Origin of the sequence: Aliivibrio logei, assembly GCF_001691055.1 — a bacterium.
In the GTDB taxonomy this organism is placed as follows: Bacteria; Pseudomonadota; Gammaproteobacteria; order Enterobacterales; family Vibrionaceae; genus Aliivibrio; species Aliivibrio salmonicida.
This window is the reverse complement of sequence record NZ_MAJU01000025.1, coordinates 1-57,671: the sequence shown is the minus strand read 5'-3', so window position 1 is coordinate 57,671 and position 57,671 is coordinate 1. Positions and strand designations below refer to the sequence as shown.

48 protein-coding genes, 6 tRNA genes and 2 rRNA genes (1 of these 56 running past the window's edge) are annotated in these 57,671 nt (G+C 40.0%); 27 read left to right on the top strand and 29 right to left on the bottom strand.

Going from position 1 to position 57,671, the window contains the following annotated elements; all coding sequences use genetic code 11:
* The 4 genes in view from gspF to gspC are tightly spaced (at most 31 nt apart) and all read right to left on the bottom strand, a layout consistent with a single transcriptional unit that may run on beyond the window.
* Nucleotides 1-892, bottom strand: partial view of a type II secretion system inner membrane protein GspF gene (gene gspF / locus A6E04_RS17190; RefSeq protein ID WP_017020948.1) — the 5' portion only. 326 nt of this gene lie to the left of the window's left edge; the window shows 892 of its 1,218 coding nt (coding positions 1-892); its start codon is at nucleotides 890-892; its stop codon lies beyond the left edge, outside the window.
* The gene (gspE, locus tag A6E04_RS17185) at nucleotides 893-2,392 is read right to left on the bottom strand and encodes a type II secretion system ATPase GspE (RefSeq protein WP_065611962.1); all 1,500 of its coding nucleotides are present in this window, start codon (nucleotides 2,390-2,392) and stop codon (nucleotides 893-895) included.
* A complete protein-coding gene (gspD, locus tag A6E04_RS17180; protein WP_017020946.1) occupies nucleotides 2,392-4,431 on the bottom strand; it encodes a type II secretion system secretin GspD in 2,040 nt (679 codons plus the stop codon). Before gspD ends, gspE begins: the two co-directional genes overlap by 1 nt.
* Before the next feature lie 31 nt (nucleotides 4,432-4,462).
* Nucleotides 4,463-5,362, bottom strand: coding sequence for a type II secretion system protein GspC (gene gspC, locus A6E04_RS17175; RefSeq protein WP_231850859.1), 900 nt, complete (start codon nucleotides 5,360-5,362; stop codon nucleotides 4,463-4,465).
* Between the two features lie 289 nt (nucleotides 5,363-5,651).
* Here gspC and hslR point away from each other — a divergent pair, with 289 nt between their 5' ends.
* The 4 genes from hslR to A6E04_RS17155 all read left to right on the top strand — a co-directional run bounded on the left by hslR (nucleotide 5,652) and on the right by A6E04_RS17155 (nucleotide 11,175).
* Complete coding sequence (hslR, locus tag A6E04_RS17170) at nucleotides 5,652-6,053, top strand: ribosome-associated heat shock protein Hsp15 (protein ID WP_012551343.1); 402 nt, start codon at nucleotides 5,652-5,654, stop codon at nucleotides 6,051-6,053.
* Nucleotides 6,054-6,143: 90 nt separating this feature from the next.
* The gene (hslO, locus tag A6E04_RS17165) at nucleotides 6,144-7,019 is read left to right on the top strand and encodes an Hsp33 family molecular chaperone HslO (RefSeq protein WP_012551344.1); all 876 of its coding nucleotides are present in this window, start codon (nucleotides 6,144-6,146) and stop codon (nucleotides 7,017-7,019) included.
* 343 nt (nucleotides 7,020-7,362) lie between these two features.
* Nucleotides 7,363-8,988 carry a phosphoenolpyruvate carboxykinase (ATP) gene (pckA, locus tag A6E04_RS17160; protein ID WP_012551345.1) on the top strand — a complete coding sequence of 542 codons (1,626 nt, stop codon included), beginning with the start codon at nucleotides 7,363-7,365 and terminating at the stop codon, nucleotides 8,986-8,988.
* Nucleotides 8,989-9,192: 204 nt separating this feature from the next.
* Nucleotides 9,193-11,175 carry an AsmA family protein gene (locus A6E04_RS17155; RefSeq protein WP_065611961.1) on the top strand — a complete coding sequence of 661 codons (1,983 nt, stop codon included), beginning with the start codon at nucleotides 9,193-9,195 and terminating at the stop codon, nucleotides 11,173-11,175.
* 58 nt (nucleotides 11,176-11,233) lie between these two features.
* On the opposite strand, the gene A6E04_RS17150 is transcribed toward A6E04_RS17155, so the two are convergent.
* A complete protein-coding gene (locus A6E04_RS17150) occupies nucleotides 11,234-12,454 on the bottom strand; it encodes an EAL and HDOD domain-containing protein (protein WP_017020943.1) in 1,221 nt (406 codons plus the stop codon).
* A gap of 249 nt (nucleotides 12,455-12,703) precedes the next feature.
* On the opposite strand from A6E04_RS17150, the gene A6E04_RS17145 reads away from it, so the two are divergent.
* A complete protein-coding gene (locus A6E04_RS17145) occupies nucleotides 12,704-13,672 on the top strand; it encodes an alpha/beta fold hydrolase (protein ID WP_017020942.1) in 969 nt (322 codons plus the stop codon).
* A 123-nt stretch (nucleotides 13,673-13,795) separates the two neighbouring features.
* A complete protein-coding gene (locus A6E04_RS17140) occupies nucleotides 13,796-14,593 on the top strand; it encodes a Cof-type HAD-IIB family hydrolase (protein ID WP_065611960.1) in 798 nt (265 codons plus the stop codon).
* A gap of 145 nt (nucleotides 14,594-14,738) precedes the next feature.
* Here the strand turns inward: A6E04_RS17140 and xerC are convergent, their stop codons facing one another.
* The 5 genes from xerC to lptM all read right to left on the bottom strand — a co-directional run bounded on the left by xerC (nucleotide 14,739) and on the right by lptM (nucleotide 18,705).
* Entirely contained in the window at nucleotides 14,739-15,650 is a 912-nt protein-coding gene (gene xerC / locus A6E04_RS17135; protein ID WP_012549021.1) for a tyrosine recombinase XerC, read from the bottom strand.
* Nucleotides 15,643-16,347: a DUF484 family protein gene (locus A6E04_RS17130; RefSeq protein WP_065611959.1), complete on the bottom strand. Its 705-nt coding sequence runs from the start codon at nucleotides 16,345-16,347 to the stop codon at nucleotides 15,643-15,645. The genes xerC and A6E04_RS17130 overlap by 8 nt, the downstream gene beginning before the upstream one ends.
* A complete protein-coding gene (gene dapF / locus A6E04_RS17125) occupies nucleotides 16,344-17,174 on the bottom strand; it encodes a diaminopimelate epimerase (protein WP_017020939.1) in 831 nt (276 codons plus the stop codon). The genes A6E04_RS17130 and dapF overlap by 4 nt, the downstream gene beginning before the upstream one ends.
* 82 nt (nucleotides 17,175-17,256) lie before the next feature.
* The gene (lysA, locus tag A6E04_RS17120; protein WP_026025334.1) at nucleotides 17,257-18,510 is read right to left on the bottom strand and encodes a diaminopimelate decarboxylase; all 1,254 of its coding nucleotides are present in this window, start codon (nucleotides 18,508-18,510) and stop codon (nucleotides 17,257-17,259) included.
* A 75-nt stretch (nucleotides 18,511-18,585) separates the two neighbouring features.
* The gene (gene lptM / locus A6E04_RS20985; protein ID WP_083199069.1) at nucleotides 18,586-18,705 is read right to left on the bottom strand and encodes an LPS translocon maturation chaperone LptM; all 120 of its coding nucleotides are present in this window, start codon (nucleotides 18,703-18,705) and stop codon (nucleotides 18,586-18,588) included.
* 81 nt (nucleotides 18,706-18,786) lie between these two features.
* Here lptM and cyaY point away from each other — a divergent pair, with 81 nt between their 5' ends.
* The gene (gene cyaY / locus A6E04_RS17115) at nucleotides 18,787-19,101 is read left to right on the top strand and encodes an iron donor protein CyaY (RefSeq protein WP_012549017.1); all 315 of its coding nucleotides are present in this window, start codon (nucleotides 18,787-18,789) and stop codon (nucleotides 19,099-19,101) included.
* A gap of 126 nt (nucleotides 19,102-19,227) precedes the next feature.
* Nucleotides 19,228-20,661, top strand: coding sequence for a M48 family metallopeptidase (locus A6E04_RS17110; RefSeq protein ID WP_244886289.1), 1,434 nt, complete (start codon nucleotides 19,228-19,230; stop codon nucleotides 20,659-20,661).
* A 73-nt stretch (nucleotides 20,662-20,734) separates the two neighbouring features.
* On the opposite strand, the gene prlC is transcribed toward A6E04_RS17110, so the two are convergent.
* Nucleotides 20,735-22,777 (bottom strand): oligopeptidase A, encoded by a 2,043-nt coding sequence (gene prlC / locus A6E04_RS17105; RefSeq protein WP_017020935.1) that lies wholly within the window; start codon nucleotides 22,775-22,777, stop codon nucleotides 20,735-20,737.
* Between the two features lie 152 nt (nucleotides 22,778-22,929).
* On the opposite strand from prlC, the gene A6E04_RS17100 reads away from it, so the two are divergent.
* Both A6E04_RS17100 and gorA read left to right on the top strand, forming a co-directional pair.
* Nucleotides 22,930-23,769, top strand: coding sequence for a 23S rRNA (adenine(2030)-N(6))-methyltransferase RlmJ (locus A6E04_RS17100; RefSeq protein WP_012549014.1), 840 nt, complete (start codon nucleotides 22,930-22,932; stop codon nucleotides 23,767-23,769).
* A gap of 211 nt (nucleotides 23,770-23,980) precedes the next feature.
* A complete protein-coding gene (gene gorA / locus A6E04_RS17095) occupies nucleotides 23,981-25,336 on the top strand; it encodes a glutathione-disulfide reductase (protein WP_065611957.1) in 1,356 nt (451 codons plus the stop codon).
* A gap of 89 nt (nucleotides 25,337-25,425) precedes the next feature.
* On the opposite strand, the gene A6E04_RS17090 is transcribed toward gorA, so the two are convergent.
* Nucleotides 25,426-26,004, bottom strand: a complete 579-nt coding sequence (locus tag A6E04_RS17090) for a hypothetical protein (protein ID WP_065611956.1) — start codon at nucleotides 26,002-26,004, stop codon at nucleotides 25,426-25,428.
* Between the two features lie 400 nt (nucleotides 26,005-26,404).
* Here A6E04_RS17090 and A6E04_RS17085 point away from each other — a divergent pair, with 400 nt between their 5' ends.
* From A6E04_RS17085 to A6E04_RS17045, 9 genes are all read left to right on the top strand, one after another.
* Nucleotides 26,405-26,752 (top strand): transcriptional regulator, encoded by a 348-nt coding sequence (locus A6E04_RS17085; RefSeq protein ID WP_065611955.1) that lies wholly within the window; start codon nucleotides 26,405-26,407, stop codon nucleotides 26,750-26,752.
* Between the two features lies 1 nt (nucleotide 26,753).
* A complete protein-coding gene (locus tag A6E04_RS17080) occupies nucleotides 26,754-27,116 on the top strand; it encodes a glycine-rich SFCGS family protein (protein ID WP_012549005.1) in 363 nt (120 codons plus the stop codon).
* Nucleotides 27,117-27,118: 2 nt separating this feature from the next.
* Complete coding sequence (locus A6E04_RS17075) at nucleotides 27,119-27,415, top strand: DUF4312 family protein (protein ID WP_012549004.1); 297 nt, start codon at nucleotides 27,119-27,121, stop codon at nucleotides 27,413-27,415.
* Between the two features lie 59 nt (nucleotides 27,416-27,474).
* Entirely contained in the window at nucleotides 27,475-28,254 is a 780-nt protein-coding gene (locus tag A6E04_RS17070; RefSeq protein WP_012549003.1) for a DUF4311 domain-containing protein, read from the top strand.
* Nucleotides 28,255-28,268: 14 nt separating this feature from the next.
* On the top strand, nucleotides 28,269-28,919 hold the full coding sequence (locus A6E04_RS17065) for a DUF4310 family protein (RefSeq protein WP_017020927.1): 651 nt from the start codon (nucleotides 28,269-28,271) through the stop codon (nucleotides 28,917-28,919).
* 58 nt (nucleotides 28,920-28,977) lie between these two features.
* On the top strand, nucleotides 28,978-30,114 hold the full coding sequence (locus tag A6E04_RS17060; RefSeq protein WP_065611954.1) for an amidohydrolase/deacetylase family metallohydrolase: 1,137 nt from the start codon (nucleotides 28,978-28,980) through the stop codon (nucleotides 30,112-30,114).
* A complete protein-coding gene (locus A6E04_RS17055) occupies nucleotides 30,098-31,201 on the top strand; it encodes a DgaE family pyridoxal phosphate-dependent ammonia lyase (RefSeq protein ID WP_065611953.1) in 1,104 nt (367 codons plus the stop codon). The genes A6E04_RS17060 and A6E04_RS17055 overlap by 17 nt, the downstream gene beginning before the upstream one ends.
* 12 nt (nucleotides 31,202-31,213) lie before the next feature.
* Nucleotides 31,214-31,954 (top strand): 2-dehydro-3-deoxy-phosphogluconate aldolase, encoded by a 741-nt coding sequence (dagF, locus tag A6E04_RS17050; protein ID WP_017020924.1) that lies wholly within the window; start codon nucleotides 31,214-31,216, stop codon nucleotides 31,952-31,954.
* A gap of 193 nt (nucleotides 31,955-32,147) precedes the next feature.
* Nucleotides 32,148-34,070, top strand: coding sequence for a BglG family transcription antiterminator (locus A6E04_RS17045; RefSeq protein WP_065611952.1), 1,923 nt, complete (start codon nucleotides 32,148-32,150; stop codon nucleotides 34,068-34,070).
* A gap of 51 nt (nucleotides 34,071-34,121) precedes the next feature.
* On the opposite strand, the gene A6E04_RS17040 is transcribed toward A6E04_RS17045, so the two are convergent.
* Together A6E04_RS17040 and A6E04_RS17035 are read right to left on the bottom strand one after the other, a co-directional pair.
* On the bottom strand, nucleotides 34,122-34,394 hold the full coding sequence (locus A6E04_RS17040; RefSeq protein ID WP_085941776.1) for a hypothetical protein: 273 nt from the start codon (nucleotides 34,392-34,394) through the stop codon (nucleotides 34,122-34,124).
* Nucleotides 34,369-35,247 (bottom strand): SPOR domain-containing protein, encoded by an 879-nt coding sequence (locus A6E04_RS17035; RefSeq protein ID WP_065611951.1) that lies wholly within the window; start codon nucleotides 35,245-35,247, stop codon nucleotides 34,369-34,371. The genes A6E04_RS17040 and A6E04_RS17035 overlap by 26 nt, the downstream gene beginning before the upstream one ends.
* A gap of 175 nt (nucleotides 35,248-35,422) precedes the next feature.
* On the opposite strand from A6E04_RS17035, the gene A6E04_RS17030 reads away from it, so the two are divergent.
* Entirely contained in the window at nucleotides 35,423-37,303 is a 1,881-nt protein-coding gene (locus tag A6E04_RS17030; protein ID WP_017020921.1) for a DUF294 nucleotidyltransferase-like domain-containing protein, read from the top strand.
* A 9-nt stretch (nucleotides 37,304-37,312) separates the two neighbouring features.
* The gene (locus A6E04_RS17025; RefSeq protein ID WP_065611950.1) at nucleotides 37,313-38,029 is read left to right on the top strand and encodes a 3'-5' exonuclease; all 717 of its coding nucleotides are present in this window, start codon (nucleotides 37,313-37,315) and stop codon (nucleotides 38,027-38,029) included.
* Nucleotides 38,030-38,113: 84 nt separating this feature from the next.
* Here A6E04_RS17025 and A6E04_RS17020 read toward each other — a convergent pair whose 3' ends face one another.
* The 10 genes from A6E04_RS17020 to A6E04_RS16975 form a co-directional block, all read right to left on the bottom strand.
* Nucleotides 38,114-39,694, bottom strand: coding sequence for a BCCT family transporter (locus tag A6E04_RS17020; RefSeq protein WP_065611949.1), 1,581 nt, complete (start codon nucleotides 39,692-39,694; stop codon nucleotides 38,114-38,116).
* Nucleotides 39,695-39,931: 237 nt separating this feature from the next.
* Nucleotides 39,932-40,873: an ABC transporter permease gene (locus tag A6E04_RS17015; protein ID WP_017020918.1), complete on the bottom strand. Its 942-nt coding sequence runs from the start codon at nucleotides 40,871-40,873 to the stop codon at nucleotides 39,932-39,934.
* Between the two features lie 2 nt (nucleotides 40,874-40,875).
* Nucleotides 40,876-41,853, bottom strand: coding sequence for an ABC transporter permease (locus tag A6E04_RS17010; protein ID WP_012548991.1), 978 nt, complete (start codon nucleotides 41,851-41,853; stop codon nucleotides 40,876-40,878).
* A 136-nt stretch (nucleotides 41,854-41,989) separates the two neighbouring features.
* Nucleotides 41,990-43,543 (bottom strand): ABC transporter substrate-binding protein, encoded by a 1,554-nt coding sequence (locus A6E04_RS17005; protein WP_017020917.1) that lies wholly within the window; start codon nucleotides 43,541-43,543, stop codon nucleotides 41,990-41,992.
* A gap of 74 nt (nucleotides 43,544-43,617) precedes the next feature.
* Nucleotides 43,618-45,321 (bottom strand): dipeptide ABC transporter ATP-binding protein, encoded by a 1,704-nt coding sequence (locus A6E04_RS17000; RefSeq protein ID WP_065611948.1) that lies wholly within the window; start codon nucleotides 45,319-45,321, stop codon nucleotides 43,618-43,620.
* Between the two features lie 558 nt (nucleotides 45,322-45,879).
* A tRNA-Pro gene (locus A6E04_RS16995) sits at nucleotides 45,880-45,956 on the bottom strand.
* An 84-nt stretch (nucleotides 45,957-46,040) separates the two neighbouring features.
* Nucleotides 46,041-46,116, bottom strand: a tRNA-His gene (locus tag A6E04_RS16990).
* 42 nt (nucleotides 46,117-46,158) lie between these two features.
* Nucleotides 46,159-46,235 (bottom strand) — tRNA-Pro (locus tag A6E04_RS16985).
* A gap of 85 nt (nucleotides 46,236-46,320) precedes the next feature.
* Nucleotides 46,321-46,396: transfer RNA gene (locus tag A6E04_RS16980), tRNA-His, on the bottom strand.
* A gap of 44 nt (nucleotides 46,397-46,440) precedes the next feature.
* Nucleotides 46,441-46,517 (bottom strand) — tRNA-Arg (locus A6E04_RS16975).
* Between the two features lie 283 nt (nucleotides 46,518-46,800).
* Between A6E04_RS16975 and A6E04_RS16970 the strand changes: the two genes are divergently transcribed.
* A complete protein-coding gene (locus A6E04_RS16970; RefSeq protein WP_012548989.1) occupies nucleotides 46,801-47,208 on the top strand; it encodes a c-type cytochrome in 408 nt (135 codons plus the stop codon).
* A 100-nt stretch (nucleotides 47,209-47,308) separates the two neighbouring features.
* Here A6E04_RS16970 and rep read toward each other — a convergent pair whose 3' ends face one another.
* The gene (gene rep, locus A6E04_RS16965) at nucleotides 47,309-49,324 is read right to left on the bottom strand and encodes a DNA helicase Rep (protein WP_012548988.1); all 2,016 of its coding nucleotides are present in this window, start codon (nucleotides 49,322-49,324) and stop codon (nucleotides 47,309-47,311) included.
* Nucleotides 49,325-49,511: 187 nt separating this feature from the next.
* Here rep and A6E04_RS16960 point away from each other — a divergent pair, with 187 nt between their 5' ends.
* The 4 genes from A6E04_RS16960 (at nucleotide 49,512) to ubiK (ending at nucleotide 54,643) form a co-directional block, all read left to right on the top strand.
* A complete protein-coding gene (locus A6E04_RS16960) occupies nucleotides 49,512-50,078 on the top strand; it encodes a TetR/AcrR family transcriptional regulator (RefSeq protein WP_139078855.1) in 567 nt (188 codons plus the stop codon).
* 18 nt (nucleotides 50,079-50,096) lie between these two features.
* On the top strand, nucleotides 50,097-51,203 hold the full coding sequence (locus A6E04_RS16955) for an efflux RND transporter periplasmic adaptor subunit (protein ID WP_017023591.1): 1,107 nt from the start codon (nucleotides 50,097-50,099) through the stop codon (nucleotides 51,201-51,203).
* 11 nt (nucleotides 51,204-51,214) lie between these two features.
* Nucleotides 51,215-54,283: a multidrug efflux RND transporter permease subunit gene (locus A6E04_RS16950; RefSeq protein WP_065611947.1), complete on the top strand. Its 3,069-nt coding sequence runs from the start codon at nucleotides 51,215-51,217 to the stop codon at nucleotides 54,281-54,283.
* 108 nt (nucleotides 54,284-54,391) lie between these two features.
* The gene (gene ubiK, locus A6E04_RS16945; RefSeq protein ID WP_012548984.1) at nucleotides 54,392-54,643 is read left to right on the top strand and encodes a ubiquinone biosynthesis accessory factor UbiK; all 252 of its coding nucleotides are present in this window, start codon (nucleotides 54,392-54,394) and stop codon (nucleotides 54,641-54,643) included.
* A gap of 87 nt (nucleotides 54,644-54,730) precedes the next feature.
* Here ubiK and ilvC read toward each other — a convergent pair whose 3' ends face one another.
* On the bottom strand, nucleotides 54,731-56,215 hold the full coding sequence (gene ilvC, locus A6E04_RS16940) for a ketol-acid reductoisomerase (RefSeq protein WP_065611946.1): 1,485 nt from the start codon (nucleotides 56,213-56,215) through the stop codon (nucleotides 54,731-54,733).
* Nucleotides 56,216-56,343: 128 nt separating this feature from the next.
* Between ilvC and ilvY the strand changes: the two genes are divergently transcribed.
* Nucleotides 56,344-57,228 carry an HTH-type transcriptional activator IlvY gene (gene ilvY, locus A6E04_RS16935; RefSeq protein ID WP_017023588.1) on the top strand — a complete coding sequence of 295 codons (885 nt, stop codon included), beginning with the start codon at nucleotides 56,344-56,346 and terminating at the stop codon, nucleotides 57,226-57,228.
* 49 nt (nucleotides 57,229-57,277) lie between these two features.
* Here the strand turns inward: ilvY and rrf (A6E04_RS16930) are convergent.
* The 3 genes from rrf (A6E04_RS16930) to rrf (A6E04_RS16920) form a co-directional block, all read right to left on the bottom strand.
* Nucleotides 57,278-57,393 (bottom strand): 5S ribosomal RNA (gene rrf / locus A6E04_RS16930).
* A gap of 17 nt (nucleotides 57,394-57,410) precedes the next feature.
* A tRNA-Thr gene (locus A6E04_RS16925) sits at nucleotides 57,411-57,487 on the bottom strand.
* Nucleotides 57,488-57,547: 60 nt separating this feature from the next.
* Nucleotides 57,548-57,663 (bottom strand): 5S ribosomal RNA (rrf, locus tag A6E04_RS16920).
* Between the last annotated feature and the right edge of the window lie 8 nt (nucleotides 57,664-57,671).

Here is a 57,671-nt window from a genome sequence, read left to right as displayed (position 1 = left end):
CGTCTGCCGCAACTTTCATCCCATCTAATAAAGGGATCGCACTGGAAGTACAAATAGACAGAGTACGAGCAAAACGAGAGGTATTTAGACCACGAACCACCTTACCAACCACAGGCAATCGTAAGATCTTTTTATCCCACGCCAAACGTAAATGAGGCTTCGTTAATAGCCATTTGATCCCAAAAATAATCGCAACAATGACAACCACCACAACAACACCCCAGTGAACAACAAAATTACTGGCCGCGATAAGTATCTCTGTGACGGCAGGAAGCCCTTGCCCCATTTGCACAAATTGGTCGACAATTTTAGGCACAACGGTCGCTAATAAGAATGAGATAACAGCCACAGCAATTAACGTTAGCATGATCGGATAAATCATCGCTTGTTGTAATTTACTGCGCATTTTTTGACGATTTTCAGCGTAATCCGCTAAGCGATTTAATACGGTATCTAAGTGGCCCGATTTTTCACCCGCAGCCACCATTGAACAAAATAAATCATCAAACACATGAGGGTATCCACCAAAGCTTTCAGCTAATGGATAACCTTCAATTACTTTTGATCTTACGCCCATCATCATACTGCGAATATGCGGTTTTTCACCTTGCTCAGCAACGGCTTTTAAACACTCCTCTAATGGCATACCCGCCTGAACTAACGTCGCCAGTTGACGAGTAATTAACGACAGGTCATTCACACTGATGCCGCGCTTAAAACTCAACCCTTGAGAAGCGGCTTTTTGCTGTTTTGATTTTGTTTCAATGACTTCAACAGGGATTAACCCTTGCTCTTTTAAACGCTGGCGAACTTGGCGAGCATTATCGCCCTCCATTACGCCTTTTTTCTGTTTGCCATTTTTTTCGAGGGCTTTGTATTCAAAGGCTGCCATTTATCCTTCCCGAGTGACTCGCATCACCTCTTCTAATGTCGTAATGCCTTTTTGTACTTTCAATAAACCATCTTGTTGAATACCGCGAGTATTTTTACGTACTTCTTTTTCGATCTCTTGCTCGCCGGCTTCTTTATGAATCAGTTCCTGAACTTTCTCATTAACAATAAGCAATTCATGAATACCAGTACGCCCACGATACCCTTTACCATTACAATGCTCACAACCATTCGGCTTATAAAGCACTAAGTCATCCGCTGGTAATAAAGAGAATAATTTCTTTTGTCCATCATCCGCTTGATAAGGCGCCTTGCACTCTTTACATAGAGTTCGAACCAAGCGCTGAGCAAGAACGCCAAGCAAAGACGATGAGATAAGAAAAGGCTCAATACCCATATCTCGAAGACGAGTAATCGCACCAACAGCGGTGTTAGTGTGCAATGTAGACATCACTAAGTGACCCGTTAACGACGCTTGAACAGCAATTTCTGCGGTTTCTAAATCTCGAATTTCACCGATCATAACCACATCAGGATCTTGACGAAGAATCGCACGTAAACCACGAGCAAACGTCATATCAACCTTTGGGTTTACTTGCGTCTGACCAATGCCATCAATATCAAATTCAATCGGGTCTTCAACCGTTAATATGTTTGATTGAGTGCTGTCTAATTCACCTAACCCTGCATATAACGTCGTCGATTTACCAGATCCGGTTGGACCCGTCACAAGAATAATGCCATGAGGTCGTTTAATGATATGTTGGAATTTTTGATGATTATCCGCAGTCATACCTAAGCTGTGTAAATCAAGGCGAGTGGCATTCTTATCCAATAAACGCATTACCACACGCTCACCATGAGACGATGGCATGGTAGACACACGCACATCGACGGCTCGGCCACCGATACGCAATGAAATACGACCATCTTGAGGGATACGTTTTTCGGCGATATCCAACTTGGACATCACTTTCACACGAGAGACTAATAACGGCGCTAATTTACGGCTAGGACTAATGACATCACGCAAAATACCATCGACACGAAAACGAATCGACAATACTTTTTCGAACGTTTCAATGTGAATATCCGACGCCCCTTCTTTGATTGCTTCACCTAACATGGCGTTAATCAATTTAATAATGGGCGCATCATCTTCTGATTCTAATAAATCGTCATTGTCTGGCAGTTCTTCAGCCAACGAAAAGAAATCATCATTATCAGCCCCAATGTCTTCCATCAATTGCTGTGCTTCTGATGAATTACGTTGGTATACCTGAGTCACTTTCGTGTCGAACTCTTCTTTTTCTAATTGGCTTAATGAAAATTCTGATTTACATACACGTCGAATTTCACACAACACCATCGGTGACGGTGTTGTTACATAAAACAACACCCAACCTTCAGGTCTGAGTTCAATAACCACTGAGTGCCTTTTCGCAAATGAAAAAGGCAAACGCAGTACCGCGACAGAATGAGGAAACAGCATGTCCGCCATTATTTTTCCTTACCCTTATGTTCATCATCAAACTGTTCAAAGAACGCTTGAATTTCAGCGGGGTGTTTTATGCCCTCATCAAATGTTGGTAACACCGGAATATTCGTATCATCCATTAACTTCAAGCCTTTCTGTGCATTGTATAGTTGCTCTGCACGAATATAATTGTATTTACGCTGAGTAATACCATCCGATGTCATGCCATCACGAATAATGGTTGGTTTAATGAATATCATTAAATTTTTCTTTTCAACTTGAGTGCTGGTTGATTTGAATAAATAGCCTAAAATCGGAATATCACCAAGGAATGGCACTTTTGATTCACTTTCCATCGCTCGTTCATCAATCAAACCACCCAGTACTAACATTTTGCCATCTTCTACCATGACCGACGTACTTAACTGGCGCTTAGCAAAGCGAACATCAACCGCCCCATTCGCACCCAATACATTAGACACTTCTTGTTCAATATCCAAACGAACCGAGTTCCCTTCATTGATTTGAGGGACCACTTTTAGCTTAATACCGACTTCTTTACGTTCAACGGTTTGGAATGGGTTCTCGTTATTTGAACCAGAAGTAGACCCTGTTAATACAGGAACTTCTTCACCGACAATAAATGACGCTTCACCATTATCCATGACCGTAATACTTGGTGATGACAGAATATTTGAATTCGAATCAGTCGATACCGCCGTTATCAACGCAGTCCAATCCCCCATCATAATACTAACCGCCGCACCTTGAACGCCACCAAGCGCAGAAGCAAGTGCCGTATAATCACCCTCTTCTGTTGTGGTTTCATTTCTTAAAAACTTACCATCGCTATCATAAACAGCAGTTGTCGTGGTGCTGTCTTTAGCTTCTTCTAAGCCCACCATGGTGCCGCCAATTGAGGCTCCCGTATTACTGTATTGAATCATTGCGCCGGTTTCTAAATTACCCCATTGCACACCAAGATTAACGCCATCACCTTCCGCCATTTCGACTATCAGCGCTTCAATTAATACTTGAGCACGACGGATATCTAATTGAGCAATCACATCTTTCACTGCACGCATAATATCTGGCGGTGCAGTGATAACGATCGCATTAGTATCCGCATGAGCTGAAATCATGACATTACCACGATTACTTGAACCCGATTGCTTGCCACTTCCTTTACCGGCTTCTAGATTGTCAGAAACCCCTTTAAGCACATCAACTAAATCTTCTGCTTTGGCATAGCGTAAGTAAACCACTTGGTTATTGCCTTTCGTTGCCATTTCTACATCAAGTTGCTTAATTAATTTTTTCAATCGTTGGCGAACTTTAGGATCCCCAGAAATTAATACTGAGTTAGTTCGCTCATCGGCAACCAATTTTGGTTGTAAGAAAGCCGGAGTGTTTTTTGCTTCCGTTGTTTTATTCAAAGCATCAACAATACGAACCATCTCGGCCGCCGATGCATTTTTAAGCTCAACCACTTCAACTTCTTTATCACCCGCCTGATCGACTCGTTCAATAATCTCAGCAAGGCGATTAACCACCGCCGCACGACCTGTGATCATAATAATGTTCGCCGGATCGTAATGAACCACATTACCCGCGCCCGCATTATCATTCAGCTGACGTAATAAAGGTGAAAGCTCTCGTACAGAGACATTACGAACCGCAATAACACGAGTAATTACCGCATCACCCGTTATGTTATCTTTTGCTCCCAGAACAGGAACTGCCGACGTTTTCGCATCTTTATCTTTAATGACTTTTAAAATACCAGAATCCATTTCAACGACCGCGTAGCCATAGACTTCAAGGACACTTAAAAAGAATTGATAATATTGTTCTTCATTCAATAAATCGTAGCTACGAACATCCACTTTTCCGCGTACTGAAGGGTCAACAATAATGGTTTTTTCCAAATTTCGACCAACAATGTTGATGAACTCTTGAATATCCGTCCCTTTAAAACTGGCACTAAAGTCATTGGCGATAGCTGATGTCCACACCATGCTACTCGCCAGTAATAAGGCTCCCTTGCCCATCCACTTTTTCACAACATACCCTTAATTCATTAATTACCAGTTTTTATAGACCGATAAAGATGTCATGTAACTGTCCATCACGCTGAACCGTTAAATTTAATTCCGTCATTTCTGACATGTTTTTCCACAATGAACTCATTGCCGCGGGATCCGTTAAATCAATCCCATTTAAACTGGTTGCAATGTCTCCAGGCTTTAAACCAACAGAATCAAACAGTTTTCTGTCTTTACCTGGATTCACTCGATACCCTTCAATTTTTCCATCATTACTCACTTGAGAAAGACGAATGTACTTCAGCACTGATTGTGGGTTTTGAGCCATTTCCTTACGAATTTGTTCTAATTCATCTTGATTTGAATTTTGACGGTTATTCCCGATCACAGTGCCTGAGCTACCGGTGTGATTTTTTTCTGTCGAGATTTTGGTGTACTCAAGTCCTTCAAGCATTAGCGTTTCATCACGACCATTATTTGAAATAATGATACGATCAGGGCTAATCGCCTTTACCGTTGCTCGTGTACCATCAATGGTTTCTTCAATTCCATAGGTATTTTGCTGTCCGCGATTAGCAATAACAGCAAGACTAAATTTAGGGTTACTGCTCGCCACAATGCCTGCTAGCGTCAAATTTAACTGCGTTTTAGGCGCATCTTTGACTTCAGTAATCTTAGGTTGTTCTGACTTTTTAGCTTCTTCGCTATAACGCCCAAAGACTTGGCTATTAAGCAATTCAGATAATGAGTCTGTCGATGTTTTCGGCTTTGAAGAATGCGCTGCAACCGTTGAAGGAGACCATTTTGAAACCGACGTCTGCGGTGACAACATTGCCCAAAATAATGATCCACAAATCCATGCAAACCAGGCAACTAAGATAACCGTTAATCCTTTTGAAATAGTCGATTGATAGATTAACCAATATTGAGGGAATTTATCGATTTTCATATTTGTTACCATCTGCTTTTGATTATCCTTTTCTTAAATGATCTTCTTTAATTATTTGATGCATTTTATAATTATAAAATAAAGAGCCACAATTACTGTAGGCATTACCTTTTTATTAAGATACTTAAAGCCATATCACGTAAATATAAGGAATACTTTTCATATTAGAGCATCATTTCTCATTAATGACTCTAATTGGTTATGAATTTTGATTAATTCGTGCCAAAAGATTGAAAAATAATTTACAGCCACCATCTTAGTTAGCTGAGATAAGACATAGGTATCCATCATGAGTTCAAAATCCAACACTATTGAAGGTGTAAGACTTGATAAATGGCTCTGGGCAGCTCGTTTTTACAAAACACGCTCAGTGGCACGCAATATGGTTGATGGCGGTAAAGTTCATTATAATGGCCAGCGTGCAAAACCAAGTAAAATTATCGATCTTGGTGCGGAAGTAAAGCTTCGCCAAGGGAATAATGAAGAGATCACCGTGATCGTCGAGATCATCTCCGATCAACGCCGTGGTGCTCCCGTTGCACAAACTCTTTACAAAGAAACACAAAGCAGTATTGAGCGTCGTGAAGAAAATGCGAAATTACGCAAATTAAACTCCCTTGGGAGCCCGCATCCTGATAAACGTCCAGATAAAAAACAACGACGTGATATCATGAAGTTTAAGCAACAATAACTGACTTTCTTCTTTATTTACCTTTTCTCAAGGTTATAGCGGCTATAATAGCGATAACTGTAACCTCTAATACAATTGCTGGAGTATTTCATGGCAAATAACACATTGCATCGTTACCTGTTTGAAGATTTATCCGTTCGTGGTGAATTAGTTCAATTAGATGATGCTTACCAACAAATTATTTCTAGCAAGGAATACCCAAAGCCAGTACAAAACTTATTGGGTGAGCTATTAGTTGCAACCACATTATTAACCGCCACGTTGAAATTTGAAGGATCGATTACGCTTCAACTTCAAGGTAATGGCCCTGTCTCTCTTGTGGTTATTAACGGTGATAACGATCAAAAAGTTCGTGGCGTTGCTCGCTTTGAAGGCGAAATTGCTGACGACGCGACATTACACCAACTAATGGGTAAAGGTTATTTAGTTATTACTATCTCACCTAAAGACGGCGAACGTTACCAAGGTGTCGTTGCTCTTGAAGGGAAAGATTTAGCCGAATGTTTTGAAGGATACTTTGAGCGTTCTGAACAATTAAAAACTCGTTTATGGTTACGTCTTGGGGAATTTGAAGGCAAACCACACGCTGCGGGTATGCTACTTCAAGTCATGCCTGATGGGACTGGCTCTTCGGATGATTTTGAGCATTTAGAGCAACTAACGGATACCGTTAAAAACGAAGAACTCTTCAGCTTAGAAGCGGAAGATGTACTTTACCGTTTGTATAACCAAGATAAAGTTCAGTTGTTTGAACCTCAAAACGTTGAATTTTTCTGTGGGTGCTCTCGTGAACGCAGTGGCGGCGCCATCATTACGATTGAACGTTCAGAAGTGGATGACATTATTGCAACTGAAGGCAAAGTGTCTCTTCATTGTGATTACTGTGGTACCAGTTACGACTTTGACAGCATTGATGTTGCTCATCTTTTTGAAGAAGCCACGAAAGGTAATGACACGGTTCATTAATTCTTCATACAGAATAAGTTCTTTATTTTGTTTTAAAGCCAGCCATTAGGTTGGCTTTTTTTATGGTTTTTTTTGATGCAAAGCACATTTTTGATCCCACTTATCCACACTTAATTTTGATTAAATAATAATCAATTGCATCTAGCGCAATCGATTTCATTAAGAGTAGAATAGACATATTGCTATTTTGTGATGGTGATTAAATAACCCGTACCACTTTGTGGTTATTTCATGATATGACTCCCTGTTTTCAATTTACCGCGTTGGTAGCATGGGTAGCAGTAAACAATATTAAAATAATTAGAATATTAAAATCCCTACAAAATTCCTTTAAGGAGCACCTATGACTGTAATGGAACACAAAAAGGCTGCACAACTTGATCTTTCTCAACACGGCTTAAGCAACGTGACGGAAGTTCTTCGTAACCCTAGCTATGACGTACTTTTTGAAGAAGAAACGCGTCCTGACTTAGAAGGTTATGAACGTGGTGTAATGACAGAACTTGGCTCTGTTGCGGTAGATACTGGTATTTTTACCGGTCGTTCGCCAAAAGATAAATACATCGTAAAAGATGAAACAACCAAAGATACCTTGTGGTGGTCTGATCAAGGTAAAAATGACAACAAAGCCATTACCCCTGCAGTCTGGGATGATTTAAAAGCCCTTGTTACAGAACAACTATCAGGCAAACGTTTGTTTGTTATTGATGGCTTCTGTGGTGCAAACCCTGATACTCGCCTTAGTGTTCGAGTTATCACGGAAGTCGCATGGCAGGCTCACTTTGTGAAAAATATGTTTATTCGCCCAACGGACGAAGAATTAGAAAGTTTTGAACCTGATTTTGTCGTCATGAATGGCGCAAAAGCAACCAATCCAAATTACGAAGCACAAGGGTTAAACTCTGAAAACTTTGTTGCCTTCAACTTAACAGAGCGTGTTCAAATCATCGGTGGTACTTGGTACGGCGGTGAGATGAAAAAAGGCATGTTCGCAATGATGAATTACTTACTTCCGTTAAAAGGCATTGCGTCTATGCACTGTTCAGCTAACGTAGGTAAAGAAGGCGATGTTGCTGTATTCTTCGGCTTATCAGGTACAGGTAAAACAACCCTATCAACGGATCCAAAACGTCAGTTAATTGGGGATGATGAACACGGTTGGGATGATGATGGTATCTTTAACTTTGAAGGTGGCTGTTACGCGAAAACCATTCGTTTATCTAAAGAAGCTGAACCGGATATTTTTAATGCCATTCGTCGTGATGCACTATTAGAAAACGTAACCGTTCGCAATGATGGTTCGATTGATTTTGATGACGGTTCTAAAACAGAAAACACCCGTGTTTCTTACCCTATCTATCACATTGATAATATCGTTAAACCGATTTCAAAAGCAGGTCATGCAAACAAGGTTATTTTCTTAACCGCTGATGCATTTGGTGTTCTACCTCCTGTTGCTAAATTAACGCCAGAACAAACGAAATATCATTTCTTATCCGGTTTTACCGCTAAATTAGCCGGTACTGAACGTGGCATTACAGAACCAACACCAACATTCTCTGCTGCTTTTGGTGCTGCGTTCTTAACACTACACCCAACACAATACGCAGAAGTATTGGTGAAACGTATGGAAGCGGCTGGTGCAGAAGCTTACATCGTAAACACAGGTTGGAACGGTACAGGCAAACGTATCTCAATTCAAGATACGCGTGGTATCATCGATGCAATTTTAGATGGTTCTATTGATAATGTAGAAACGAAAAACATTCCAGTCTTTAACCTTGAAGTACCGACATCACTACCAGGTGTTGATACCTCAATTCTTGACCCTCGTGATACATATACAGACCCACTACAATGGGACAGTAAAGCGGAAGATTTAGCACAACGCTTCATCAAAAACTTTGCTCAATACACAGATAATGACGAAGGGAAAGCGCTTGTAAAAGCAGGTCCTCAGCTGGATTAATCCGCCTTACATGTAAATCGTTTTTATTTAAGCCCTTCATTCGAAGGGCTTTTTTTACCCATAAATAGGCCAATAACAATAAAGCTTGATTCTATTTTCCTCGAAATCGTGATTACTCTTGAGTAAACAACGACAATAACTTGATTGAACCTGTTTTTTACTCCACTCTTTCTGTTCATCTATTTTTCTTATTGGAGTTAATCAATGTACACCACGTTGAAAAGCCTCGGTTGGCTGCTCACTCTTTGTTTATTACTTGTGGCGGCATTCTTATCTCTTTTACATACGCCTTACGCACAGCCATTATTGAATCCAGTCGTTGAAAAGTTGACTCATCAAACGCTCTCCTTTGGTGGGATCTCCTATTCTATTCACGATCCTCTGCACCTCACCATCTCTGATGTCGTGATTCATTCAGAGCCAGAGCTACCCATTCAACAAATTGATTTATGGCTTTCTAAGCATCCAATTCAAAATAATAAACTCGCTTTTGATAGTGTGAAAATTGATGGCATTAGCCTACAAAACGGACTGCCTAATACTAAAAAACTCAATTGGTTTTCAATCTCTCAGCTCAGTATTTCTAATTTAGATTTTGCAGAGGATGGATTGGTCGTACGTGAAGCACAAATCCAATTAAGTAACTATGATGTGCATAATGAAAAAGGACTGCCTTTTAAAGGGGAGTTTCAATTATCTACTCAACAACTTTACTGGCAAGGTGAAGCCCTAGATGACGTCTTAATTGATGGTTATTACACTGAAAACTATACGGCATTACAGGGGATTTCATTAACTTGGCGCAATAGCACCATTACAGCTCAAGCCGAATTAAAAGAAAATAAGTTATGGGTTATTCCTCAATTTACACTGCGTAAATTTAATTTAGAATCGGATAATGCCGACATTATTGGAAAGCCTCTACAATGGCTTTCAGAACAAGGTTTCACGTATCAATTCGAACGAATCGATCTACTCGATGTGAATATTGAATTACCTCAATTCTCTGTCAATGATCTCAGTCTTTCTGCTGAAAACATTCTTCTTCCTTATAAGATTTGGCAGCAAAATGACGCGAATATTTCCTTTAGTGCCGATAGCTTGGTATGGAAAGACACCATTATTAATAAGCCAATCATAGAGTTAACGCTAACAAATAAAAAAGCGACTATTTCCAATCTTTCACTGGATGTTTTTAATGGCAACATTCAACTTTCAGGACTGCTTTCTCCTACCACGATCAATTTATCGTCTCTCACTTTAAACCAAATAAAATGGTTAATCAGTCCTCAAGAACTCGATTCAATCAGCAACTATCTCACTCAATTAGAACAAGTGAAAATCGCCAACTTAGACATTAATAATTCTCAGATTATTCAACTTGAAACGGCTCATCCATTCCAGTTGTCTGGTTTAAACGTAGAAGGTCATGATCTGGATTTACTTCGTTATTATCAATGGGCTTTATGGGACGGGAAATTATCAATAAGTGCTTCAAATGCCAGCTTAAATTATTTGCTCACTCAACAACTATTGATCGAAACAAACACGAATAATGGACTGTGGACAATAGAGCGCGCTCTATTCCCATTAACAGAAGGGTTAATTGGACTAAATGGCAGTATTAACCTCAAACAAGACAGTCAGCCATGGCAACTTGAGGCTTATGGTGATGGTATCCCTCTCTCGGATTTAGCGAAATGGCTTCCCAACCCAATACCTTTAGAAGGAATGGCTGAATTTACTTTTTCAGGTAATGGATTAGCGGTAAATAAAGACAGTTTTAATTACAGCTTTGATGGCGATTTAAACGTTATTCCAAGAGAAACGACAACAACAGAAACGGCCAAAGATTTGTGGCAACTAAAACTCGGGCTCATTCCAGACGAAAGCCAATCAGAAAAAGACGTTAGTGCTCAAACACAACGCAAGAAAGAACATACAATGGATAAAAAAACCATCTACCCAATCAATATTGAGCCAATTCATATTTCGGCAAACAGGGGCCGAATTTCAATTAATCCAATAATGATTACCGGTGACGGATTTAATTATAATGTAGAAGGGGAGTATGATTTAGTGAACCCAGAAAAGGCAGAAACGGTCATCTCACTAACACAAGAATGCCATCAAATAGTACAGCGACTCTTTTCTGATAAAGTCGATTTAATCAATTATTGTCAGTGATAATGCGGTAGGCCATCAATATTAAGCTCTATTCCTTTCAAGAAATAGAGCTTTTTGATCATTTAGAAAGGATGTCTTGATACCATTTTTCAGCTTCTTCGTAAGTTTTTTCAACCGTTTTTGCAGAGAAACCCAAAGAGCGACTGACTTGATCAATATGAGTCCAATCTCCTTTATCTACATTTTCATACAGCTTTAACATAGAACCAAGCAGACCTGATTGTGTTAATAATGCTTGCTCAATATCTTCAGATAAAGACAATTGAACCAGTAATTCATCAAAATTACGATCCAACAACGCGTCTAATAACGAAAACAATCCCACAATAAACGCCTGTTGTCCCGGCGTCCCATTCTGGCACTTACAAATCATTAATTCACAAAAACGCCCTTTAATCAGCGATTGTTTATACAATTCTTTGGGCTTATTGATCGCCGCGTGGGCTGTCGCGACTAAAGTGACAAACATTTTGATTTGTTCTTCACCCAAATACACTAACGCTTGTTTAAAAGACGAAATCGGTTTTTCTAAACGAACGGCTGACGTATTGACGAATTTTAATAACTGATAAGACAACGACACATCTTGAGCAATAAGCTGCTCAATACGATTGAAATTAACGTCATCACGACACACTTCTTGAAACAATTGCATCGTTAATACTTCTTCAGGTTTAACCACTCGATTTTTTATGATTTCAGGTTTACTAAAGAAATACCCTTGATAGAAATAAAAACCGGCATCAAATGCTTGCTGAAACTCTTCGTTTGTTTCAACACGCTCCGCTAAATAATGACGTTTACAGCCTTCTCGTTTCTTTTTCTTCACATAGTCACAAGCAACATTGATACCTAATTGCATGATGTCTAATTTCACGATATGTGCATAAGGTAAAAAACGATCCCACACCGCATCTAAACTAAAATCATCTAATGCAATGATATAGCCCATGCGGTGTAAATGTTTAATCGCACTGAATAATTCATCATTAGGAATGCACGTCTCTAGTACTTCTACTACAATTTTTCGTTTCGGAAATGACGTAGGTATAAGAGAAATCAATGATTCTTGCGGGAAATTGATAAAACTACGAGGAGATTCTAAAGCAGGATTACAGCCGACCGACATAAAGTTCTCGACCAACAATCGGCAAGTCGCTTGATTCGCTTCTATATCATCAGGAAAAGCGTTGCTTTCACCATCACGAAAAAGGAGTTCATACCCTATCGTTTGTTTTTTTCGATTAAGTATCGGTTGTCGAGCAACGTATGCATACATAATTTGAAAGCGGTATCCTGTGAGAAACAAAATAAGATTAAGTATTTATAACGGCAGAATACCAAAAAACTTGATAAAAACCTAAAAGAAACCTAGTCCTATTGGAAACGTCACATCATAGTATAATGTGTCGCCTAAAAACATGAGTTTGATTAAGAACCACACAAGAACTTACTAAAATATGATATTCCTTTCTTAATTATCCTTATAATACCTCATTGATGTAGTTATTTTAAAATAGTGACCTTTATGACAGCACCTGAACTTACTCAAGAACCACAATACCTTGATACCATGAAATACAACGTAGCTCCATTTTGGGAGAAGCGTCAACATGGATTTCTACAAGGTGAAAAAACCACTCAACTACACTGGGTAAGTTTCACAAGTCCAAGTCATAAGAAAGCGATCATGGTGGTTAATGGTCGTATTGAGAGTGTGTATAAATACCAAGAACTCTTTTATGATTTATTTTGCCAAGGTTATGACATTTATTCATTTGATCATCGTGGGCAAGGCTTATCCGATCGTTTAACAGACAATATCGACATTGGCCACATTGAAGATTTTAATGATTACATTCTTGATCTCAACACCATGACTCAATCATTGATTACACCCGAGAATTATGAAGACTGCTACCTTCTTGGTCACTCAATGGGAGGCGCTATTGCAACGCAATACGTTCAATGTTTTTCTCACCCATACTCAGCCCTTGTATTAAGCGCACCAATGCACGGTATTTACATGAAACCGTGGTTAAAGCCTATCGCAAGCCCTGTTAGTCATTATTTAAGTCAATGGTCTGCCTTGCCTTCTTATGCGTTAGGTCAATCCCCTTATCAAGCAAAACCGTTTTTAGATAATCCACTAACCACCAGTGAAATTCGTTACCAATGGTTTAGAGATTTATATCAAACCTTCCCGGAACTGCAAATTGGTGGCCCAAGTAATCACTGGGTTAATCAAGGTATTAAAGGAGCAAAACTGTGTATTGCTCAAGCACCGGCCTGCACAATACCAACCTTATTAATGCAGGGTGAAAAAGATAAAATTGTAGATAACAAGTCACACCTCAAATTTCAGAAAAAAGCCCCTAATTGCCAGCTCATCACGATTAAAGAGGCAAAGCATGAATTATTATTTGAATCTGATGCCTGCAGAAATCAAGCCTTACAGGAAACATTCGCTTTCTTTGAGGCTCATTCAAAAAAATAATGCCTCCGCGGCAGACTAAAAGGGGAAAGATCATAATTGCTATCTTTACCCTCTTTTTTCATTACAAAGTGACGTAAACTGGCCTCAGTTAACTTTGAACTCCAATTTTCACCATGAGGCTTTATGATTACTATCGTTGCGTCTGATCTTGACGGCACACTGCTTACTCCAGAACACAAACTTGCTGACTTCACGAAAAAAACACTCAATAAACTTCATCAACAAGAACTCACTTTTATTTTTGCGACTGGCCGCCATCACATTGATGTTGGTAATCTACGTAATGAAGTGGGTATTCCGGCTTATATGATCACCTCAAACGGTGCTCGTGTGCATGATGAAAATGACCAACTGATTTACAGTAAAAATGTTCCTCAAACATTAATTCCTCAAGTGATCGATCTTTTAAAAAATGATGACCTGTTGTCTATACATATCTACTCAGATGACCAATGGTTTTTAAATAAAGAAGACGAAGAATTAAAAGAATTTCATGACAATGGCTTCACTTACACCTTATTTGATGTAGAAAATCCACCACTTGAAAATATTGCTAAAATATTTGTCACCATGCCTGAACACGAATATTTAGTTCAATATGAAAACCAATTAAAAGAAAAATTTGGTGACCAATTGATGGTCGCATTCTCGACACCTTGGTGCTTAGAAGTGATGGCATCAGAAGTATCTAAAGGTGCAGCACTCGATGCCGTTGCTAAATTATTAGGTAAAACACTCGAAAACTGCATCGCCTTTGGTGATGGCATGAATGACTACGAAATGTTGAGCATGGCAGGCAAAGGGATTGTGATGGGAACATCGCATGAAAAAGTAAAAAAAGCCTTACCAAATAATGAAATCATTGGTTCTTGCGCTGACGAAGCCGTTGCTCATTACTTAGAAAATTTATTGTTAAAATAGCATTTTAAGTAGTTGGCCTATCATAGGCCAATTACTGGTTAACCATTTAAAAACAGTATATTAAGCAACTAAAAAAGCCAATGGAACAATCATATGCTCTCACTGGCTTTTTATTATCAATAAGTGAAATTACGATACTTTATCTCTATTTTTTCTTCGCTCTTGGATGCGCTTGATCATACGCTTGAGCAAGATGTTGAAAATCTAAATGGGTATAGATTTGCGTAGTAGAAATATTTTCGTGTCCTAATAATTCTTGTACTGCACGTAAGTTACCGCTCGATTCAAGCATATGCGTAGCAAATGAGTGACGTAGTTTGTGTGGGCTAATGTGGCTATTCACCCCTTGCTTCATTCCCCACTCAGCCATACGTTTTTGCACATTTCGATGAGAAATTCGAACGCCTAATTTAGAAACAAACAATCCTTTCTCTTCTGGGTTCGCTAATTGGTTTCGCACTTGCAGCCAGTGTCCTAACCATTCTTTCGCTTTCCCAGAAAAAGGGACTTTACGCTCTTTATCCCCCTTACCAATAACTCGTAATTCACCTTGGCGTAATTGAATGTCTCGAACATCAATTCCGACTAATTCAGCCAAACGTAAACCCGCGCCGTACATTAGCTCCATCATCGCTCGGTCTCGAATCGATAATGGATCATCTTCATTCACTTCCAGTAACTGCCCCATCTCATCCACATCAATATTTTTTGGTAATGGTCGAGATTTACGAGGCGCAGAAACACCTTTCGCGGGGTTTGCTTGCAATACATTACGTAAGACTAAGAAATCAAAAAAACTGCGTAATGAAGACAGTCGAGTCGATAAGCTGCTCGCTTTCAATCCCGAACGCATGCCTTTACTGGTGATTTGTCGAACCCATCCAGCATCAACGTCTTGCCAAGAATCAACACCAAGTTCAATTAACTGCTCAGCAATGGTTGTTAACTGGCGCTTATAGTTACGTTGAGTATAAATACTCAATCCCTTTTCATTACGCAAGAACTCGTAAAATGCAGTTAGGTGTTTTTCATATTGCGGAGGTAATGATTCACTCATTATGTGCTTTAGACCACTGAGTTAGTAAGTAATGGAACACACTCACAAGTTGTTCCAAAAATAACGTATCCATATTCGGTTGAAAATGGCCACCATCACGGCTAGCAAAAGCCATGATCCCCAGCGGGGTTGACTGTCCTAATGGTAAAACAGCAAATGACCCCAATTCTGAATTTGAGGCATTTAGCCCACCATAGGCCAATAAGCTATCACGCTCAGTTTGACGCAAGCGCCCTAAGTATGCAGAACGACCATTCAAGAATTTTTTCATGAAATTATCGAGGGCTGTTTTATCTACATTGTATTTAGGATGAGCATGATCAATGATTTTTATATAAGCCGTTAAATTCAGCACGACGGCTTTCTGCTCTATAATTTTAGCGGCTTGATCAAATGACTCACACATCAATAATTGTTTTTGAACATCAGCAAAGTCATGAAATAAGCGATCATTTTTTGCCGCGAGTGACATTAACTGAGTAATTTCTTCTTCTAAATCACCAATACGATTACGTAGCTTACTGACTTGTACTTCAACTAAAGAAACTACGCCTCGCTCAGGAGTATCTACTTTAATTCGCCCAAGAAGCTCAGGATGCTGTTGAAAAAAATCAGGGTGATCCATTAAAAATTGAGCCACAACGTCTTCCGTTAGTTGAGTCGGCTGTGGCTCTATTATTGGTGTTACTTCATTCATATTGATAATTGACCGTCATAAACGTGTGTCGCAGGCCCTGTCATAAATAACGGTTTACCCGGGCCTTGCCAAACAATACGTAAATCACCACCAGGTAAAGACACTTTAACGTCTTCTTCTAGGAGCTCTTGCATTATGCCTATGGCAACCGCTGCGCAAGCACCGCTTCCGCACGCTTGAGTTTCACCCGCACCACGTTCATACACACGTAATTTAATTTCGCTCGGAGAAACTATCTCCATAAAGCCTGCGTTTACTCGCTCAGGGAAACGTTCATGCCCTTCCACTAATGGGCCGTATTTATCAACATCGTAATTATCGACATCATCCACCACCGTCACGCAGTGTGGATTGCCCATACTCACCGCACCACAAAATAATGTTTTATCTTCCGCACGCAATAAATAGGTTTTTTCAGCTTGAGTCGCTTTAAATGGAATTTTGTTTGGTTCAAATTGAGGTTCACCCATGTTCACCGTAATTTGGTCATCATCTTCCACTTTTAAACTCATTTTTCCTTTTTTCGTGCTTACCGAAATAGTCGTTCGATTCGTTAAGCCTTTCATTCGGACAAAACGAGCAAAACAACGAGCGCCATTACCGCATTGCTCTACTTCTGTGCCATCAGAATTAAAAATTCGGTAATGGAAATCAGTTTCAGGATCATAGGGAGCTTCAACCACCAATAACTGATCAAAACCGATACCACGATTACGATCAGCCAGACGACGGATCAAATCTGGTGAAAAGAAAATATTTTGAGTTAAGCAATCAACCACCATAAAGTCATTGCCTAGCCCGTGCATTTTAGAAAAATGAAAGTGCATAGTTGTTCTTCTTTTTATTTTATCTTTCTAGGTTGAATACCAAAAGAGCAAGCAGCCTAAGCCTCTTGCTCTTTATTCTAAGTTAGTTTGGTAAAATAGATTCCAGCTCCCACAAAGAGCTTAATTCTTCTCGCTTACGAACAAGATGCACTTGATCGCCATCGACCATTATTTCTGCCGCACGAGTACGTGTATTGTAGTTTGATGACATAACAAAGCCATACGCACCCGATGAACGAACAGCCAATAAATCATTCGCTTCAAGAACTAAATCACGATCTTTACCCAAGAAATCACCCGTTTCACAAATAGGGCCAACTAAATCATAACTTTGAGCTTCGCCTTCACGTGGAACAACAGGCACAATGTCTTGCCATGCTTGATACAACGCTGGACGCATTAAATCATTCATTGCGGCATCAATGATCGCAAAGTTTTTGTGTTCCGTATGTTTTAGGAACTCAACTTTAGTCACTAATATCCCCGCATTTGCTGCAATCGCACGACCCGGCTCAAAAATAAGCTCTAAGTCCTCACGACCCGTTAAGCGACTTAATAATGCCGTAGCGTATTCTGACGGTTGAGGCGGTAATTCATCACGATAAACCACGCCTAAACCACCACCAACATCAAGGTGGCGAATATTCACACCTTGTGCTTTTAAGTCATCAATCAACGCTAACAAGCGATCCGTTGCATCAATGAATGGCGTAATGTCCGTTAATTGAGAACCGATATGGCAATCAATGCCTTGGATATTTAAGTTCGGTAACGTTTGTGCAAATTTGTACACTTCTGGTGCGCGATCAAACGCGATACCAAATTTATTGTCACGCAAACCAGTAGAAATATACGGGTGTGTTTTTGCATCAACATCAGGATTAATTCGCAATGAAATTGGAGCAATCACACCCATCTCTTCAGCGACTGCATTTAAGCGCTCAAGCTCTGGTTCCGATTCTACGTTGAAACATTTAATGTTTAATTCTAATGCGCGGCGCATTTCTTTTGCTGTTTTACCAACACCAGAAAACACGACTTTCGTAGGATCACCACCAGCGGCAACCACACGCTCAAGTTCACCTTGAGAAACGATATCAAAACCTGAACCTAGACGGGCAAGCGCATTCAATACACCAATGTTTGAGTTTGCTTTAACGGCATAGCACACAAGGTGAGGTTGCTCACCGACCGAGCTATCAAATGCATTCCAATGGCGCTCTAACGTCGCACGAGAATACACATACAATGGCGTACCATATTGCTCAGCCAATTGTGTAATTGGTCGTTCTTCAGCCCAAAGCTGTCCATCGTCCTTATAATTGAAATAATCCAATGTCATCTTCCTTGTCTAGTTTTCAGTTATTCTATTAATAGATTTCAGTGCATGAATACATTTATTACAAATACACTATTCTGCGGCTTCTGTTTTTGGTGCATCATCCGTTGGCATGTATAACCCACCAGTTTGACCGCAGCCCGCCAATGCTAAGACACTCAGTAGCATTAACGCCATCACTCTTTTTTGCATAAGATTTTACCATTAGTGTTAATATCTGGTTATGCTCTCTATAATCGCACCACAGCCAAGAAAAGCAATAGGATAAACAAGATGAATAATACTGAATTTCACGAATTAGTTGATGCGAAACTGCAATTACTTGAAGATATGATTGATGATTCTGGCGCAGACATTGAGCCAATAATCACAGGAAACGTATTGACCTTAGAATTTGAAAACCGCAGCCAAATCGTGATCAATAAACAAGAACCAATGCATGAAATCTGGTTAGCGTCTAAATCTGGCGGCTTTCACTTTGCTTATACTGATGAAAAATGGACATGCTCTAAAACAGGGGTTGAATTCATTGAAATGGTAAAAGAAGAATGCCAGAAACACGCAGATGAAGTGATTCAATGGGCTTAATGCTATCTTTATGAATCATCGTAAGCTCTTTTGAACTACTCAGAAGGGCTTCATTTATTATTTTCCCCACCTCAACTCTGTCACCTTCGAATACAAATTAACTCAACATAAGGCCAAGGAATGCCTATGAAAAGCATATCGAACATCACAAAAATCACAGGGACGACTCTGATCTCTTTATCTATCTCTGCTTGCTCAATAAGTCCAAACTACGATAAATCCGTCGGAGAAAAAAACTCACTCGTTATTGAGCAACAAATGGGGATATATCAAAATGAATCACTCGATCAATACGTCAAACAAGTGGGTGCTCGCTTAGTCTCTCATCTTGATTCACCACAGTTTGATTTTAAATTTGAAATTATTGATGACCCAATCCCAAATGCGTTTGCCCTCCCTGGTGGTTATATTTATATTTCTCGGGGTTTGTTAACTCTAATGAACAATGAAGACGAGCTCGCCTGTGTATTGGCTCATGAAATTATTCATGTCACAGAAAGGCATTCAATTCAGCAAATGAAACGAAGTATTCTGCCTGGCATAACTCAATTACCCGGCAACATTGTTGGCAACGTAATAAATGAAGACTTAGGTAATCTAATTAATACCCCGTTTACCTTTAGCAACGATTTATTAATGGCAAACTACAGTCGTTCTCATGAAACAGAATCAGATGAACTTGGTGTAAATTTAGCGGCAAAATCTGGCTATAATCCCATGGCGATGGGCGTTATTTTAGCTCGTATAAATGATGCGATTGAATTTAAAACGCAGACGGAAACTGAAAAAAGCTACTTTGATAGCCACCCTTACACACCAGAACGTGTTAAGCATGTCGATCTATCGGCAAATGCATTAAGAGTGATACCTCAAAAACCGATTAAGCCTAATTTTCTCTATAAACTCAATGGGTTAGTCGTCGGTGAAAATCCAGAAAATGGTGTTTTTTCTGAATCAACATTCATTCAGCCTACGATGGGCTTTACCGTAGTATTCCCTAAAGAGTGGCAAACAGTAAACCAACCTCAAGTTGTTGCGGCGATCAATGAGACACACGATGGTTTTGTCGCTCTCTCCGTTTCCGAGCCTCAATACACTGCTGAGCAAACAGCGCATCGCTTTAGTCAGTACCTTGAACTTAAATATAATTACTTAGCGCCAGTAAATACGGTTGAGTTAACATGGGGAGCAACCATGTATAACGTGCAATTAACGGATAAAGAAGGAAAACAAGACACGTTTATCACCCAATATTGGCTCGATTTGAACGACATCACTTATCAAGTACTAACTCTAAGTACCGCGAAAAACAAAAGTGAAGTCAGCATTTCAGCCCTCTCTTTACAACCAATCACAGATGCACAAATTGCAGCAATAACTCAAAAAGAGATCGCGATTACTACGGCAATAAAAGGCGAAAGTGTCAATGAGCTAACCAAGCGTAATCATTCTGATTTATCGGCAGAAGAGACAGCGATATGGAATGGATTAGAAGAAAATACGCCACTACACCAAGGCGATGAAGTAAAAATAGTCGTGATTAAGCCCTATAAGAAATAAACGCTTTAAAACAAAAAACGCCTCAATATAATTATTGAGGCGTTTTATTTATGGCACTTACTTGCTTAGTTTATTACGCACCAATGCCCGCATGACGTAACATGGCATCCACTTGAGGTTCACGACCACGGAAGCGTTTAAATAATTCCATAGGTTCTTCACTGCCGCCCATTTCAAGAATATTATTCAAGAAGCTTTGGCCTGTTTCCGTGTTGAAAATTCCTTCGTCTTCAAAACGCGAGAACGCATCGGCTGATAATACTTCTGCCCATAGATAGCTGTAATAACCCGCACCGTAACCGCCCGCGAAAATATGACTAAAGCTGTGAGAAAAACGGTTCCACTCGACACTAGGTAATACCGCTACCTTTGCTTTTACTTCTGCTAGGGTTTCTAATACTTTTGCACCTAGATCTGGATCGTAATTTGTGTGCAGTGTGAAATCGAACATCCCGAATTCTAACTGACGCAAAATAAACATCGCTGATTGGAAGTTTTTCGCCGCCAGCATTTTATCTAACATTTCTTTTGGTAATGGCTCACCCGTTTCATAGTGACCAGAAATAAACGCGAGTGCTTCTTCTTCATAACACCAGTTTTCTAAGAACTGACTTGGTAGCTCAACCGCATCCCAAGGCACACCATTAATACCCGACACTGACGCCACATCAATTTGCGTTAGCATGTGGTGGATACCATGACCAAATTCGTGAAATAACGTCACTACTTCATCATGAGTAAATAACGCAGGCTTACCACCAACAGGCTTACTGAAGTTACACGTTAAATACGCGACAGGCGTTTGCAGTTCACCATTTTCAGTCAAACGACGAACACGACATTCATCCATCCATGCACCACCACGTTTGTGTTCACGCGCGTATAAATCTAAATAGAAGCTGCCACGTAAGGTGTTGGTTGAATCGAAGATATCAAAGAAACGCACTGATTCGTGCCATACATCAACGCCTTCACGCTCTACCACTGTCATACCAAACACACGGTTTAGCACTTCAAATAGGCCAGATACGGCTTTTGATTCAGGGAAATAAGGACGTAATTCTTCATCTGAAATCTGATATAGCTTTTGCTTTAATTTTTCAGAGTAATAAGTCACATCCCATAGATCCAACTCATCAATATCAAACTCTTCTTTTACAAACGCTTTTAGCTCTGCAACTTCGCGCTCACCTTGAGGTTTAGCCTTCGCTGCTAAGTCATTTAAAAAACCAAGGACTTGCGTTGGGCTCTCGGCCATTTTTGTTGCTAACGATTTTTCACTGTACGAAGAGAAACCCAATAGGCGCGAGACTTCATGACGAAGATTAAGCTCTTCTGAAATAAGATCGGTGTTATCCCACTTACCGGCATTTGGACCACGATCCGATGCACGAGTCACAAACGCTTCGTAAATTTCACGGCGCAGTGGTTTATTGTCACTGTACGTCATGACTGGAATGTACGATGGCATCTCTAATGTCAGTAACCAACCGTCTAATTCTTTTGCTTCTGCCGCCGCTTTCGCCGCTGACATCGCCGATTCAGGTAACCCTGATAATTCAGCTTCATCCGTAATATGCTTTGACCAACCCATGGTTGCATCAAGCACATTGTTACTGAAATTTGAGCTTAATTCTGACGTGCGCTTACTGATATCACCGTAACGCTTTTGTTGATCAGCGGGTAAACCAATGCCTGATAATTCAAAATCACGCAATTCATCAATAATGGTTTTTTGTTGAGCTTGAGAAAGCGTAGCAAAATCGGCACTCGCTTTGATTTCTTTATAGGCGTGATAGAGCGCTTTGTTCTGCCCAACCCAAGTTCCGTACTCGGAAAGGATAGGTAAACACGCTTCATACGCTTCACGCAGGGCTTCACTGTTTTGCACTGAATTCAAATGGCTCACTGGTGACCAAATGCGGCTTAGACGATCATCCGTTTCAGCAAGGGGAACAATAATGCTGTTCCAACTTGGTACGGCATCAGACGCCAATACGTCTTCTATTTTAGCTCGGCAATCTGCAATCGCTTGTTCTACTGCAGGTTGAATGTGTTCTGGCTTAATTTGAGAAAAAAGAGGCAAGTCAGTAAAGGTAAGTAACGGATTAGACATATTCATTCCTTTTTATTTCTTATTCGATTTGATGTCGCTATCTACTTAAGATGGTGCTTAATGGATTAAATTTCAATGGGTGATGCAAGAGTGTGCACATTGCGTTATAAACTTGGGTATAATATTCCCATTCAAATAGTGAGAGTTCATTCATGCTAAGTTATCGTCACAGTTTTCATGCTGGCAACCATGCCGACGTAGTTAAACACATTGTACAAAGCCTTATCCTTAATTCATTAACGCTAAAAGATAAGCCATTTGTTTATCACGACACCCATTCAGGGGTTGGCCGTTACGACTTAACGCATGAATGGTCTGAAAAAACAGGTGAATACAAACAAGGTATCGAACGTATTTGGGATAAAACAGACATCCCAGAAGAAATCACAAGTTACCTTGATGCCGTAAAAGCATTAAATGAAGACGGTGAATTACGTTATTACCCAGGGTCTCCTTGTGTTGGTCGTGCGCATATACGCTGTTATGACCGCATGGTATTAACCGAACTTCACCCTTCTGATTACCCATTGCTTGAACAAGAATTTCACAGTGATCGCCAAGTATCTATCTATAAAGAAGACGGTTTTGCTCGATTAAAAGCAAGCTTGCCGCCACCAGAGCGCAGAGGCTTGGTATTAATCGACCCACCTTATGAGCTTGCAAAAGAATATTACGATGTGGTTAACGCGATTGGCCAAAGCCATAAACGTTGGGCTACAGGCATTTATGCGATTTGGTACCCAGTGGTTAATCGTTGTGATATCGACGACATGATCAATGGCCTTAAAAAACTAAATATCCGTAACATTCTTCAAATTGAATTAGGTGTATCCCCTGATACAAACGAGCGTGGTATGACAGCATCTGGCATGATCGTTATCAACCCACCTTGGAAACTAGAAAGCCAAATGAATACTATTTTGCCTTTCTTGAAAGAAGCGATTGCACCTGCAACAGGTCACTGTAAAGTGGAATGGATTGTTCCGGAATAAAAAATAAGGGTTCAGGCCGGTCGCAAGCTCCCTCAAAGGATTCAGGAAAAGCAGATAGCATTGCTCAGTTTTATCTCTTTCCTGAAACCTGCAAGCGAAGCGACCTGAAACCTAGTAGACCTTGAAGATCGTACACCTTGAAAAAATAAAATTTGGTCGCATTTCATACATAGAATGTAAGAAGAATTAAAAACTTATTGGAGAGAAAGTAATGGCTACGCATTTTGATTATATCTGTATCGGTGGTGGTTCTGGTGGTATTGCATCAGCAAACCGTGCTGCTATGCATGGCGCGAAAGTCGCTCTTATCGAAGCACAAGAACTTGGTGGCACCTGTGTAAACGTAGGCTGCGTACCTAAAAAAGTAATGTGGCACGGCGCTCAAGTTGCTGAAGCCATTAATTTATACGCAGAAGATTATGGCTTTGATGTTGAACTGAAAAAATTCAACTGGAGTAAAATGGTTGAAAATCGCCAAGCTTACATTGGTCGTATTCACGAGTCTTACGACCGCGTTCTTGGTAACAACAAAATAAACGTGATCAAAGGCTTCGCTAAGTTTATCGATGCAAACACCGTTGAAGTCAATGGCGAACATTACACTGCCGATCATATTCTTATTGCTGTTGGTGGTCGTCCAACAATCCCTAATATCCCAGGCGCAGAGCACGGTATTGATTCAAATGGTTTCTTTGAAATCACAGAACAGCCAAAACGCGTTGCGATTATTGGTGCAGGTTACATTGCGGTAGAAATTGCCGGTGTACTTCATTCTCTAGGCACAGAAACTCATTTATTTGTTCGTAAAGAATCTCCACTTCGTAGCTTTGATCCAATGATCATCGATACGCTAGTTGAAGTGATGAACACAGAAGGCCCAACCCTTCATACTCACTCTGTACCAAAAGAAGTGGTTAAAGAAGCCGATGGCAGCCTAACGCTTCACCTAGAAAATGGTGAGACACAAAACGTTGATACGCTAATTTGGGCGATTGGTCGTCACCCAGCGACTGACGCTATCAACTTAGAGAAAACGGGCGTTGCTATTAACGATCGCGGTTACATCAAAGTTGATGAATACCAAGCAACAAACGTAAAAGGCATTTACTGTGTTGGCGACATCATGGAAGGCGGCATTGAGCTAACTCCTATCGCAGTTAAAGCCGGTCGTTTACTGTCTGAGCGTCTATTCAACGGTCAAACAAACGCAAAAATGGATTACACATTAGTTCCTACCGTTGTGTTTAGCCACCCACCGATTGGCACGATTGGTCTTACTGAACAAGAAGCTGACGAGCAATACGGCAAAGACAACGTAAAAGTGTACACATCAGGCTTCACTGCGATGTACACAGCGGTAACTAAGCACCGTCAACCTTGTAAAATGAAACTGGTTTGCGCTGGTGAAGACGAAAAAGTTGTTGGCTTACACGGTATCGGTTTCACGGTTGATGAAATGATCCAAGGTTTTGCAGTAGCAATGAAGATGGGCGCAACTAAGGCTGATTTCGATGCCGTTGTGGCGATTCACCCTACTGGGTCTGAAGAATTTGTTACGATGAGATAAGCACTGTTATTTAATATTCAAACCGAAAAACGCCGCCCATGGTTAATATGAGCGGCGTTTTTTATTTATTCGTTTTTTTGTATGAACACTTAATGAGAATGGTTATGCCCACAGCCACAAGTCGGTGCTGCAACTACACTTTGTAGCGGTTCAAGTGCTATTTTCTCATTTAATTCTTCAGTCGTTAGCGTATTTAACAGCATTTCGTTTACGCGATTAATTACATCCACATCATTCATTTTGCGTTGAATCTGCATAACTTCAACAAACTGACGACTCAATTCTTCTGACAACGTAAATTCGCGAATAGCTTGCAGTGTATTGGTCGCACTATCAATCGCTAACATAGAAAAAGACAACTTCCCTGATTCTGGTGATTGAAAATAATCTTCAGGAATAACAGCGGCATTAAACTGCATTTCAAACGTCAACTCACCCAATGAAAACACAGCTAAACACGCCCCTTCATTTGTCATTGTCATTCCTAGCTGAGCACTTGCTTGTCTCAACACGGCTTGTTCGTCAGCCGTAATATTACCAAGACCAACATAAAGAATATTAGGTAAGTCATTACGAAACATCTCAAGCATCGCACCATCACCTTGTTTAAATGGGTGATCTTCAATCGTTTGTCCAACTTGAAAATGAGGGTGATGATGTGCAGTCATAATGGCTTACCTTATGTAATCTTAATATGAGATTAGTTTAATCTGATTAAATTAAATAACAATTACCATAAAAAGCAATTCACTATTACGTATGTGTAAAAGTAAAGGATCAGCCCAATTTTACTCATTATTTATTCATCTTCTGAATTTTAAAATCCAACCAAAATCACAAAACTCACCACACCTTTTTTTACTTCCCTTTCTTATTTTCACAACCACTCATTTGTAACTAATTAATATTTAAGTAAATAAAATAAAAAGTTTGACCTGTATCCGCACACCATTACTCATTTCCACTTCAAAGTGGAAAATCTCTCCCTGTTCACTTTCCTCTTCCACTTATATTCTTCAATCATCAAGTTTGGATAGCAAAGTTTATTATTTAAAGGAAATATAAAACGTGGATAGTAATACTCTAGACATTAATGAAGAGTTATTCACTGAAGAAGTAGATTCAACGTTCAATAAAGTAATTTCTATTTTAAGAGCTGAGAATATATTTCCAGACAGTGTTCAGAAACAAATGCTTTTTTCTCATTTAAAAGCAATGGTAATTAGATCTCATACTCATGAATCGTTACCCGAAGTTGAAATTGACATGTTTGATGAAATATCAAAATCATCACATAAATTAGCCGAAGATGTCGTGAGTCTGTTTCCGACATTAGCATACGAAGAATCATATTTATTATCTGTTCACTTTGAAGTGGCAAAAGAAAACGAATTAACTGAAGAATTAGGAGCATAACATGACGAATATAAAAGTAGTGATCGGCGACCGTTTAGGTAAAGGACAAAAAGTAGGTTTAGGCGTAGAAGCCGCAGGTGGTTCTGTTACTGTGATCCCTGGTATGGCTGCCGACATGAAGCTTGGTGATGTTATGAACGAAGAGCAAGCGGACTTCGGTATCTCTTTTTGTGGCAGTGGCGGTGCAGGTGCAATCACAGCGCAAAACAAATACGGCTACAAAGCAAAATATGGTATGCGCTCTGTTGAAGAAGGCGTAACCGCAATCAATGAAGGCTTTAACGTACTTGGTTTTGGCTTCATGGATAAAGAAGAGCTAGGCCAACGATTGGTCGAAGCATTCGTTAAAAAATACAGAAGCTAAATATGAAAGAATCGATTACAACAACCGTTACGGTTAGTGGTAATGGAAATACAAAACAAGCCGCTTTCAGTTCCGCATTAAATAATATTCAAAAAACAATTCTAAAAGATAACGAGCAAGTTATTTTACGTATAGAACCTGTTGATGTGAAATTAATTAATGCGGAGAAAAAAGAAAGAATAGAAAAGTTTATGTTTTTCTTTTTACCTCGAAATAAAACTTCTTATTCAGTTACTTTAGATGTCACCGTTAATGTCACCATAATTAATATTGACCAACTGGATTTTAAATCAATATAAACACCTATTTACTTTAAATAAAAAACTTATTTAAGTATACAAATGGAAGGTATATATAGATGTTCTTAATTATATTAATGAAGTCTCTAATTATAGGGGCTTTAGTGGGCGTTGGCGTCGGTGTGGGTGCCGCACGTATGTTCCACGCTCCAACAGTTCAAGGTATGGGCGCATTCCGTACTCTTGGCGAACTTAACTCTTGTGAAGGCGATCCTGCATCTCACTTTTCTTTTGGCCTTGGCTTCTTCTTTAACGCATGGGCGTCTTCTGTTGCAGCAGGTGCTTTCACTCAAGATGTTGACCACCGAATTATTCCTCATTGGGGTGCAGCTGCCCTGATGTTCAAAAACAAAAATGTCGCTGAGACAATGCACGACCCGAAAAAAATGGGCATTGCGTGTGGCATCATCGGCATGGTTGTTGTTGCATTCTTAAACTCGACGGCATCCGCCGTTCCTGAAAGTCTACAAATTACCGCGGTAAAAGTACTCGTTCCTGCCGCTAACTTACTCGTCAATATTGCGATGCCCGTTATCTTCTGGTTAGCCGCTATTGACGCCGGTCGTCGCTCTGGTTTTTGGGCAACTATCTTTGGTGGTTTGGCTCAAATGATCATGGGTAATGCCGTACCTGGCCTTGTTCTTGGTATCTTGATTGGTAAAGGTGTTGAAGATGGTGGTTGGAATAAAGTAACCAAAATCATGCTTGCAGCGGTTATCACTCTATTTGTTATGAGCGCCTTCTTCCGTGGATTTGACCTTGAACTTATCGAGTCTTTCAGGCTCACCGTTCCTACTTGGTTAGAGAGCGTACACACCACCCTTAGCGGCAATCAGTAAGTCAGGAGTTGAAAATGGACGATAAATTAAAGAATAACTTTTGGTACGCAGATTGGTCTTTCCCTTTCTTCGTCGGTCTGCTGTCTTCTGGCGTGTTTGCCGGTACACACATGTACTACTTATACGGCATTGGCGCATTCAATGAAGTCGCGTTTGTATCAATGTTACGTGCAGGAATGGACACGGGTGTTTATGGCGCCGTTGCCGCTTTTGGTGCGAGTTTCTTATTTGCTCGAATCATTGAAGGGTCACTTGTCGGTATTTTAGACATTGGTGGCGCAATTCAAACAGGGGTTGGCTTAGGCGTCCCAGCTCTTTTACTGGGTGCGGGTATTGTTTACCCATTAGAAAACTTTATTGCTTCATTGATTGTTGGTTTTCTATTAGGCGTGGCAATTGGTTACATCATCATCCTAGCTCGTAAATACACCGTTGGGCAAAGTAACTCAACCTACGGCGCTGATGTCATGATGGGCGCAGGTAATTCATCAGGTCGCTTCTTGGGTCCTCTGATTGTTCTGTCTGCGATTGCGGCTTCTATTCCAATTGGTATTGGTTCATTGATTGGTGCGCTTGCGTTCTACCAATGGAAAAAACCAATCACTGGTGGCGCTATCATTGGTGCGATGGTGTTCGGCTCTCTATTCCCAGTAGCTCTTGGTTAATCCATCTAGATAATGCTCTTTCAATTAGAGAGAGCATTACGTCACACAGGTAAGAGTTATGTATGACTTGCTGATAAAAAACGGAAAATTAGTGAATGGTGGCCTTGTTGATGTCGCAATTCTAAATGGAAAAATAGCACGTGTTGGATCTGATATTAACGACGCTGCGATAAGAACTGTTGATTTAAAAGGGTTACATTTCCTTAGCGCGGGTTGGATTGATTCACACACGCATTGTTACCCATCGTCGCCAATTTATAACGATGAACCCGATTTAATCGGTGTCACTCATGGAGTGACTACCGTGGTTGATGCCGGCAGTGTCGGTGCTGATGATGTCGATGATTTTTATCGATTAACTCAACAAAGTGCCACTAACGTATACAGTATTTTAAATATCTCTCGCATTGGTTTATTGCGACAAGATGAACTCGCTGACATGAGTGACATTAGTTTAGACGCTGCGAAAACTGCCATCACTAAACATTCAGACTTTGTTGTTGGCATAAAAGCAAGAATGAGCGGCAGCGTTGTAAAAAATAACGGATTAGCACCACTGATCAGAGCCAAAGAAATGCAGGCTCAAAATAACAACCTACCTTTGATGGTACACGTTGGAAATAATCCACCAAATTTAGATGATATTGCCGAGTTACTAACAAAAGGCGACATCATTACACACTGCTATAACGGAAAGCCAAATCGAATTCTAACCCCTGAGGGTGAATTAAAAGAATCAATGAAAAAAGCCATCAAACGTGGCGTTATTTTGGATGTTGGCCATGGCGGTGCTAGCTTTAGTTTTGATGTTGCAGAGCAAGCAATTAAAAAAGGCATTTATCCAGACACGATCAGTTCTGATATTTATTGTAAAAACCGAATTTCAGGACCGGTACGCAGTCTATCTCACATCATGTCGAAATTTTTAAGTATCGGTTTGCCCATGGATCGAGTGATTGATTGTGTCACTATCAATGCCGCCAATGCACTAAAAATGAAAACCAAAGGCACGTTAGAAATAGGCCAAGACGCCGATATCACGATTTTTAATATCCACCATGAAGCCTGTACTTTTGAAGACTCAGAACAAGGTACTCGCCAAGGTGAAGAATCCTTTTTACCTTTAGCCAGCATTGTTGCAGGCAAACTTATTACGACACAACACGGAGAACAAACCAATGTCTTCAATTCATGATAAATACGGTCTTACGGAAGTAATTAATGCGTCAGGTCGCATGACTGCATTAGGGGTTTCAACGCCAAATGAAGACGTTGTAAATGCAGTTACAGAAGGACTTGGTCAATATTTTGATATGAAAGACTTAGTGATCAAAACCGGAGAATACATTGCAAATATTCTTAATGTTGATGCCGCTGTCGTTGTCTCTTGTGCTTCTGCTGGCATCGCTCAATCCGTTGCTGCTGTGATTGTAAAAGACAGCCAATATCGATTAGAAAATTTACACGCCCACGCCCATGATGTGCCTTCTGAAATTGTACTACCAAAAGGCCATAACGTGAATTTTGGTGCACCAGTTGGCACCATGGTTACTCTGGGTGGCGGTACGATCAAAGAGGCAGGTTATGCCAATGAATGTTCAGCAGAACAGTTAGAAGCGGCAATAACAAAAAACACCGCCGCTATCTTATACATTAAGTCTCATCATTGTGTTCAAAAAAGTATTTTAACGGTTGAACAAGCCGTCGCTGTCGCCCAAAAACATGACTTACCCTTAATTGTGGATGCGGCTGCAGAAGAAGATCTACAAGGTTATTTTGCTATGGGTGCAGATCTTGTTATTTACAGTGGCGCTAAAGCCATTGAAGGCCCAACAAGTGGATTAGTGGTCGGTAAAACACACTATATCAACTGGGTAAGAAAACAATCTCAAGGTATTGGCCGAGCAATGAAAGTCGGTAAAGAAGGCATATTAGGCTTAACTCACGCAATTACCGATTATCTCACGGTAGAAAAAGAATCGGGCCAAGAAATGGTCGCAAAAATGGAAACATTCATTAGCGACATCAATTCGATTAATGGGGTGAAATCTCGCGTGGTTTGGGACAGTGCTGGTCGTGATATTGCGCGAGCAGAAATCGCGTTTGATCATGATGAGCTTCAAACCACCACCACTGAAATTGTAAAACAACTTCAAAATGGTAACCCTGCGGTGTATTGCCGTGGTTACAAAGCCAACGAAGGCATTATCGAAATTGATGTTCGCAGCGTTAACTCAACGCAACTGAATACTATTTTCCTAAAAATTAACGCATTATTTTAAGAGAGACACTCCATGACTTTAAAAGCTAATTTCTACAAGAATCGTGTATGCCTGAATGTATTAGCAGGATCTGTTGATAATGCGGGCGAAATTTATGACGCTGCGGAAGGCCATGTCCTCGTCGGTGTATTATCAAAAAATTACCCAGACGTTGACGCCGCGGTTAGCGACATGAAAAAATACAGCGAAGCAACCAACAATGCCGTATCTGTTGGCCTAGGCGCAGGCGACCCAAATCAATCAATGATGGTGTCTCTTATTTCTCAACACGTTCAGCCACAACACATCAACCAAGTGTTTACGGGTGTCGCAACAAGCCGAGCATTAGTTGGACAAGATAAAAGTATTGTTAACGGCTTAATTTCACCAACCGGTACAGTGGGAATGGTTAAAATCTCAACCGGGCCATTAAGCTCTCGCTCTGAAGATGCCATTGTTCCTGTAGAAACGGCAATTGCGATGCTAAAAGACATGGGCGGAAGCTCTGTTAAATACTTCCCAATGGGTGGCCTAGAAAGTCGTGAAGAATTTGCGTATGTCGCTAAAGCCTGTGCAGAGCAAGATTTTTGGTTGGAGCCAACGGGCGGGATTGATTTAGAAAACTACGAAGAAATCATGCAAATCGCACTCGATGCGGGCGTAAGTAAAATTATTCCTCACATCTATAGCTCTATTATTGATAAAGCAACAGGGAATACACGCCCAACAGACGTAACAACTCTATTAGAAATGACTAAAAAACTGCTTAACTAAGTTTGCTCCTCCAAGCCAGATCGCTGCCCCCAGAGATCTGGCTTTTTTATTTTATTGATACACCGACTTATTTTTAGTCGAAAAAAATAACTCAAGATAAGAATCACACATTCAATAAATATTGATATCTAGTTACTTAAAACTGGTTGATATTATTGTTAATAAAAATGACTTAACTTAACTCGGTTCTCTTATGATTCAACTGCCTTATCCACGCCTTAATACCATATTCGAAGCACTTAGACATGAACCGCTTCCTCAACAAGAACTGGCACAGCGTTGTGATATTTCAACTCGAACCATACGTACTGATATCTCTGCATTAAACGATATTTTAGCCTCTTATGGCGCTCAAATTCAGCACCAGCGTGGAACGGGTTATCATTTCGATATTTACGACAAAGCTCGATTTTCTGATATTGAAAAACAGACTCAAAAGATGAAGACCTCCCCTCGTAACGCTAAAGATCGCGTTGTGTACTTAATCATGCGCCTTCTCTCTCAAGAGGAAGAATGTAAGTTAGACGATTTAGCCAATCAGTGGTTTGTTAGTCGAACTTCTTTACAGGCGGACATGACAGAAATCCGAGAAATCTTAGAACAATACAATTTAGAGATAGTAAGTAAAGCCCATCATGGCCTGAAACTTTTTGGGGAAGAGCAAGCGATACGAGCCTGTATCGCTCATGTTTTATTTCAGTTTAAACCCAGTGATCGCACTTTTATTAATGTCTGTGACCACTTCTTTCCTGAGATTAATTTACCCTCATTAAAAGAAGATTTGCTGACGTTAATTAATCAAAACCACATCCGATTAACCGATGAAGGGTTGCATCATTTATTGGTGTATTGCGGCATCACTCTGCATCGACTCAAGTTAAATTCAGTGATCCACCACGTACATCAACCAAAAATCAGTAATGAAGCGCAAAACGCGGCCCTCGATCTAAGTAAAACGATTGAAGTCTTACTTGGTGCCCCTCTTCCTCAATCAGAAATTGATTATTTGAGTATTCAAATTGCGGCTCGCCGAGTAACAGGAGTCACGATTGTCGATACTGAGAAATACACTGAACAATTAGAGTTAACGCATTTTTTATTAGATTATGTAAACGAACACTACAATTATGATTTACGTAATGATGAGCTATTAAAGCGTGATTTACTGTGTCATATCACCACCATGATATTGCGCGTAAAATACCAAATTACGATACCTAATCCGTTAGTGGATCATATCAAGCGCTATTATCCTTTGGCCTACGATATGACGGTTGCCGCTATTTCTTATTGGGGAAAACATTTGATCCCAGATGGTGAGGTTGGTTATCTCGTTATGCATATAGGTGTAGGCCTAGAGCGTAACTTTGCTTTAGAAGAACAACAGCCGCCAAAAGCATTGTTAGTGTGTGATTCTGGCACTTCGATTATGCGGTTATTAGAATCACAATTACTTCGCTCCTTACCTCAATTAGATATTCAAAAAATTGATTCAGTAAGAGAGTATGAATCGCTAACCAAAGTGGATGCCGATTTTGTTATTTCTACAGAAAAAGTCTCTCAAAAAAACAGACCGACCATTACTATTTCGCTGTTACCAACAAGCTTTCAATTAGAGCAGGTTAATAAACTCATATTAATGAATCGCTCCCACCCTTACATGTTGGATAAATTTTTTGATCAACGTTATTTTTCAGTCCTATCAGAACCAACGACACAAGCTGAGCTGTTAAAAAAATTCACCGCACATTTTACAGAAGACAATATCACCCCTATTGAGTTTTATGACTCGGTGATTGAACGTGAAAACATTACCTCAACCATATTAGGAGAAGGGATTGCCATTCCCCACTCTCTGGGGTTATTAGCCAATGAGACAAAGGTATACACCATTATTTCTCCACATGGCGTCGACTGGGGAAACGGAAAGATTGCACACGTGATTTTTCTTTTTGCCATCAATAAAAACGATTATGAAGAAGCCATGAGTCTGTATGATTTATTTGTTACCTTCATGAATGGCAAGGCGGTAGATACGATCTTAGAATGTTTATCGTATGAAGAATTTCAATACGTCGCTAAAGAGTGCTGGTTTAATAGAAGAAAAGATTGGTAGAAACAAAAAATCCCAGCAACGACTGGGATTTTTTATGTCGGTATAAAAGTATTAGCTCCGAGGTTTAAACTCAAGAACTGGCGCTTTCTCACCGTCATTCACATCACGAGGATTATTAATAACGATTAACTCTAACGCTCGTCCTGTTGGACTTAATAATGCTAACTCTTCTTTATGCTCATCTTCTAAGCAAATACTCAACGTAATATCTGATAACGCTTTTACGCCAAACTCTTCTTCCAGTGTTTCTAATGCTTCTTGTAGATTTTCCGCCAGAGACTTACTGTCCCAACGACCTTTAAATTGGATTTCCAACAACGTCACCTTCTGTCTTTTTAGTACACACCACATTCAACATGGACGTGTTTTTTAATTTTTTGGTCGAACCGTCTTTAAAGAGACCTAAATCATTAGCTCCCCAATAAGGCAATTGCATTGGCCATTTATCTTTTTTCATTATCGTAGAATCAGCCAATATTTTCCATTGCTCTTTAGTAACTAAATTCATATCTATCTGTTGGCAGATCTCTTGGGCGTGCTGTGCCGTTGCTCGTAGCCATGGCATTTTACCTTCCATGTAAAAACCTTCCGTGGTGTCATGACTAAATGGCACAACAAAATGCGTTTGATTGATCATCACGGCTTTGCGAATCGTGATCGGATCAAGTTTCGGCTCTGCAACCACTTCAGGGGTGATCTCCGGTTTTGGTATGGTAGAAAGATCCACTTCTCTCAACGTAGCAAGCTTAAATAAACGCTCACGCTGTAAAGTCGCTAATGATTTACTGGCGGTGGTGTAATCTAGGTAAGGTCCAATCAAACAGCGATTTAAATCGCCTTCTTTTTTCATATTAATGGGCGCATTCACCGCCTCACTAAGTCGAGAAATAACTGCATCATCGATTGTCTTACGAAAAAGACCGCATTGAATCCAAAACTCACTGTCACCCTCGTCATGCTTTGCTGACTGGTTTCCCCATAACCCTTCACCAATCGGGCAAGACTCCGACAATTCGTTCATTGCCGTAGACGCTTTAGGCACACACACCGACATTAAGGCACTTTTTTTTGTCGTTAAATAATCGGTTAAATTTATATTCGCATACGCGCTTGTCACTACGACGACATTACTGAGCACAATAAATGAGAGTGCTGTTTTGTTTATTAATTTAGTCATCTGACTTCCCCAAGCAGCGTTAACAATATTATCAGCATAGCAAAAGTTGTGTTTCAGATCCGAGATCCTATTTCCAATGCTTTCATATCGCGTAATTTAATAGAATAAAATGGCTATCCATAAGGCGATAAACTAAAATTATAGCCTATCCTCCTTTATTTATGTCGAGTGGCACATGGAAGTTGAACTGTTAGAGATCCAACATTTTTTATCTCAATACCCTCCATTCAGTTTATTACCTGAAGAGGCGATAAAAGAAGCCGCCCAAAGCGTTGAAATTTCTTATTACCGTGCAGAGAGTATGGTGATCGGCTTTGGTGATGAGATCAAAGACCTCTACATGGTTCGCAGTGGGATTATAGAAGTCTATCGTCGTAATGGGGAACTCTATAACCGGCTGGATGAAGGCAGTATTTTTGGTCAAATGGGCTTATTAATGAATAATAAAGTTCGCTTCCCAGCCAAAGCACTTAAAGATTCTCTTCTTTATTGTATTCCTGAATCTGTATTTGATGATTATTGTGAACGTTATGATGAATTCTCAGATTTCGTTGAAGTGGAAGATGCCACTCGTCTAAAGCAAGCCGTTGAAAGTAATCATGATGACGCCAATGATTTAACGACATCAAAAGTAAAAACATTGCTGACTCGTGAAGCCGTTATGATCACCAAATATGAAACCATTCAATCTGCCGCAAAAACCATGGCAGAAGAGAATGTGTCAGCGGTTTTAATTACCGATCCAGAAATCAATACCGATGAAGAAGATAACGACTTTGTTGGCATTATTACTGACCGTGATTTATGCACCAAAGTCCTCGCCTGCGGACTAGATTTTGATACTCCGGTTTCAGAAGTCATGTCGACAGAGCTGATTTCACTCGATCACAACGCTTATGTATTTGAAGCGATGTTGATGATGTTGCGCTACAACGTTCATCATCTTCCTGTACTTCGTAATAAGCAGCCTATTGGCGTACTTGAAGTCTCTGATATCGTGCGTTATGAATCTCAAAATAGCCTGTTATTTGTGAGCAGTATCTTCCAACAACAAACCATCGAAGATCTCGTTATTCTTTCTGCTCAACTTAAAGATTGTTTTGTACGAATGGTAAACGAAGACGCCAACTCACATATGGTGGGTAGCGCGATGTCTGAAATTGGTCGCAGCTTCAAACAACGTTTATTAGAGCTCGCTGAAGAAGAATTAGGTCAACCGCCTGTGCCTTATTGTTTCTTAGCATTAGGATCAATGGCTCGCGATGAACAACTGATTGTAACTGACCAAGATAACGCGATTATTTTAGACAATGACTACAATGAAGCCGAACACGGTGACTATTTTAAAGCCTTATCAGCTTTTGTTTGTGATGGTTTAGCGGCGTGTGGTTATACCTATTGTACTGGCGATATCATGGCAACCAATCCTGAATGGCGTAAAACTCAATCGGAATGGGAAGAATGCTTTGCTGACTGGATTGATAACCCAGATCCTCAGGCATTATTAAACAGCTCTATCTTCTTCGATTTAAATGGCGTTTATGGCCGTACTAAATGGGCTGAGCAGTTAAATGGCTTTATTGTTCGTCGTGCGAAAAAGAACAATCGTTTCCTTGCTTGTCTTGCTCGAAACGGCTTACGCCGAACGCCACCACTGGGGTTCTTTAAAGACTTCGTGATGGAGAAAGATGGTCGCCATAATAACTCGATCAACTTAAAACGTCGCGGAACCGCCCCTCTTGCTGATCTTATTCGTGTTCATGCTTTGGCTATTGGCTCTCAAGCCCAAAACTCCTTTGAACGTTTAGATGACATTATTGAAGCCGGTATTCTGCCAAAATCAAAAGGCGGAGATTTACATCATGCGATGGAATTGATTTCTTTGGTTCGTTTACGTCACCAAGCGTTAGATGTCGAAGCAAACATTGAACCAGATAATAATATTGAGCCTGAAAACATGTCTGATTTTGAACGCCGAAATTTAAAGGATGCGTTCCAAGTACTCAGCAATGCACAAAATTTCCTTAAATTTCGCTATAGCGCCAGCAAATTCTAGGAGTGAATAATGATTTCTAACACTCATCAAGAAATTTTAAACTGGACCGCTTTCTTTACTCATAAATACGAAGCAAGTAAAGATCAGCGCCTTAAAAATTTCTACCAAACGGGGACTTATGAAGAAGAAACACCACTCAAAGATATTGAGTTTGTTGCTTTAGATTTTGAAACCACAGGGTTAGATGCAAACCAAAACAGTATCATTAGTATCGGATTAGTTCCGTTTACCTTAGAGCGTATTCGTTGTCGTGAATCGCAACATTGGTTTGTTAAAGCACAAGATAGCCTAGAAGAAAACTCAGTCGTTATTCATGGCATCACTCACTCAGATTTACAAGGTGCCCCTGATTTACGCCGTATTTTAGAGAAAGTATTGGATGCATTGGCAGGCAAAGTGGTCGTGGTTCATTATCGTAAAATCGAACGTGACTTCTTTGATATCAATTTGCGTAATCTTATTGGCGAAGGCATCGTTTTTCCTATCGTCGATACGATGCAAATTGAAGGGGACTTTCAACAAGAGCAAGCGAAAGGATTAATTAATTGGATTAAAGGAAAGCGCCCTGAATCCATTCGGTTAGCCAATAGCCGCTCACGCTATGGTTTACCAGCATATGCCCCGCATCATGCGTTAACCGATGCCATAGCAACCGCTGAACTGTTTCAAGCTCAAATCCGCTACCATTTCTCTGAAAATGACCCGATCAGAAAAATCTGGCAATAATTAAGCAATAGAAACCGCAAGAAATAAAAAAGCCGATGAAGATAATAATCCTCATCGGCTTTTTATTTATCAGTTACTCAAACATTAAGAACGATTGTGTTTCTCTGTTCTCATGCCCATAAGCAAACTGACACACATCACTAATAGAATAATGGTAAACGGCAATGCGGTAGAAATCGCACCCGCTTGAAGCGCTTCAACCGCTTGTGTTCCACCGACCCATAATAGAGCAACGGCAATTGCACCTTCCATGAACGCCCAAAAAACACGTTGTGGAATTGGCGCATCAACTTTACCACCAGCGGTAATACTATCGATAACCAATGAGCCTGAATCCGATGAGGTAATAAAGAATACCAATACCAGAACAACAGCAATCATAGATAAAATATTACCCATAGGCAGAGCATCAAACATTTGGAACATAGCAAGAGAGACGTCGGTTAATCCATCAGTCCCTAATGTACCCACATTATTAATAATTTGATCAATCGCAACGCCACCAAAAGTAGACATCCATAGCACAGTAAAGACAGTTGGAACCACTAATACCGCGATCAAGAACTCACGAACTGTACGACCACGAGATACTCGAGCGATAAACATACCAACAAATGGAGACCATGAAATCCACCACGCCCAATAAGTCACTGTCCAACCGTGCATCCACGCTTCATCATCACGACCACTTGGATTACTCAACGGAATAATATTTTCAATATAACCGATGATCGTTGTTGGAATTGTCCCCATAGAAACCGCAAAGGTCACTAAAGCAACAAAAGCAACCAACACAATCGCGATGATCATATTAATATTACTGATGATTTTTACGCCGCCATCAATACCGCGCATTACCGACACAACGGCAAGTAACGTAACAATGAAAATAATCGCGACTTGTAAACCTAAGCCACCTTCAATACCAAACACATGCTGGAAACCACTTGCTGCTTGTTGAGCACCAAGACCTAGAGAAGTCGCAAGACCAAATAAGGTAGCAAGAACGGCAAGAATATCAACAATGTGACCAGGCCACCCCCATGTACGATCCCCTAAAATTGGATAGAAGATTGAACGCATAGAAAGCGGTAAGCCTTTATTGTAAGAAAAGAAGGCCAATGATAAAGCGACGACACCATAAATAGCCCACGGGTGAATACCCCAGTGGAACATGGTCGCACCAAGCGCGAGTTGTCTTGCTTCTGGAGTATAAGCTTCAACACCTAATGGCGTTCCAAACCAACCGGTAAAGTAAGCAACAGGTTCAGCAACCCCCCAAAACATAAGACCAATACCCATGCCTGCGGCAAATAGCATCGCTATCCAAGAAATCATTGAATAATCTGGTTTGGCTTTATCACCACCAAGGCGAATTTTACCGAATGGAGACACAATCAATGCTAAGCAGAAAATCACAAAGATATTCGCAGACCACATAAACAAACCATCAAATGCATTGATAATCTGTGATTTTAAACCATTTAGAACCGTCTTCGCGGTTTCTGGATCAGTCACAGCAACCGCAATTAAGAAGAGTGCAATTAAACCAGCACTAATGCCGAAGACGGTATTATGAATATCCAATCCCCATTTTTGAACGTTATCCTGTCCAACAGTATAATCCGTGTTATCTATACTGTACTTATCCTTATTTCTACTCATTATTCCTCACTTCGAGCCTTAGCTCTCTGTTTTGGTTTAATTCAAATACTCGCTTTAAAATATTTAAACACACAGGATGATCCTAACAACTAAGCTAACTATTGCCAGTAAAAGCGGCAAATTAGTCAATAAAACAACAAAATAAGACGGTAATCTTAGTTTGTAAGACACTATTCACGTTATACACAACAAAAAAAAGCGATGATTCAATCACCGCTTTCTATATGCTTTCTTCTATTAACCCTTATAAATTTTAGGATTAAACACGTCTCTCAGCCAATCGCCCAGTAAATTAATCACAAGAACGAGGGTCACTAAGACTAACCCAGGGAAAGCGGTAATCCACCACGACCCAGAGAAGATATAGTTAAAACCAATACTGATTAATGAGCCTAATGAAGGTTGGTCTACCGGTAGGCCTAAACCTAAGAAGGACAGAGCCGCCTCGGACATAATCGCATTTGCAATCTGTACCGTAGAGATAACCAAAATAGGAGACAAACAGTTCGGCAGAATATGGCGAAACATGATTCTTGGCGAACGGAACCCCATCACTTTAGCCGCTTCAACGTATTCTTTTTGTTTCTCAGCCAATACAGAGGCGCGAATAGTACGTGCATATTGTGGCCATTCAGCAATACCAATAATCACAACCAACATGATCACCGCATACTGACTAAAGAATTCCGTTCCAAAACTGGCTTTAAAAATGGCTGAAACGATAATCGCAACCATCATGGTTGAGAATGATAACTGCACATCCGCAAAGCGCATTAAGAAACTATCAATTCGTCCACCGAAATAGCCCGCAGAAAGACCAATAACGATACCGAGAGTCAGTTGTACTGCTACCGCTAGAAAACCAATCGTCAATGATAAACGTGAACCATAAAGAATCGTTGAGAGTACATCTCGACCCTGGTCATCAGTTCCGAGAAGAAAACGTTCATCTCCTTCTTCCATCCAAGAAGGTGGCAATTCTGAATCCATAATGTCGATAGAACTTAGATCGTATGGATTACTTGGTGCTAGAACGGGTGAAAGTAGCGCCCCTAATACAAACACAACAAAAACAGCAAAGCTAAACATTGCTACTTTGTCACGTAAGAAATAGTACAAGAAATCTGATGATTTAAATCGTTCCCAACGCGTTGGAACGTGGTTAGTTGTCGTGTTCATGATTACGCTCCTTTCCCTGTAATATCTACCGTTGGGTTAATTAATCCATATAACAAATCGACAATCGTATTAGTTACGACGAAGATCAAACCTACAAAGATAACGTAAGCCGTAATCAATGGAGTATCGACACGGTTAATCGCTTCTAAAAATAAGAAACCAGTACCCGGCCATTGGAATACAGTTTCAGTAAGAATGGTATAAGCCACCATCGTACCTATTTGAACACCACCCACAGTAAGTACCGGTAACATGGTATTTTTAAGCGCATGTTGATAATAAATTTTGTTTGTTGCGATGCCTTTTGCTTTTGCAAACTTGATGTATTCAGAACTCAGTACTTCGATCATTTCTGAGCGAACCAAACGAATAAATAAAGGCAGCATAATTGAGGCAAGAGACACACATGGCAATACTAAATGCGCCAAGCCATCAATGGTAAAGAATCCAGATTCCCAACCGAGCAAATTATAAGTCTCTCCTCGCCCATAAGACGGTAACCAATTTAACTCAATAGAAAACACATACATCAGCATGATTGCCGTTAAGAAGACCGGTATGGAAATACCAATACTACTGAACGCCATGATCGCTTTGGTAAAAAAGCTTTTGGGATGAATCGCAGAATACACACCAAGAGGTATCGATAAACAGATAATGATTAACGCCGATCCCAACACCAATTCAAGAGTGGCAACGAGCTTATCAAGAATGACTTCAACCGCTGGTTTTTTAAAGAAGTAAGACGTGCCCAAGTCACCTTGAACCGCATTAGTAATAAAACGAGTATACTTTGTGACGAATGGGTCATTTAACCCAAGATCATCTCTCAGAGCTTGACGCTCGGATTCTGAAACTGATTGTCCAACCAATTCACGTAACGGGTCACCCAAGTTATCTTGAATGGAAAACGCAACCAGACTGATCACAAACATCACTATCAGAGCCTGAAACAGGCGCTTGACCAGAAACGTAAACATTCCTTATCCCCTTAATCTATCCTAAGAATGACATGATAACATTTCATGCCTAACATATTGTTGGTCTTGCTTTTTATTATAAACAAAGGTTGCTTTGACTCATTCAAAGCAACCTAATTGATTATATAGTTAGTACTTACTTAACAACTAAGTCACCAAAGTATGGGTATTCCATCGAGTTAACAATTGGTTGAATATCAATATTTGATTTTGCACCCCATGCAAGATTTTGCCAATGCAGAGGAACAAACGCCGCGTCGTTATACAACGTGTCTTCCACTGTTTTCAGCATTTCACTGCGTTTTGCAGGATCCGTTTCTACGTTTGCCGCTTCAATTAGACTGTCAACTTCAGGGTTTGAATAGTGACCACAGTTATACTGACCTTTACCCGTTTCTTCATTACGAGTCATCGTTAAGAATTCAGTAAGGTTCGCTGAATCTTCTGTATCTGAGTGCCAACCGATCATCATCATGTCCGCAGAACAAACATCAAATTCAGGCCAGTATTGTGCTTTTGGCAACGTTTTAAGATCCACTTTGATTCCGATCTTAGACAGCATTGCTGCCGCAGCTTGAGCGATTTTTGCATCATTCACATAGCGGTTATTTGGCGCCATCATGCTAAGTTTGAAGCCATTCTCGTAACCCGCTTCTTTCATCAACTCTTTTGCTTTTTTAAGATCATAACGTGGAACTAAATCAGCATCATAGCCAGAATAACCTGGAGGAGATTGCTGACCGGCCGCTGTCGCAAAGCCTTTCATGATTTTCTTAACGATACCTTCGTTATTGATTGCATGAACGATAGCTTGACGAACACGTACATCTTTTAATGCTTCGTTGCTTGTTTGATTCATTTGGAATGAAATTAGACGAGTACCTGGTAGCGTTACTAAATCGATACCTTTGGTGTTTTTCACTCGCTTATGGTCATTCGGTGCCACAGGTGCGATAACGTCTACGTCACCAGAAAGAAGCGCAGCAACACGTGTTGCATTTTCTTTAATTGGAACCAAAGTCAGCTCATCTACGTTACCTGGAGAATTTTTATCCCAGTAACCGTCAAAACGATCAAACACGACTTTCACGCCTTGTTCACGAGACTTAACAACAAATGGACCAGTCCCAGAGATGTGCGTTGAAGCAAATGAATTACCGTGTTTTACGATTTCATCTTTATCTTTACCATCTTCAGTTTTTCCTGAGTAGAACTTGCTATCCATAGGGAAAAGGTAAGTCGCGGTTTGAAGAACCAACGGATAAGCGCCTTTAGAAATAAGTTCTACGGTGTAATCATCAATTTTTACTAATTTTTCATACGGTGCGAAAATCGCTTTAAAATCCGCAGAGTCTTTAAGACGATTAAATGTCCATACCACATCATCTGCAGTCATTGTATTGCCAGAATGGAACTTAACACCTTTGCGTAACGTAAAACGGAACGTTTTGTCATCGACACGTTCCCATTTTTCTGCCAAACGAGGTTCAAAGTCGAACTCTTGCGTATAACGAACTAGGGGATCAAACACCATGTGAGACAGTTGCAGTGTACCGCCTGATAGTTGCTCATGTGGGTCAAGAGATACTGGATCAGCATCATAAGCTACCGTAATATCTGCCGCAGCAGCACTAAAGCTTAAGCCTGCAGCCATAATCGCGATCGCTAATTTAGTCTTAATGGTTTTCATTGCATAACTCCTTATGCGGGAATCAATCCCTAGTTTGTTGTATTTTATTTATTATTAGACGGTTTTCACCGTTGTTACCCTTCTCTTAACCCTTTAAATTCAGGCATAAGAGAAATTAATTTTTTGCTGTATTCGTGTTGTGGGTTCGTATATAAGTTTTCTGTTGGGGCAACTTCAAGCAATTTCCCCATTTGCATTACACCCACACGATCACACATCTGACGAATAACGGGTAAATCGTGGCTGATAAACAACATGGTTAAATTTAACTCATCTTGTAAATCTTTTAATAAGTTGAGGATTTGTGCCTGAACCGATACATCCAAAGCAGACGTTGGCTCATCACAAATTAATAAACGAGGGCGAGTAGCAAGTGCACGCGCAATAGAAATACGTTGACGCTGACCACCAGAAAACTCATGCGGGTACTTCAATGCAGCCATTCGGCCTAGACCCACATGATCCAAAAGATCATTAACGATCTGTTGCGTTTCTGATTCTGAACGCGTTAATTTATGGAAGCGAATCGGTTCTGCTATGATATCGAAGATTTTCATGCGTGGATTCATTGAGGTATATGGGTTTTGAAATACCATCTGCATTTGACGACGCATTGGGCGACGCTCTTTTTCAGATTTAAGCGCAGTAAGATCAACCCCTTCAAAGGTAACCGATCCTGAATTTGGCGGATATAAACCGGTAATAACCCGAGCAATGGTCGATTTACCAGAGCCTGATTCTCCAACGAGACCGAAGGTTTCACCTTCATGAATTTCAAAACTGACATTATCTGAAGCTTGAACGTATTCTCGACGACTTTCAAACATAGAGTCTTTCGTCACAAAGCGAAGACTGACATTATCCACTTTTAACAATGGGCCAGAATATTCACGTTGATCTTGGCTTTGTCCTAACCAATGTGTTTTTACATCGATACATTCATGCTCAACCGCTTCTTCTATATAACTTACCAAAGGAAAGCGGTCTAATTTTATATCAGAACGAGGAACCGCAGAGATCAAGCTACGTGTGTATGAATGATCAGGATTACCCAATACTTTTTCTGTTTTACCAAACTCAACCAAATCCCCACGAAACATTACAGCGACTTTATCGGTAACGTTAGAAACTACGCCCATATCGTGAGTAACCAACATGCAACCTACGTTTTTCTTAACGCAGAGATCTCGGATAAGACTTAGGATTTGATCTTGAATAGAGACATCAAGCGCCGTTGTTGGCTCATCTGCAATAATTAAATCTGGCTCACCAGCTAACGCTATCGCAATCACAACACGCTGACGCATACCACCAGAGAACTGATGTGGGTACTGTTTAAGGCGGTTTTCAGGTTGTGGTATACCAACTTGATTCATAAGAGACAAGGCACGCTCATAGGCCTCTTCTGATGATACTTTCAAATTAGCATGAATGGTTTCTATAATTTGCTGTTCAACAGTAAATAGAGGATTTAGAGATGTCATCGGATCTTGGAAAATAAATCCTATTTTAGAACCTCTAACTTTTCGCATCTCTTCTGTTGATAGACCAGAGATCTTCTCACCATCTAAAAACACCTCTCCGCTGGCGATAACGCCTGGAGGGCTCAATAAATCAATGACAGCATTACCTACTGTTGATTTCCCCGCACCTGACTCACCAACAACGCCAACAATCTCTCCACGCTCTATTGAAAGCGACAATGATTTTACTGCGGCATGAACACCATGACGAGATGGGTATTCGATACGTAAATTTTTAACTTCTAAAAGTGACATTATCAGACTCCGACTACTCGGCAGCATCCTGCCCTGTCTGTATATTGATTCCATTCATAACTGTGATGAACAGCAGTTACTTGATAAGAACATCAATGTAGTCAATTATTCACAAAAAAGCAACAATCAAAGAGTATAAATCTACTATATGCCTTTTTGCTGCATAAATAATCATTACCATTCGCTTTAATCGATATCTATCGCTATTGAGATAAGCGCAAAATCAATAATAAACAACCAGTTATTAATAATTAAATAAATAGGAAGTAAAACTGCTTACGTTCTAATTTAGATAACTTTACATAAATAGTCGTAACATTTATAAGCAAACGTTTAATTGGCTTAAGCGGGTTATTTAGGATTTAATATCTAAAAACCCTTTATAACTTAGTGGATATAATCAAAATAAAGGTAAAATCAAGCGATAGAAACTTAGAAAGAGAAGAAGAAAAAGAAGAGTAAAAGCACAACTTAAAATAATGATTTTGTGATGAAGGTTAGAATAATATAACGCAGAAATGAAAAAAGCCTCGTCATTTCTGACGAGGCTTTTAAATGTGGTCGGTGAAGAGGGATTCGAACCCCCGACCCTCTGGTCCCAAACCAGATGCGCTACCAAGCTGCGCTATTCACCGATTTTTTATTTGATTCTTGGGATGTTACTTGAATCAAAATAGGGAACATCATTTACGGAGTAAATTTAGTTACCTTAAAATTAATGGGGTGGCTAACGAGATTCGAACTCGCGACCACCGGAATCACAATCCAGGGCTCTACCAACTGAGCTATAGCCACCACAAATTTTTTATATAACCGCTACTGCGATTATTGAAATAGTGGTCGGTGAAGAGGGATTCGAACCCCCGACCCTCTGGTCCCAAACCAGATGCGCTACCAAGCTGCGCTATTCACCGACAAATTTCGTTTCGATTCTTGGGATGTTACTTGAATCAAAACTGGAAACGTTCATTTACTAAGTAAACTTGGTTACCAAAATAATGGGGTGGCTAACGAGATTCGAACTCGCGACCACCGGAATCACAATCCAGGGCTCTACCAACTGAGCTATAGCCACCACTACTTTGTTACATTTTCTGTGCCTTTAATTTCTATTCCGGATGGCACGCCCGAAAGGATTCGAACCTTCGACCTTTGGCTCCGGAGGCCAACGCTCTATCCAACTGAGCTACGGGCGTATACCCTATCGGCGGAGAGGAATAATACGGATATGGGTGTCCTTCGTCTAGTGTTTTTTTTGCTTTTTTTGTCGTTTGGTCTCTTTTTAAACAATTCCTTTGTATTTATACTCATTTTCTTGGGGTTTAGTGGTTTATTGCAACAATTTAAGCAGATATAATCACTCAATGTTTACACAAGCTTAACGCGGCGATTTTTTCTTATGCTGCTAATTACTTAGTAAATGAAATAAAAAGATGGCGCTAAGCCAATAATAATAACTGGGAGTGTAAAGTGAGCTTAATGGATAAATCAATTCGTAACACCATCGTCGCAATAGTTGCTGCATTAACTTTTTCAACAGCCTCTTTTGCTGCAAACAATGCTGACGATGCAATTGCTGAGCGAATTAAACCAGTAGGCCAAGTCTATTTGGCAAGTGATGTACCCGTTGTTGAAGAACCAACTGGTCCTCGTACGGGTGATCAGGTATACAACACCTTTTGTATTGCATGTCACTCAACTGGCGCAGCTGGCGCACCAAAAACTCAAAATGCAGCAGATTGGGCTCCTCGTATCGCAAAAGGTATGGATGTTCTAAAAGATCATGCGATTAACGGTTTTAATGCAATGCCAGCACGTGGAACCTGTATGAATTGTTCTGATGATGAGTTGGTTGCTGCAATCGACCATTTAATCAAAGGACTGTAAGATATCGCAGATTAGGTACCGCTTATTTAACTGGTACAAAAATGCCCACAATACCAAATCAGGTATGTGGGCATTTTTATTTATTCTTTAAATTAAGAGGCTATTTTTTCAACATAGCACGCAGATGAGCAATATTACTTTTCCCTTTTTCCATTCTCTCTTCTTGAGTCGGCTTAGGTTTTTTCATTTCCCAATCTAAATCATCTTGCGGAAGCTCTTCTAAAAAACGGCTTGGTGTGGGACGAATTAGCTCACCATACTGACGACGCTCTTTACACAATGTAAAAGTTAGTTCTTTTTTTGCTCGCGTAATACCCACATACGCCAAACGACGTTCTTCTTCTACGTTGTCTTCATCAACACTGGTTTGATGCGGTAAAATACCTTCTTCTGCCCCAATCAAATACACATAAGGGAATTCTAAGCCTTTTGATGCATGCAATGTCATTAACTGCACTTGGTCAGCACCATCTTCATCTTCTCCACGCTCCATCATATCTCGCAGTGTTAAGCGCAATACGACTTCTTTTAATGTTTTCTCTTCTTTATCATAATTATCACCTTCTAAATCAGCCACAATCCAAGAATATAAATCAGATACATTTTTCATGCGCATTTCTGCAGCTTTCGCGCTAGGTGATGTTTCGTACAACCAATCTTCGTAGTGAATGTCTTTTACTAGTGATCGCACCGCCTCTACGGTATTACCTCGCTCAGCATTTTCTGATATAGAAACAACCCAATGACCAAATCGACGCAGTGACTCAAGCCCTCGACCAGATAAGGTTTGTTCTAACCCCATTTCAAAACAAGCTTCAAACAAACTTTTTCCACGCATGTTGGCATACGTACCTAGCTTCTCTAAAGTAACAGGGCCAATTTCACGTCGAGGTGTGTTTACGACACGCAAAAACGCATTATCGTCATCAGGGTTAGTCAGAAGACGAAGATAAGCCATGATGTCTTTGATTTCTGAACGAGAGAAAAAAGAAGTCCCCCCAGAAATCTTATAAGGCACGCGGTTTTGCATTAGTGATTTTTCAATAAGTCGAGACTGATGATTCCCACGATAAAGTACTGCGTAATCTTTATAATCGGTTCGATTAAGGAAACGATGAGCAATGATCTCACCGACAACTCGTTCGGCTTCGTGTGCATCATCTTTCGCTGTCAGAATCTTTATCTGCTCACCATCAGGAATTTCAGAAAATAACCGTTTTTCAAATGCATGAGGATTATTAGCAATCAGTATGTTGGCTGCACGTAAAATTCGACTCGTTGAACGATAATTCTGCTCTAATTTAATGACTTTCAAATTAGGGTAGTCTTCACTCAATAAAATAAGGTTTTGAGGTTTTGCTCCACGCCACGAATAAATAGATTGATCATCATCTCCTACTACGGTCAATCGACCTCTTTCACCAACAAGCAATTTTACTAATTCATATTGGCTAGTATTGGTATCTTGATATTCATCCACTAATAAATAGCGAAGTTTCATCTGCCAACGCTCACGTACATCCTGATTATTTCTCAACAATAACACTGGCAATGAGATTAAATCATCAAAATCTAATGCGTTATACGCTTTCATTTGCGTTAAATACATCTCATAACAGAAAGCAAATAATTGCTCCTGCTCTGAGCGAACAATACCTTTAACTTGATCTGGGGTAAGCATGTCAGTCTTCCACTTAGAAATACAGCTAAGCAGTTGACGTAGTAGATCCTTATCGCCATCAATTTGTTTTTCAGTCAGTTCTTTTAATAAGGCTAATTGGTCTTGATCATCAAAAAGAGAAAAACCTGCCTTTAGGCCTAATATTTTATATTCACGACGAATAATGTCTAATCCAAGAGAATGGAATGTTGATACTAATAACCCTCGTGATTCTTGTTTGTTTAGCGTTTGCCCAACACGCTCTTTCATCTCTCTCGCCGCCTTATTAGTAAAGGTAACCGCAGCAATATTGCGAGCTTTATAACCGCATTGTTGTACTAGATAGGCTATTTTATTCGTAATTACACGAGTTTTACCTGAGCCTGCGCCTGCCAGTACTAAACATGGCCCAGAAACAAACTTAACGGCTTCATCTTGCTGTGGGTTAAGTCTCATGAATCACCTATAAAATCGATAATGGAATATTTGCGTCTATAATAAAGCTGTCTATGTATGAATACCATGTAAACCATAGAAGAAAACTCTCGACCTTTACGTTTCTTGACACAAAAACGGATTACTTTATGGACATTCTCACTTAAAATAATAAATGAACGTTCATTCATTTCATAAGGATTCATTTATGAAGGAGAAACGTAGACTCATTCTTGAGTCAGCAGAACAATTACTTGCAACTGACGGGTTTCGTGGTCTATCAATGCAAAAAGTGGCAAATCAAGCTGGCGTTGCTGCTGGTACCATTTATCGCTATTTCGATGATAAAGAAGCCCTGATCCAAGAGATTAAGTTGAACATTCTTCAACGTGTCGCTTGTGCTATTCAAGAAAATGTATGCAATACCGACCCTTTAAAAGTTCGCTTTCGTACAATGTGGTTAAATATTTGGTATTTTGCTATTTCAGAAAAAAACACTTTTTTAAATCGCAATCAATATGAATCATTACCTACAACAGATTTAGTAAAATTTAGGGAACTAGAAAAAGAAATGTTTGCCCAAGTAAATCAACTCTTTGTCGATGGACTTGAGCAAGGCATTTTTAAACCTTTCAATGTGGAAATACTTACAGGCCTTAGCTTAGAGACAAGTGTTTGCTTAGCTCGCAGATATGCTCAAGGTGCTTTTACACTAACAGACGATGATCTCGACTCGGCAATTGAAGCCAGTTGGGATGCAATTATTAAACACTAATTTGGAGTTCTAATTAGAATGAAAAAGTGGACTTTCTTTATGTTGCTTCTTGCACTACTTCTTTTTGGTAGTGTTATTGGCTTTAACATGTTTAAACAGCAAAAAATTGCTGAATTTATGGCAAACCGCCCTGAACCTGAATTCCCTGTCACGATAGAAACAGTCAAAGCGTCAACCTGGACTCCAACTATCGAGGCGATTGGTTTTATTGAACCAAACCAAGGTGTAACGCTAACCACTGAATCAAACGGTGTGATCGATAAAATTTCATTTGATTCCGGTAGCCAAGTAAAAGATGACCAATTACTTATTTCTCTTGATTCTAAAGTAGAAAAAGCAAACTTAAGAAGCTCTCAAGCACGCCTACCTGCTGCTGAAGCAAAATATAAACGCTATAAAGGTTTATTTAAAAAAGGGTCTATCTCTAAAGAGGCTTACGATGAAGCGGAAGCAAATTTTTTCTCTCTTGCTGCTGATATTGAAGGCCTAAAAGCGACTATTGAGCGTCGTGAAATCAAAGCACCATTTGCTGGTGTCATTGGTATCCGTAATGTTTATCTTGGTCAATACTTACAACCAGGTACTGATATTGTCCGTCTAGAAGACACTAGCATTATGCGTTTACGCTTTACGGTGCCTCAAACTGATATTTCTCGCATTAATATCGGACAAGACATCGATATATACATCGACTCTTATCCAACTGAGACTTTCAAAGGGTCGATCAGTGCAATTGAACCAGCGGTAAATATTCAAAGTGGGTTAATTCAGGTTCAAGCTGATATTCCAAATAATGGTGGTAAGTTACGTAGTGGTATGTTTGCTCGCGCTGAAATCATTCTCCCAACATTTGAAAACCAAGTGGTTATTCCTCAAACCTCAATTACATTCACGCTATATGGTGACAATGTCTACATCGTTTCTGATGTTGACGGTGTTAAACGTGTTAAACAAGCGGTTGTAAAAGTAGGTGAACGAACTAAAGCTGTTGCTCATATTCTTGATGGTGTTAAACCTGGAGATATGGTCGTGACATCAGGACAAGTTCGTCTAAGTAATGATGCAAAAGTGCGTGTTGTCGAAAGTGACGCAACAACGCCGCCTGCTGAAACACCAATGTTGTAACCGGAGGAATTATGCGCTTTACTGATGTTTTCATTAAACGTCCAGTTTTAGCGGTATCGATCAGTTTTTTGATTGCTTTGCTTGGTATCCAAGCTATTTTCAAAATGCAGGTTCGTGAATACCCTGAAATGACCAATACCGTTGTAACGGTAACAACAAGCTATTACGGCGCGAGTGCTGACCTTATTCAAGGTTTCATAACTCAACCCTTAGAGCAAGCGGTAGCACAAGCCGATAATATTGATTTCATGACCTCTCAATCAGTAATGGGGCAATCAACCATTACTGTTACTATGAAATTAAATACGGACCCGAATGCCGCCCTCTCCGATATATTAGCCAAGACTAACTCGGTGCGTTCTCAACTTCCAAAAGAAGCGGAAGATCCAACGGTTACTATGTCGACAGGTTCAACTACCGCGGTGTTATATATCGGCTTTACCAGTGATGAACTTGCCTCAAGTCAAATCACCGATTATTTAGAACGCGTTGTGAACCCGCAACTATTCACCGTTAATGGCGTATCTAAAATCGACCTATACGGCGGTATTAGATATGCATTACGTATCTGGTTAGATCCAGCTCGTATGGCTGCAGTAAATATGACAGCAACAGATGTTATGAGCGTATTAAATGCCAATAACTTCCAGTCAGCAGCAGGCCAAGCAACCGGTGAATTCGTTCTTTATAATGGTAGCGCAAATACTCAAGTCTCGAATGTAGAAGAGCTTGAGCGTTTAGTTATTAAAACTGACGATGGTGAAGTGGTTCGCCTAAGTGATATTGCTAAGGTATCTTTAGAAAAGAGTCATGATATATACCGTGCAAGTGCAAACGGCAAAGAAGCCGTAGTTACTGCAATCAATGCCGCACCAAGTGCCAACCCAATTAACATTGCGGCTGATGTATTGAAGCTTTTACCTCAATTAGAGAAAAACCTTCCAACAAACATCAAAATGAACATCATGTACGATTCAACGATTGCGATTAATGAATCTATCCATGAAGTTATTAAGACTATTGTTGAAGCTGCGGTCATCGTACTTATCGTTATTACCTTATTCTTAGGCTCATTCCGAGCGGTTATCATTCCTATTGTCACCATTCCTCTATCACTTGTTGGTGTTGCAATGGTAATGCAAGTCATGGGCTTCTCATGGAACCTAATGACTCTTCTCGCTATGGTGTTGGCCATCGGGCTTGTTGTTGATGATGCCATCGTTGTATTAGAAAACGTAGATAGGCACGTTAAGCTTGGAGAAACCCCGTTTAGGGCCGCTATTATTGGTACGCGTGAAATCGCAATTCCGGTAATTGCAATGACTCTAACGCTGGGCGCGGTATATGCTCCTATCGCGATGATGGGTGGTATTACGGGTTCATTGTTTAAAGAGTTTGCTTTAACGCTCGCAGGTTCAGTATTTGTTTCAGGGATAGTCGCGTTAACATTATCTCCAATGATGTGTTCTAAAATGCTGAAAGCAAATGAAGTACCAAGCAAATTTGAAAGCACAGTTCATCATTTCCTTGATGGTATGACGAATAAATATGAACGTATTCTTGGCTCGGTAATGCAGCATCGACCAGTAATCATTGCGTTTGCTGTCATCGTTTTTGCAAGCTTGCCATTACTATTTAAGTTCATACCAAGTGAACTTGCTCCTTCAGAAGATAAAGGAGTGGTAATGCTTATGGGTACAGGTACATCTAACGCTAACTTAGATTACTTACAAAACACAATGAATGATGTAAATAAGATTCTTTCAGATCAACCTGAAATAGCCTTTGCTCAAGTATTCACTGGTGTTCCAAACTCGAACCAAGCCTTTGGTATTGCATCAATGGTTCCTTGGAGCCAACGAGAAGCAAGCCAAGCAGAAGTAACAGATCGTGTTGGTAAATTAGTACAAAATGTCCCAGGAATGGCTGTTACAGCATTCCAAATGCCAGAATTGCCTGGCGCAGGTTCAGGTTTACCAATTCAATTCGTAATAACGACACCAAACAGCTTTGAGAGCCTATTCCAAATAGCAACGGAAGTATTAACTGAAGTGAAAGGAAGCCCTCTATTTGTTTATTCTGATATCGATTTGAATTTTGATTCTGCAACAATGAAAATCAATATCGATAAAGATAAAGCGGGTGCTTACGGTGTGACAATGCAAGACATTGGTATTACGCTAAGTACGATGATGGCTGATGGCTATGTAAACCGTATCGATCTCAATGGTCGTTCTTACGAGGTAATTCCACAAGTAGAACGTAAATTCCGCTTAAACCCTGAATCAATGAATAATTATTACGTTCGTTCAGCAAGCGGGGAAGCAGTTCCATTAGGAAGCTTAATTGCGATTGATGTTATTGCAGAGCCGAGATCTCTACCTCACTTCAATCAGCTGAATTCAGCTACCGTAGGTGCTGTACCATCACCAGGTGTGGCAATGGGTGATGCTATTTCTTGGTTCGAAAATATTGCAAATAGCAAATTGCCAAGTGGGTACAACCATGATTATATGGGCGAAGCTCGTCAATATGTGACAGAAGGTAGCGCATTATACGCTACATTTGGTTTAGCATTGGCTATCATCTTCCTAGTACTTGCGATTCAATTTGAATCAATTCGAGATCCATTAGTTATCATGGTTTCTGTACCTCTTGCTATTTGTGGTGCTTTGATTGCCCTCGCATGGGGCGCTGCTACAATGAACATCTACTCACAAGTAGGGTTAATCACTCTCGTTGGCTTGATTACCAAACATGGTATTTTGATTTGTGAAGTAGCAAAAGAAGAACAATTGCATAATCTAAAAAATCGCGTTGAAGCGGTAACAGAAGCTGCAAAAGTTCGTCTTCGTCCAATCCTAATGACAACAGCGGCAATGATTGCGGGTTTAATCCCGTTAATGTATGCCACTGGTGCAGGTGCTGCACAGCGCTTTAGTATTGGTATTGTTATTGTTGCAGGTTTAGCTATTGGTACTCTATTTACGTTATTCGTATTACCCGTAATTTATAGTTACCTAGCAAGTGAGCATAAACCTTTACCAGAGTTTGAAGAAGGGAAAGAAATTCAAGAGTAACTTCTTTAAAATAAAGAATAGGCTACTTCGGTAGCCTTTTTTTATTTGTCTAGCGACAAGTCGTTGCTCTTTGCTTAAAATATAAAAAATATTTAACAAGGGTAGATAATGTTTAATCCAAAAAAATTAGAGCAAGTTGCCAAGCAAATTCATGATTCAATGCCGCAACCAGTAAAAGAATTAGGAACTGATGTTGAACAGAAAGTTCGCCAGGTCATTCAAGGTCAATTAAATAAGCTAGATATCGTAGCACGCGAAGAATTTGATGTTCAAACTCAAGTTCTATTGCGCACTAGGAAAAAGCTAACAGAAATGGAACAAAAATTAGCTTTATTAGAAGAAAAACTATCTGAAAAATAAACATAATTTTGCTCTTAAGATTAGAATAATTCCTTTAGATACAAAAAAGCCCGATATGATATCGGGCTTTTTTATTAATTATGTAAGTTAACCACCAACAGCAATTGTTTTCATATCAGTCATATAACCGCGTAATTCTTCACCAACATGCTCAACTGGGTGATTACGAATAGTCTCATTCACTTCGATCAATTTAGCATTATCCACTTGATTAGATATTGCCCCTAAACCACGACCAATAACATCAGTATCAACTAAAGGCATGAATTTTTCACGCAGCAATGGTGTTGCAACATTTGCGAATAGATAATTACCATATTCAGCCGTATCTGAAATAACGACATTCATTTCATATAAGCGTTTACGTGCAACAGTGTTAGCGATTAATGGTAGCTCATGCAATGATTCGTAATAAGCAGATTCATCTACAATACCTGAAGCAGTCATCGCTTCAAATGCTAATTCAACACCAGCACGAACCATAGCAACCATTAAAATACCATTATCAAAATATTCTTGTTCTGGAATTTCCAGACTAGAATCAGGGTAGTTTTCAAAAGCAGTTTCACCAGTCTCTTCACGCCACCCTAGCAAGTTAACATCATCATTTGCCCAGTCAGCCATCATCGTACTTGAAAAATGTCCCGAGATAATATCATCCATATGCTTATTATAAAGTGGACGCATTAGATCTTTTAATTCTTCAGATAAATCAAAGGCTTTAATTTTAGCTGGATTTGATAGACGATCCATCATATGCGTCACACCACCAAACTTCAGTGCTTCTGTAACTGTTTCCCAACCAAATTGTAGAAGTTTGCCTGCATAGCTAGCATCGATACCATCAGCGATCATTTTTTCATAACAAACAATAGAGCCGGCTTGCAGCATTCCACAAAGAATTGTTTGTTCACCCATTAAGTCAGATTTAACTTCAGCAACGAATGAAGACTCTAAACAACCGGCACGATGACCACCAGTCCCAGCCGCCCATGCTTTCGCTATATCCCAACCTTCGCCTTTAGGATCATTTTCAGGATGAACAGCAATAAGAGTAGGAACACCAAAACCACGCTTATATTCTTCTCGAACTTCTGTACCTGGACATTTAGGAGCAACCATAACAACCGTTAAATCTTTACGGACTTTCATACCTTCTTCAACGATATTAAAGCCATGCGAGTAACCAAGCGTTGCACCTTCCTTCATTAAAGGCATAACAGTTTCAACAACATTCGTATGCTGTTTATCAGGAGTAAGGTTAATAACCAAATCGGCTTGAGGGATCAATTTTTCGTAGCTAGCAACTTCAAAACCATTTTCGCTTGCATTCTTAAATGATTGACGTTGCTCATCAATAGCAGCCTGACGTAAAGCATAAGCAACATTCAAACCTGAATCTCGCATATTTAAACCTTGATTTAGGCCTTGAGCTCCACAGCCAACAATAACCACCCTTTTACCTTTAAGGTAATCCGCTTCTGTAGAAAATTCTTCGCGGTTCATAAAACGACAACGACCTAGTTGATCTAATTGTTCACGTAAATTTAGCGTATCAAAGTAGTTAGACATTGTGAAACTCCATAAATATCATTTAATCCATTAGGATAATTTTGTGCATACAAAGATAATAACCAAAGATTAACATTGTAAGAAGTGATATATTAACAATACATGATTGCAAAATTAACAACTACGATATGAATATAAAACTACTTCAAACTTTCCTTCATTTATGTGAAAGCCATAGCTTTACCAACACGTCAAAAGCTATGCACTTAAGTTTATCTGCATTAAGCCGGCAAATACAAAAATTAGAAGATGAAATTGGTCACCCATTATTTGTCCGTGATAATAGAAGCGTTGAACTAACAAGCTCAGCAAAGAAATTAATGCCTATCGCTTTAAATATTTGTAGTGAATGGAGTAGTTACAAATCTAACTCCAATACTGTGAATAATAGTTTAAAGGGTGAATTGAAACTATTTTGTTCAGTAACCGCAAGTTATAGTCACTTACCTCAACTCCTAAATAATTTCAAAGTGAATTATCCTCACATTGAAATAAAGCTTTCAACAGGAGATCCAGCTCAAGCAATTAAAAAAGTAGAAAGTTCAGAGGTTGATATTGCAATATCAGCCATACCAGAAAAAAGATCGAATAAATTAGCTTTTGAAATAATAAGTGAAATACCATTATCGATTATTGCTCCCATTGGGAACAACACATTTAGCGGTGATATAAATAAAGAAAATACAAATTGGGATACGCTTCCTTTTATTTTACCAAAGGAAGGCACAGCGAGAGAAAGAGCAAATTTATGGTTCAAGGAACAAAAAATCAAACCAACAATTTATGCTCAAGTCTCTGGACATGAGGCGATAGTAAGTATGGTTGCTTTAGGGTGTGGTATAGGAATAGCACCTGACGTTGTAATCAATAACAGCCCAGTAAAAGATAAAATTCAAAGGTTAAACACAACACCTATTGCACCGTTTAAATTAGGCTTGTGCTGTAAACAATCAAAATTAAATGATTCGGTTATACAAGCTCTTTGGCGGGTAGCTGAAAATACATTTATTTAAATCCATAAATGAGAAAAGGCCTCCCATTGGGAAGCCTTTTTAAATTTAAGCCTAGCGATGTCCTACTCTCACATGGGGAGACCCCACACTACCATCGGCGCTATTGTGTTTCACTTCTGAGTTCGGCATGGGATCAGGTGGGTCCACAACGCTATGGTCGCTAAACAAAATCTGTCAGTAAATGGTGCTGATACCCAGACTCGAACTGGGGACCTCACCCTTACCAAGGGTGCGCTCTACCGGGCTGAGCTATATCAGCAAACGACTTACTTATTTAATCGAAAAAACCATCCTAAATAAGGATGGCTTTCAAATTCAAGCCTGGCGATGTCCTACTCTCACATGGGGAGACCCCACACTACCATCGGCGCTATTACGTTTCACTTCTGAGTTCGGCATGGGATCAGGTGGGTCCATAACGCTATGGTCGCCAAGCAAATTCT

Excerpts from the sequence above, each read along its gene's own strand:
- xerC (WP_012549021.1), bottom strand. The coding sequence starts at position 15,650 with ATGAGTGAATCATTACCTCCGCAATATGAAAAACACCTAACTGCATTT.
- gorA (WP_065611957.1), top strand. The coding sequence starts at position 23,981 with ATGGCTACGCATTTTGATTATATCTGTATCGGTGGTGGTTCTGGTGGT.
- A6E04_RS17060 (WP_065611954.1), top strand. The coding sequence starts at position 28,978 with ATGTATGACTTGCTGATAAAAAACGGAAAATTAGTGAATGGTGGCCTT.
- gspE (WP_065611962.1), bottom strand. The coding sequence starts at position 2,392 with ATGGCGGACATGCTGTTTCCTCATTCTGTCGCGGTACTGCGTTTGCCT.
- A6E04_RS17150 (WP_017020943.1), bottom strand. The coding sequence starts at position 12,454 with ATGTATGCATACGTTGCTCGACAACCGATACTTAATCGAAAAAAACAA.
- A6E04_RS17155 (WP_065611961.1), top strand. The coding sequence starts at position 9,193 with ATGTACACCACGTTGAAAAGCCTCGGTTGGCTGCTCACTCTTTGTTTA.
- hslO (WP_012551344.1), top strand. The coding sequence starts at position 6,144 with ATGGCAAATAACACATTGCATCGTTACCTGTTTGAAGATTTATCCGTT.
- A6E04_RS16970 (WP_012548989.1), top strand. The coding sequence starts at position 46,801 with ATGGATAAATCAATTCGTAACACCATCGTCGCAATAGTTGCTGCATTA.
- A6E04_RS16960 (WP_139078855.1), top strand. The coding sequence starts at position 49,512 with ATGAAGGAGAAACGTAGACTCATTCTTGAGTCAGCAGAACAATTACTT.
- A6E04_RS17025 (WP_065611950.1), top strand. The coding sequence starts at position 37,313 with ATGATTTCTAACACTCATCAAGAAATTTTAAACTGGACCGCTTTCTTT.
- A6E04_RS17100 (WP_012549014.1), top strand. The coding sequence starts at position 22,930 with ATGCTAAGTTATCGTCACAGTTTTCATGCTGGCAACCATGCCGACGTA.
- A6E04_RS16950 (WP_065611947.1), top strand. The coding sequence starts at position 51,215 with ATGCGCTTTACTGATGTTTTCATTAAACGTCCAGTTTTAGCGGTATCG.
- ubiK (WP_012548984.1), top strand. The coding sequence starts at position 54,392 with ATGTTTAATCCAAAAAAATTAGAGCAAGTTGCCAAGCAAATTCATGAT.
- A6E04_RS17020 (WP_065611949.1), bottom strand. The coding sequence starts at position 39,694 with ATGAGTAGAAATAAGGATAAGTACAGTATAGATAACACGGATTATACT.
- A6E04_RS16955 (WP_017023591.1), top strand. The coding sequence starts at position 50,097 with ATGAAAAAGTGGACTTTCTTTATGTTGCTTCTTGCACTACTTCTTTTT.
- A6E04_RS17130 (WP_065611959.1), bottom strand. The coding sequence starts at position 16,347 with ATGAATGAAGTAACACCAATAATAGAGCCACAGCCGACTCAACTAACG.
- cyaY (WP_012549017.1), top strand. The coding sequence starts at position 18,787 with ATGAATAATACTGAATTTCACGAATTAGTTGATGCGAAACTGCAATTA.
- ilvC (WP_065611946.1), bottom strand. The coding sequence starts at position 56,215 with ATGTCTAACTACTTTGATACGCTAAATTTACGTGAACAATTAGATCAA.
- ilvY (WP_017023588.1), top strand. The coding sequence starts at position 56,344 with ATGAATATAAAACTACTTCAAACTTTCCTTCATTTATGTGAAAGCCAT.
- A6E04_RS17005 (WP_017020917.1), bottom strand. The coding sequence starts at position 43,543 with ATGAAAACCATTAAGACTAAATTAGCGATCGCGATTATGGCTGCAGGC.
- A6E04_RS17035 (WP_065611951.1), bottom strand. The coding sequence starts at position 35,247 with ATGACTAAATTAATAAACAAAACAGCACTCTCATTTATTGTGCTCAGT.
- dapF (WP_017020939.1), bottom strand. The coding sequence starts at position 17,174 with ATGCACTTTCATTTTTCTAAAATGCACGGGCTAGGCAATGACTTTATG.
- A6E04_RS17065 (WP_017020927.1), top strand. The coding sequence starts at position 28,269 with ATGGACGATAAATTAAAGAATAACTTTTGGTACGCAGATTGGTCTTTC.
- A6E04_RS17145 (WP_017020942.1), top strand. The coding sequence starts at position 12,704 with ATGACAGCACCTGAACTTACTCAAGAACCACAATACCTTGATACCATG.
- A6E04_RS17030 (WP_017020921.1), top strand. The coding sequence starts at position 35,423 with ATGGAAGTTGAACTGTTAGAGATCCAACATTTTTTATCTCAATACCCT.
- pckA (WP_012551345.1), top strand. The coding sequence starts at position 7,363 with ATGACTGTAATGGAACACAAAAAGGCTGCACAACTTGATCTTTCTCAA.
- A6E04_RS17070 (WP_012549003.1), top strand. The coding sequence starts at position 27,475 with ATGTTCTTAATTATATTAATGAAGTCTCTAATTATAGGGGCTTTAGTG.
- A6E04_RS17140 (WP_065611960.1), top strand. The coding sequence starts at position 13,796 with ATGATTACTATCGTTGCGTCTGATCTTGACGGCACACTGCTTACTCCA.
- A6E04_RS17080 (WP_012549005.1), top strand. The coding sequence starts at position 26,754 with ATGACGAATATAAAAGTAGTGATCGGCGACCGTTTAGGTAAAGGACAA.
- A6E04_RS17090 (WP_065611956.1), bottom strand. The coding sequence starts at position 26,004 with ATGACTGCACATCATCACCCTCATTTTCAAGTTGGACAAACGATTGAA.
- A6E04_RS17075 (WP_012549004.1), top strand. The coding sequence starts at position 27,119 with ATGAAAGAATCGATTACAACAACCGTTACGGTTAGTGGTAATGGAAAT.
- lptM (WP_083199069.1), bottom strand. The coding sequence starts at position 18,705 with ATGCAAAAAAGAGTGATGGCGTTAATGCTACTGAGTGTCTTAGCATTG.
- gspC (WP_231850859.1), bottom strand. The coding sequence starts at position 5,362 with ATGAAAATCGATAAATTCCCTCAATATTGGTTAATCTATCAATCGACT.
- A6E04_RS17055 (WP_065611953.1), top strand. The coding sequence starts at position 30,098 with ATGTCTTCAATTCATGATAAATACGGTCTTACGGAAGTAATTAATGCG.
- A6E04_RS17015 (WP_017020918.1), bottom strand. The coding sequence starts at position 40,873 with ATGAACACGACAACTAACCACGTTCCAACGCGTTGGGAACGATTTAAA.
- dagF (WP_017020924.1), top strand. The coding sequence starts at position 31,214 with ATGACTTTAAAAGCTAATTTCTACAAGAATCGTGTATGCCTGAATGTA.
- rep (WP_012548988.1), bottom strand. The coding sequence starts at position 49,324 with ATGAGACTTAACCCACAGCAAGATGAAGCCGTTAAGTTTGTTTCTGGG.
- A6E04_RS17045 (WP_065611952.1), top strand. The coding sequence starts at position 32,148 with ATGATTCAACTGCCTTATCCACGCCTTAATACCATATTCGAAGCACTT.
- A6E04_RS17110 (WP_244886289.1), top strand. The coding sequence starts at position 19,228 with ATGAAAAGCATATCGAACATCACAAAAATCACAGGGACGACTCTGATC.
- hslR (WP_012551343.1), top strand. The coding sequence starts at position 5,652 with ATGAGTTCAAAATCCAACACTATTGAAGGTGTAAGACTTGATAAATGG.
- A6E04_RS17010 (WP_012548991.1), bottom strand. The coding sequence starts at position 41,853 with ATGTTTACGTTTCTGGTCAAGCGCCTGTTTCAGGCTCTGATAGTGATG.
- prlC (WP_017020935.1), bottom strand. The coding sequence starts at position 22,777 with ATGTCTAATCCGTTACTTACCTTTACTGACTTGCCTCTTTTTTCTCAA.
- A6E04_RS17000 (WP_065611948.1), bottom strand. The coding sequence starts at position 45,321 with ATGTCACTTTTAGAAGTTAAAAATTTACGTATCGAATACCCATCTCGT.